A 57,671-nucleotide genomic window follows, 5' to 3' on the forward strand; every position below is an offset into this window, starting at 1 on the left:
GGATGACTGATTTTGGCAATGGATTGCAAAGCTGCCTGATAGCTGCGAGTGTTCATATACACTTCTATCAGATAATCGTTCACCTTGTCCGTATAAACAGAATTGGGAAACTCGTTCAAGAACCGCTCGAACACCGTCACCGACTCGGCAAAAGGCGAATAAGAAGTCTCGTGGATGCAAAGCGCGTAATTATACAAAGCCTGTTCCTGCACATTACGATTGAACGTCATTGCCGAAGCTTGTTCGAAAGCCATACGGGCACGCGTCCGGTCTTTCAATTGAAGGAACGATAGCCCACTGTGTAAATAGGCGTTTTGTGCCAGTGCATCTGCAGTGCCGACTGTTTTCCCAAGGGCTTCTACCGCTTTCGAATACACCCCCGTCTGGTAATAACTCATACCCAGTTCATACCAGGCTTTCCTGTCGTACTCCCCTTCCTGGCTCTGACTATATATTTCCAAAGGCTTTACAGCCTCGGCATAACGTCCCATCCCATAACAAGCCTCCCCTTTGACACGTTGCATCAACCTGGCATATTCGTGACGGGGATAAGCCTCCAGGTACATATCTGCCATTTTCCCAGCCCTTCCATAATCATTCCGTTGCAAATAAATGTCGGCTATATAATAAGGAGTATAAGGAGCATATTTCTCACTGGTTCCGGCAATACGAAAGCCCTCCAGTGCCGTATCGTATTGCCCCCGTGCATAGTCGATATAAGCAAGCTGGTAAACCGCATCCGTGCGATACTCGCCGCTCACGTCTTTCAATACGGCAAACCAGAGTGCCGCTTCTTTCAAGTCCCCCTCTTTCAGGCAAGCCGTTCCCAAACGCATCAAAGATTCATCACGTTCGGAATCGGCAAGCAAGTGGATATCGCACTTCTTGAAACAAGCAATGGCTTTCCGGTAATTCCCGTCGAAGAAACAGGCAGAGCCTAATAAAGCATACACACGATTCAAATAGCGTGAATCCGGATAACGGGCAATGTATGTCTCCAACTGACTGATACGGTCGGGTTTGCCAAGTTCATACGAAGTACAAGCCAGCATATAAGCCACCTCTTCGTCAAAAGTTGTCTGAGGCTCTTGCCGCAAATAATGTGTCAGTGCCTGCCGCGCGGCGGCATAATCGTGCCGAAGGAACAACTCCTTCGCTTCGTCGTACAAGCGTGACGGCCCGGTGAGCGGTTCGGCCTGCTGGGCAAATGCCATCCACGGCAACACACACAAGGCTCCTGCCATCCACACCTTCTTTTTCCTATTCTTCATATCCTTCCGATTTATGTGAGGCTAAAAAACGAGCTACTCCCTCCCGTACCGAGTCGAGTCCGAAATCGCCCGGGTTGACTTTCTCAAGAGGCATCCAAAACGAATCCGCCACATCGTCCTTTGCTTCCAGACGGCTATCGTCTTCTACCCGACACAAGAAAAACTGGTCGAGTGTATGTACCAAGAAACCCGAATACAGATACGTGTTGGGCAACGAGAACTGATAAATCGCTTCAGTCACTTTCAAACCGGTTTCTTCGAGCACTTCGCGTGCCACTCCCTCCTCACCGGTTTCGTACATGTCAAGGAAACCGCCCGAAAGGTCCAATGTCCCTTTGGCAGGCTCCTTCCCACGCCGGCACACCAACAATTCATTCCGACGGTTCAAGATAAAGGCAACCGTCGCCGCACTGGGATTAAAATAATACACAAAGCCGCAATCGGCACACTTCTTTGCCTTTGCATTGCGAATCTCGAAACGAGGCGACCCGCATTTCGGACAATATTTGAATAACTCTAATGGATGCATAACCATAATTCTTTTTGATAATAAGGGCAAAGATAAAAGAAAAAGCTGTATATCTCCCGTCATTTCCCGAACATTTGCCACATTTCTTCATTTTTTTTGAAACTGTTTTGAATTTACGTGCGATGATTGGGAATGAGCTCTTGAGGCATTTCCAGCCCTGAGAGAGAATTCCCAAGTTTGCAAGACACAATCAACCCAACCGGAAAAACGAAGATATATTCATAAGCCAATCCAACTAACTGCGATAGGCCACGAAGCTAACTGAAACAGGCTCTAAATATATCTTCATTTCGCATATCATTTATTTTAGCTAAAAGAACATCCATAATTGCCACTCCCCTGACACAAACTCAAAAACTTACAAACTCAAAAACTTACAAACTCAAAAAATAATTGTATATTTGCACACTCGTACTTAATAATAGATTTATGTCGTGCATTTTACATATTGAGACCTCTACAGAGGTCTGTTCGGTTGCCGTCAGCCAGGACGGAGCATGTATTTATTCGGAAGAAGACTTCAACGGGCCTTCACATGCCGTGACTTTGGGCGTATATGTAGACCGGGCGTTATCATTTGTTGAAAGCCATGCCATACCGTTAGATGCGGTAGCAGTAAGCTGCGGGCCAGGTTCGTACACAGGTCTCCGTATAGGTGTGTCGATGGCCAAAGGAGTGTGTTACGGACGTGGAGTACCTCTTATCGGACTTCCTACACTGGAAGTGATGTGTGTACCGGTATTACTTCGCCACGAATTGCCAGACGATGCATTGCTTTGCCCGATGATTGATGCGCGTCGTATGGAGGTATATGCTACTATTTATGACCGTGCGTTGCGAGTCGTACGTCCTACCGGAGCAGATGTGATTGACGAGCATTCATATGCAGAATTGCTTGCCGATCATCCCGTATATTTCTTTGGAAACGGTGCGGAAAAGTGCCGGACAAAGCTAACACACCCCAATGCACATTTCATCGAAAAGATCTATCCGTTAGCCAAATGGATGTTCCCTTTGGCTGAAAAGGCAATGGCTATCGAAGATTTTAAGGATGTAGCCTATTTTGAACCTTTTTACCTGAAGGAATTTGTGGCTTCAAAGCCCAAAAAATTATTATAAATGAGTCGGTCCGATGCTTATAAGTATATTAAGAGTCGAGCCAACTAGAACATGAACCCTAGTCCCTAACTTAAAAAATATGGAATATAATACCCAACAACGAAGATTGCCGCTACCGGAATATGGCCGGAGCGTACAAAACATGGTAGACTATGCTTTGACGATAGAAGACCGCAAAGAGCGGCAACGCTGTGCCAATACGATTATAAACATCATGGGAGGCATGTTTCCTTACTTGCGTGATGCAAATGACAACAATCATAAATTGTGGGACCACCTTGCCATTATGTCCGATTTCAAGCTAGATATCGATTATCCGGTGGAGGTAGTAAAAAAGGAAAGCCTGGAAATCAAACCCGACCGCATTCCTTACCCACAACATCGTATCCGTTACCGGCACTATGGCAGCTATATACAGAACCTGATTCGCATAGCTGTCGATTATCCGGAAGGGGAAGAGCGTAAGCGTCTTTTGCAAATGATTGCCAACCACATGAAAAAAGATTACCAGAACTGGAACAACAAGGATGGTATGGAAAACCAGAAAATACTGGATGATTTGTATGAACTTTCAGGAGAAAAAATCAAATTGACCATTGATGATGTGCAATTGGTAGAACAACGCACGATGCCCCGCAGACGCCAAATGAACAATAACAACCAACAGAGAAACAATAACCAGCAAAAAAGGAAGTATTGAAAACCAGAAGACTATATGGCATCATTTGTAATTGAAGGAGGACATAAACTGCACGGCGAAATTATCCCGCAAGGAGCGAAAAACGAAGTGCTGGAGGTTATTTGCGCCACATTGCTGACCGATGAAGAAGTGATTATCAGCAATATTCCGAATATATTGGACGTAAACAACCTTATCCAGCTGCTTCGAGATATGGGGGTAAAGGTAAAAAAGCAGAATGCGGATACATATGCGTTCCGTGCCGATGCTGTCAACTTCGATTATCTGGAAAGCGACGATTTCCTGGCGCGGTGTTCGCGCTTGCGTGGCTCGGTGATGCTGGTAGGACCGCTTGTAGCACGTTTCGGACGTGCGGTCATTTCCAAGCCGGGAGGAGATAAAATCGGACGACGCAGGCTGGATACACACTTCTTGGGAATCCAGAAACTGGGAGCTGATTTTCAATATGATAATCAAAGGGGTACGTTCCGCATTCTGGCAAAGCGATTGAAAGGCACCTATATGTTGCTTGACGAAGCATCGGTAACAGGTACCGCCAACATCGTAATGGCAGCAGTGCTTGCCGAAGGGAAGACCACCATCTACAATGCTGCCTGCGAGCCATACATTCAGCAGCTTTGCCGGATGCTGAACCGCATGGGAGCACATATCGAAGGCATAGCTTCGAACTTGTTGACTATCGAAGGGGTAAAGACATTGAAAGGATGTACACACCGTGTCTTGCCAGACATGATTGAAGTAGGCAGTTTTATCGGTATGGCAGCAATGACAGGAAGTGAAATTACCATTAAAAACGTATCGTACGAGAATCTGGGAATCATCCCAGACAGTTTCCGCCGGTTGGGCATCCGCCTGCAACAACATGGCGATGACATTTTCGTACCTTGCCAAGAACACTACGAAATCGAATCGTTCATCGACGGGTCGATTATGACCATAGCCGATGCGCCTTGGCCCGGACTGACCCCCGACCTGCTAAGCGTCATGCTGGTAGTTGCCACCCAAGCCAAAGGGAGTGTCCTGATTCATCAGAAGATGTTCGAGAGCCGCCTGTTCTTCGTGGACAAGCTCATCGACATGGGCGCCCAGATTATCCTTTGCGACCCGCACCGCGCGGTAGTTATCGGACATGACCGTACGTTCCGGCTTCGCGGAGGCAACATGACATCGCCCGATATACGCGCAGGCATTGCCCTGTTGATAGCCGCACTCGATGCGGAAGGCATCAGCCGTATCCATAACATCGAACAGATAGACCGCGGATACCAATATATCGAACAACGCCTGTCGGCTTTGGGCGCACGTATCACCCGTATTGAATAAAGCGTATGATAAGAAAGGAAGAAGTTTTTAAAATCGGTGTCATCAACAAGCCGCACGGCATAAAAGGAGAAGTGTCTTTCACCTTTACCGATGATATATTCGACCGTGTGGATTGCGATTACCTTATCTTGCTCATGGACGGCATCCTGGTTCCGTTCTTCATGGAGGAATACCGTTTCCGTTCCGATACGGTGGCACTGGTGAAATTCGAAGGCATCGATACCTCCGAGCAGGCACGCAGGTTCACCAACGTAGAAGTGTATTTCCCCAAGAAATTCATGGACGAGCAAGAGGACGTGACTTCCTGGAACTTCTTTATCGGTTTCCGGGTAGAAGATGTGCATCACGGCTATCTGGGAGAGATAACGAATGTAGACGATACTACCCTTAATGTCTTGTTCGCCATCGAGAAAGACGGAGAAGAACTTTTATTGCCTGCCCACGAAGAGTTTATCATCGGTTTAGACCGGGAGAAGAAGGTAATGAAAGTAAACGTGCCCGACGGATTAATCGAACCTTAATATATATAAGGTATAAAATAAATAAGGAGTAAGGTATGAAAAAAACGCGCAAGGCATTTTGGCATAACATCCGGTTCAAGTACAAGCTGAGTATCGTCAATGAGAACACATTGGAGGAGATCGTGGGGATTCACGTTTCGAAATTGAACGGATTGTCGGTATTGCTGGTGTCGTGTGCGGTGATATTCTGCATTGCTGCAGCCATAATCGTCTTTACGCCTTTACGCAACTATCTGCCCGGCTACATGAACAGTGAAGTGCGTGCACAGGTAGTGGCAAATGCCCTGCGTGCCGATTCGCTACAGGCTGCGCTCGAACGCCAAAACCGCTATGTGATGAATATCCGCGACATTTTAAGCGGACAGGTAAAGGCAGATACGGTGCAGTCTATCGATTCGCTGACCGACTTGCGCGAGGAAGAACTGATAGCACGCTCGAAGGAAGAAGAAGAGTTTGTAAAACAATACGAAGAAAAAGAACGTTATAATCTGACGGCAATTACTGAAGAGGGAGCTGCCGGACTGATTTTCTACCGTCCGGTGCGGGGCGTGATGTCTACGAACTTCAATCCGGACAACCGCCATTATGGAGTCGATTTGACCGCAAGCCCGAATGAAACGATACTGTCCGTACTGGAAGGCACAATCATCTTCGCCGGTTATACACCCACGTGGGGATACGTCATCCAGATACAGCATCCGCAGAACTTCATCTCGGTGTACAAACATTGCAATTCGTTGATGAAACGCGAAGGCGACAAGGTAAAAGGAGGAGAAGGCATCGCCTTGGTAGGTGATGCCATAGACAAGGACGACAAGCCCCACTTGCACTTCGAGTTATGGCATAAAGGGAATCCGGTCAATCCCGAACAATACGTTGTGTTTTAAATTTACGATTGGAACATTTACGATTTACGATTTTAAAAGTATGAACGTGAATGAACCAAGAATGAAGAAACAAGTAAATAGTAATTTGTAAATTGTCTAATAGTAAATATGAAAAGGCAAATAGCGATATTAGGTTCTACAGGTTCTATCGGGACACAAGCCTTGCAAGTCATCAAGGAGCATCCCGACCTGTACGAAGTGTATGCTCTTACGGCAAACAATCAGGTGGATTTGCTTGCCCGACAGGCACGCGAGTTCCAGCCCGAAGCTGTTGTGATAGCCAATGAAGACAAATATCCGGCACTGAAAGAAGCACTCTCCGACTTGCCCGTAAAAGTGTATGCCGGAAAAGACGCACTGGCTCAGATTGTAGAATCCCAACCGATTGACATCGTTTTAACCGCTATGGTGGGCTATGCCGGTCTGCTGCCTACAATGAATGCCATCCGTGCGGGAAAGGCCATCGCCCTTGCCAATAAGGAAACCATGGTCGTAGCGGGTGAGATTATCAATGCTCTGGCACAAGAATATCATACCCCTATTCTTCCGGTAGACTCGGAACACTCGGCTATTTTCCAATGCCTGGAGGTGAACAATCCTGTATCGAAGGTGATTCTTACCGCGTCGGGTGGCCCGTTCCGCACGTACACCATCGACCAGCTCCGCACGGTCACCAAGGCGCAGGCTTTGCATCATCCCAACTGGCACATGGGAGCCAAGATAACCATCGACTCGGCTTCGATGATGAACAAGGGCTTCGAAGTAATCGAAGCCAAATGGCTCTTCGGCGTGCGCCCCGAACAGATTGAGGTAGTAGTACATCCCCAGTCGGTCATCCACTCGATGGTGGAGTTCGAGGACGGAGCGGTAAAAGCCCAGTTGGGCGTGCCCGATATGCGTCTGCCCATCCAATACGCTTTCTCTTATCCCAAGCGGGTTTCCCTATCGGGAGAGCGGCTGGACTTTGCCAAATACAATACGCTGACTTTCGAGAAGCCCGACACGAAACGTTTCCGCAACTTGGCTTTGGCATACGAGGCACTGCATCAGGGAGGCAACATGCCCTGCATCGTAAATGCCGCCAATGAAGTGGTGGTGGCGGCATTCCTGGAAGACAAGATTTCGTTCCTCGGCATGAGTGAGGTCATCGAGAAAACCATGACACGCGTGCCGTTTATCCAGTGCCCGAGGTATGAAGACTATGTGGCTACCGATGCCGAAACACGGCGCATTGCCGCAGAATTAGTGATAAACAAGATGACAAGGTGACAAGACAACAAGGTGACAAGGCTTAAAATACCTTGGGAGAACATTTCAAAACCTTGTCAACTCGTCCTTTTCACCTTGCCAACTAAAAAATTAAAAACAAGAAAACGATATGGAAACATTTTTGATTCGTGCTCTCCAACTCATTCTCAGCCTTTCGCTGCTGGTAATTGTGCACGAAGGAGGACACTTTTTCTTTGCCCGCCTCTTTAAGATACGGGTAGAGAAGTTTTATATTTTCTTCGACCCGTGGTTTGCCTTGTTCAAATACAAGCCCAAACATAGCGATACGGAGTATGGTATAGGCTGGCTACCCTTGGGAGGGTATTGCAAAATTTCCGGTATGATTGACGAATCAATGGATACCGAACAGATGAAAAAGCCGCCTCAGCCATGGGAATTCCGCTCGAAGCCTGCAGGCCAACGGCTTCTGGTAATGGTGGGCGGAGTGCTGATGAACTTCATCCTTGCCTTGTTTATTTATTCCATGATTCTTTTTACATGGGGCGATTCGTACATTGCCCTGAAGGACATGACGTATGGAATGAAATTTAATGAACAGGCAAGAGAGATAGGTTTTCGTGACGGGGATATTCTCCTAAGTGCCGACGGTGAGGAATTGACCCGCTTCAACGGAGACATGATTCGGAGCATCGTCGAAGCGCGCGAAGTGACCGTGCTTCGCGATGGAGAAGAGAAACAAATCCTGATGCCCGAACTGAGCCTGCTCGATGTAGCCCAACAGAGTCCGATGTTCGTATCCGTATTCCAGCCGAATGTAGTGGATTCGGTCATAGCCGGAGGAGGATTTGCACAGGCAGGCATCCAAAAGGGAGACTCACTTGTAGCATTCAACGGTACGGAAATCCGTTCGTGGAACGAGTTCTTAGACCAGATGAACCGCCTTCAACTGAACGCCGAATTGCAGGAAAAGACTTCGGGCGAGTTCACATTGGTTTATTCACGTGCCGGAATACGGGATACAGTCAATGTACAGACGGATGCCAGCTTCAAGGTAAACGCCTACGGAGGCTTGATCGATTATAAAGTGACCGATGTGTCGTATGGCTTTTTCCAGTCTTTCCCAGCAGGTGTTATGTTAGGAATCAATACATTGAAAGGATATGCCAACGACATGAAGTATGTCTTTACCGCCGAAGGAGCCAAGAGTCTGGGAGGTTTCGGTACCATCGGAAGCATCTTCCCAAAGGTATGGGACTGGCAACGTTTTTGGGAAATGACCGCATTCCTCTCCATCATCCTCGCCTTTATGAACATCTTGCCTATTCCGGCGCTCGATGGCGGACACGTATTGTTCCTGCTCTACGAAATCATCGCCCGTCGCAAGCCGAGCGACAAGTTTATGGAATATGCGCAGATGGTAGGCATGTTCCTGCTCCTTGCCCTCCTCATTTGGGCGAACTTCAACGATGTGATGCGGTTTATTTTCTAATATAAATATAAAGGAAAATAGATGAACCTGTTTTACATTCATTGGAATCCCGACCCCGTGCTGTTCCACATCGGAAATTTCGGACTTCGGTGGTATAGCATCTTCTGGATGATTGCCATTCTGGCAGCTTGCCAAGTAGTGTACAAGCTCTACCAAGTGAGGAAATTTCCGATGGATACTTACCAATCGCTGTTCGTATATTGCATGGTAGGTACATTTGTGGGTGCCAGGTTGGGTCATTGCCTGTTCTACGACCCTTCCTACTTTCTGGCACATCCCTTGGAAATCGTGCTTCCTGTCCGCTTTCTTCCCAACGGAGACTGGATATTTACGGGTTATGCCGGACTTGCCAGCCACGGAGGGACGTTGGGCTTGATTATCGCCCTGTATTTCTTTTGCCGGAAAACCAAGATGCACTACTTGGACATACTCGATATGTTGGGCATTGCCGCACCGGTAGCTTCAGGCTTCATCCGCCTTGCCAACCTGATGAATTCCGAAATCATCGGCATGCCGGCCAATCTTCCTTGGGCGTTTGTCTTCGAGCAGGTCGACCTCCAGCCCCGCCATCCTGCCCAGCTTTACGAATCCCTTGCCTATTTCTTATTCTTCGGCATCATGGTCTGGATATTCCGGAAGCGGAAAGACACTGCCCCTAAAGGTTTCTATTTCGGGCTCTGCATCACCCTGATATTTACGTTCCGCTTTTTCATCGAGTTCCTCAAAGAGCGTCAGGTGGATTTCGAGAATGCCATGCCCATCGACATGGGACAGGTATTGAGCATTCCCTTCATCGCACTGGGGCTTTATTTCGTGTTGCGCCGGAAAACGGTCAAAGCATGAGCAAATGTAATTCAAATACGGAAGCAACGATTTCGGGGAGAAATAAAAAAAACGGATGAGAAAGGTTGATAATATTCTTTTCTTTGTTACGCCGGAACACAAATCCGGCGCAACAAAGAATACACAAATCATCGACAGGTATTACCGGACTTCAAACCTTACGCTTACATCTCCACCTCCCAAGGCTGCGGCAAGCCCTTCGGGATTGTCTATCTGCCCCAAGCGTGTGTAACTATAGCCGGACGAAAAAGTTTCGTAAAACAAGACGACGCAAGACGAGCCGTAAAGCATCAGGTCGCCTGTCTGGATTGTCCCCGGACGATAGCTGTCCGTAGGCAGATTTTCCGATAAGTAATGGTATTTCTCGTTGCCGTTCATCTCGCTCATATCCAGCGTAAGGGGGAGCATGGCTGCAAAAGCCCGTGCAGCCTCATTGTCTGCCAGCGTAGCGGCAAACGATGTTCCGTTTACTGAAATTGTAATATTTCTTTCCATGGATGCATTGTCATCACCGTTATTGTTATCGTTGTTTCCTTCATAATCGCCCTCATTTTCATCAGATGGCGGAGCAGGAACTTCCGTCCTTTCCTCCATCGGGTCATCGTCCGAGCAGGCAATAAGGGCATTTGCCGTAAAAAGGAGGAAAATAGCCACTCCACAGCAGTAAATCAACCGTTTCATATCACTTCAGGTATTGGTTGTAAAACTCGACTATCTTGCCGAACGGTATCTTTTCCAGGTTGTCGTACAGGTCGGTGTGGCTGGCTCCCGGCACGATATACAATTCCTTGTTGTCACCTTTCAGCTTCTTGAAGGCATCCTCACCGAAATAGCGCGAATGTGCCTTTTCGCCATGCACCACCAATACGGCACTGCGGATTTCATCGCTGTAAGCCAAAATGGGCATATTGAGAAGTGAAAGCGAGGAAGTGACGTTCCACCCCAGACCTGAATTGATGGAACGGGAGTGATAGCCACGCTTCGTTTTATAATAGTCATAATAATCCTTCATAAATTGTGGCGCGTCATCGGCAGGTTGGGGATTCATCACCGTGCGCTTGTACGTGCCGTTGCGATAGTCTTCCGTCCGTTGGGCATTCAGTTGCTTGCGCATTTCATAGCGGGCGTCCGCATTGTCATTGGCATCGAAGTAGCCGTTTGCCGTCCCCCGACAGATGTCATACATCGTGGAAGCCACCGTCGCTTTGATGCGCGTATCCATAGCCGCCGCGTTGATGGCAAAACCTCCAAAGCCACAGATGCCGAGTATGCCGATGCGCTCCGGGTCTACATCGTCACGGGTGGACAGATAGTCTACCGCCGCACTGAAGTCTTCCGTGTTGATGTCCGGCGATGCCACACTACGGGGCTGCCCGCCGCTTTCTCCGGTAAAAGAGGGGTCGAAAGCAATGGTCAGGAAACCGTGCTCTGCCAATGTCTGCGCATACAGTCCCGATGCCTGCTCTTTCACTGCCCCGAACGGTCCACTGACCGCGATGGCTGGGAGCTTGCCTGCCGTGTTCTTGGGTTTATACAAGTCGGCAGCATCCACCGTATCGAAGAGGGACCTGTGCCTGAAGCCGATGCACTGTTGTTTCATCCCGATTTTCTGTTCCGTACCCCATTGGCACAGAAAATGAAGCAGTATAGTTTCTTTTCGTATGCTTCCAATGAGGCGTTGCACTTGTCTGCGGACGAACGTGTCATCGTGCAGGACTATATGAACAAGATAGCCCATGAACTGGAGCACCCCATCGACAGGTTTTCCAAACCGCTGATAATCTCCAACATTGAAGTGCTGCTCAATTATTGCATGCGCTTTTATGAACGTCAGTTCGTCACGCGCGAAGTGCTGAACAACGATGTCCTTATCCGTTTCGAGCAATTGCTGGACGAGTATTGGGATTCCGGCACGGCACGCCTGCAAGGGCTTCCCACCGTGAAATATTTTGCTGAAAAAGTTTGCCTTTCTCCCAACTATTTTGGCGATTTGGTAAAATCAGAAACCGGCAAGAGCCCGCATGAACTTATCCAATCCAAAATAGCGGAAATCGCAAAGAGCGCTCTTCTTGACCCCAAGATGAACACGAAACAGGTAGCGGATATGTTGGGATTCCAATATCCGCAACACTTCCTGCGCTTCTTCAAGAAAAAAGTAGGATGTACCCCAAAGGAATATCGTACTCAAAACAACTTGACTGTATGTAGTTAATCGGAAATGGATTGCGAAAAATCAGTGTGATTCTTTATTTGAATATCCGCAAAACCGATACACTTACTTGCATTTTTCGTATCTTTGGGGCTTGAAATAAATTTTAATTCAAGCAGAGTTTATGAAAATACGCATTTTATCCCTCATGCTCTTGGGACTTGCCCTTCAGGCAATGCCTTCCGTTGCCCAAGAGCGTCTGCCCGAATACCTTCAGGCAGAAAAATTCACGCGAGAGAAACTGAACACCATGCTGTTCTCTACCAAAGTCGACCCGCATTGGTTCCCGGCCGGAAACGATTTCTGGTTCGAATACAAAACCAGCGAAGGCACATCGTGGTATGTAGTCGACCCCGACGCACGCCGGAAGACTCCGCTTTTCGACCGCGATGAATTGGCATCCCAACTTACCGAAATCGTTCACGACCCGTTCGAGGCACGTCATTTGCCCATCCAAAACCTAAAAGTGAAGGAAGACGGACGTACCTTTACCTTCGAAGTAACCTCTTCGCAAGACAAGAAGCCGAAGAAGGATGACAAGAAAAAGGCAGACACCCCCGAAAAGGAAGTATTCTATTTCTCCTACGATTATCCGACACGCAAGCTGACCCTGCTGACCGAAGAAGCCAAGGAACCGAAACGGCTGGATTGGGCATCGGTCTCTCCCGACGGACAAACGGTGGTATATGCCAAGGACTGCAACCTCTACCGCATGAGCATCGCCGATTACCGTAAGGCGCAAAAGGACGAGAAGGACAGTACGATTGTAGAAATCCAGTTGACGAAAGACGGAAGCGAGCACTTCGGCTATGGCATTCCTTACAGCATATTGAATACCGATACCCTGTGCAACGGCAAACGCCGGGGCGTATGGGGATACTGGTCGCCCGACTCGAAACATTTCGTGACCGTAGTGACCGACGAGCGCAAGGTGAAAGACCTGTGGGTCATCAACTCCACGGCTTCGCCCCGTCCCACACTGGAGACTTACCGCTACCAGATGCCGGGCGAGATGGATGCTCCCGAAGACCACCTGTACATCTTCGACATGACCACGAACACCCGGAAAGAAATCCGTACGGCAGCATGGAAGAACCAGACTTTGGCAATTGAAAACCGCCCGTTCCAGATGAAAGAACGTGACGCGGAGCTGATCCCCGTTGTATGGCAGGGTGACAACAACCGCTTCTTCCTGACCCGCAGCAGCCGCGACCTGCACCGCATCGATGTATGTACGTACACCATCGGACAAGACTCCATCGTCCCCATCGTAAAAGAACGGATGAACACCTATCAGGAAACACGCCCCATTCAGGTATTCAACGGTGGGAAAGAGTTTATCCAATGGAGCGAGCGAGACGGCTGGGCACACCTTTATTTATATGATGACCAAGGAAACCTGAAAAACCGCATCACCAAAGGACCGTGGCACGTAGAGCGTGTCGTAAAGGTAGACCCTGCCACCCGTACCATCTACTTCACCGCCAACGGACGCGAAGCGAACGAAAATCCTTACTACGAACACTTGTATAAAGTGAATGCCGACGGAAGCGGACTGAAGCTCCTGACCGAAGGCGAATATTTCCATGCGGTAGACATGGACGATGACGCACGCTTCATTGTAGACAACTATTCACGGGTAAACACCGTTCCGAACGCTGTGCTGATAGACCGCAACGGAAATAAGGTGATGGACTTGCAGGAAAGCGATTTCTCCCAGCTTTTTGCCGCAGGCTATCAGTTCCCCGAGCTTTTTACGGTAAAAGCTGCCGATGGTGTGACCGACCTCTATGGCGTGATGTACAAGCCTTATAATTTCGATTCGACCAAAGTCTATCCGATAGTCGACTACGTATATCCCGGTCCGCAGGTAGAAGCGGTCTATTATCCATTTACCCGCATGAGCGTACGCACCGACCGCCTGGCGCAGGCTGGCTTTATCGTGATTTCGGTAGGACAGCGCGGAGGACATCCCAGCCGCTCGAAATGGTATCACAACTACGGATACGGAAACATGCGCGACTATCCCCTTGCCGACCATAAGGCAGCGGTAGAGCAACTGGCGGCACGCTACAAATACATCGACATCGACCGCGTAGGCATTCACGGGCACTCGGGAGGCGGATTCATGTCTACCGCCGCTATCCTTCAGTATCCTGATTTCTACAAAGCCGCCGTATCGTGTGCCGGGAATCATGATAACCGCATCTACAACCGCTGGTGGAGCGAGACCCATCACGGCGTAAAAGAAGAGATTACCGAAAAGGGAGACACGACCTTTGTGTACAAGATAGCGACAAATCCCGAAATAGCCAAACAGCTGAAAGGACACCTGATGCTGGTACACGGCGACATCGACAACAACGTACATCCGGCAAACACCATCCGCGTAGTAGACGCGTTGATTCGTGCCAACAAACGCTTTGAGATGCTTATCCTCCCCGGCCAGCGTCACGGCTTCGGCGATATGGACGAGTATTTCTACTGGCGCATGGTAGACTTCTTCTCGCGCTGGCTGAACGGAAAAGCCGAAGATTCGGTAGATATTCCCCGAAGGTGAATTTAGAAGCTGTTTTGAATTTCTCCAAAAAGTTTTTCTTGGCTTGATGTATCCGTTTTCGTGTGTGCTTTGGGCGATTTTTTGGTCCTTTCCGCTCCTGTTCTTCGTCAGATAGCCCGCTATCTTCCTCATCACAGAAGCAAAAATGCCTCAAAAACTCATCCCAAATCATCGCACGATAAATTCAAAACAGCTTCTTACTGTTTTTTGGAGAGGTGTCAAACTGACACTCCTCCAAAATTAACCAGTAATCAGAATATCGAAGGCTTGGTTCGAAGGATTTCCATTATATTGGCAGGAGGACGTTGTGCTGTCAATTCACGTGCCATAAAGTCCATATAAGGTGCCACGTGGGCAAAATATTTGTAAAATCCGGGACAAAGATAATTCAATCCATATTCTCCGTCCGAAGTCAAGCAAAAACGGTTTTTGGGACATTCTCCGTTACAGGCGAAAAGATAAGGACATTCCTTGCATTGATGTGGCAGTCTTGAACGTTTAGCCAAGCCAAATTGCCGTTGTTGTTCTCCATACATCATTTCTACAAGCGTCTTTTCACGAATGTTTCCCAATTTGTATTGTGGGAAAACAAAATGGTCGCACGAATAGACATCACCGTTAAATTCCATTACTCCCGCATGTCCACATATCGGAGCCAGTGTGCATACTCCCGGACTGGTTCCCACCCAATTAGCAAGGGTCGCATCAAATAACTGAATGAAGTACTTTCCTACATCATTTTGCACCCATTCATCGAAAATGGCACAAAGGAAGTTTCCCCATTGCAGAGGCGATACGGAAAAAGCTGCCAAATTTTCTTTGCCAGTCTTATCCACAGAAGCCAAATAACGTCCGTCACTATGATGTGTGATACGTTCTACAACAGGAGCAAATTGAATATAATGGCATCCTATCTGCTTGAAGAAATGATAAAATTCCAATGGATAATCTCCATTGAGGTTGTTTACGACAGCCATAGCATTCCATTCTACACCCCGTTTATTCAGTAAATGAATGCCGTTCATTACTTTGGAAAAAGAAGGATTTCCCCCTCGTGTTTTCCGATAAGCATCGTGAAATTTTTGAGGACCGTCAATCGAAACGCCTACCAGCCAGCCGTTCTCGTGAAAAAAACGACACCATTCATCATTTAATAACGTGCCATTGGTTTGAATACAATTGTCTATTATGCGACCCTGTGCATATTTACGTTGCAACTCCAAAGCTTTCCGATAAAAACTCAATGGACGCATCAAAGGTTCTCCACCATGCCAAGTAAATAGTATCTGAGACGTGGTTTGCGACTGGATATATTCTTTAATGAATTTTTCCAGCAATTCATCGCTCATAATAGAAACATTTTTTTGAGGATATAAGTTTTGCTTTTCCAAATAGTAGCAATAATCGCATCTTAGATTACATAAAGCACCTCCAGCTTTTAACATAATGTAAAGCGGACGTGCAAAAGGGGCTAATGTATTACTCATGTTATGGTATATAAAATTAAGTAGATGTTGAAAATCAGTTTGTATAAAATCTGCGTTTCTGATAAATATCATTAAGAGCCTGTTTAAATTTTGCTCAGGTTAATTTTGCGAATTGTTTTCGAGGATGTTTTTCTGATTTTATGAGGAGGATAGCGGGCTATCTGACGAATAAAATCGGGAAAACAGACCGGAAACAAACGAAAAAGAACCTGATAGAATATTACTTTATTGGAAAATTTAAACAGGCTCTTAATTTTGCATACACATTAAATGTCCGCAATTTGCCAATCTGACCGTATAAAAATGCAGTAGTACTGCATTTGCCGATAAAGTCTATATTCATTTTTAGGGAGATGTATTGACTGTTTGCAGTATTCATTTGTAAAAATTAGAGTTTCTTAGAAACGGTTTCGTTTTTTGACTCATGACGGATTTTTGCAACTCTCCATTAAAAAACAGCCTTTCCCCTATTTTTAAAAATGAATACCGTATGTATGTTTCAACTCATCCATCACAAAGACACTTTCCAGTGAACTTAGATGTTCAATAGTACCTAAGACATTAAGTATGAATGCTTGATAATGTTTCATATCCTTGGCATGGATTTTTAGCAAATAATCATAGCTTCCGGAAATGTTGTAACATTCGGTCACTTCTGGAATCCCTTGCACAATGCGACTGAAATCTTGGGCAATGTCACGGTTAAGACGAGTCATCTTCACTTTACAAAAAACAATAAACCCCTGGTGAAGTTTTTCAGCATCTACTATCGCCATATATTTCTTAATGTATCCATTTGCTTCCAGCCGCTTCAGACGTTCGAACACTGGAGTAGATGACAGGCTGACCCGTGCGGCAAGTTCTTTAGTCGTAAGCCGGGCATTTTCTTGCAAAACACGAAGAATCTGCAAATCTATTTTATCTAATGTTTCCATAAAAGAATTCTATTCTGTTTTATATCCCTTTTGGAATATTACATTGTGCAGTTATTCTATTTTAGGATACAAATATAGATAGATTTTCCAAATAAAGGACAAACATTGATTGTTATTTCCAGAATTACTTATTTTGCAGAAAATATTTAGAAGAAATTCAAAACAGTTTCTTCAGTCAATAATCTTTATAAAAAAACAATGGACAAGACTAAACTTCATTTCGAAACGTTGCAATTGCATGCCGGACAAGAATTGCCCGATCCCACAACTGGTGCACGTGCCGTTCCCATTTACCAGACCGCTTCGTATGTGTTCCACGATTGCAGACATGCTGCAGACCGCTTCGCTTTGCGCGATGCCGGAAATATCTACGGACGCCTCACCAACGACACCCAGCGAGTATTGGAAGAACGCATGGCTACCCTTGAAGGAGGAGTGGCAGCTTTGGCTGTAGCCTCTGGAGCTGCAGCAGTAACTTACGCCTTGCAGAACATTTTACATGCAGGCGACCATTTGGTAGCAGCCGATAACCTCTATGGAGGCTCGTACAACCTGATTACACACACGCTTGCTGAACAGGGAATTACACATACCATTGTCCGCATCAACGACCTGCATGCGCTGGAAGCTGCCATTCGTCCCGAAACAAAAGCGGTGTATGCAGAAACATTCGGCAATCCTCATTCGGATATTACCCACATAGAAGCTGTGGCAGAAGTAGCACACCGTCACGGAATACCTTTGATTGTAGATAATACCTTTGGTACTCCTTTTCTTATCCGTCCCATCGAGCATGGAGCAGACATAGTGGTTCACTCCGCTACCAAGTTTATCGGTGGCCATGGTACTTCGCTGGGCGGAATCATTGTAGACAGCGGACGTTTCGACTGGAAAGCCTATCCGAACCGCTTTCCTACAATGACTCTTCCCGACCCGAACTATCACGGAAACATTTTTACCGATGTGGCAAAAGAAGCAGCATTTATCACCCGCATTCGGGCTGTCCTGCTCCGAGATACGGGAGCAACCATCTCACCTTTCAATGCTTTCCTGCTGTTGCAGGGACTTGAAACCTTGTCACTGCGCGTAGAGCGTCATGTGACCAATGCCCTAAAAGTAGTAAAATACCTTGTAACACACCCTATGGTGGCAAAAGTCAATCACCCTTCCCTACCTTCACATCCCAACCATGCACTGTATCTTCGCTATTTTCCACAAGGTGGTGGAAGTATCTTTACTTTCGAGATAAAAGGCGGACAAAATGAAGCATGGCGTTTCATCGATTCACTGAAAATCTTTTCACTTTTGGCAAATGTAGCGGATGTGAAAAGCCTGGTGATTCATCCTGCCACTACCACCCATTCGCAGCTTTCGCCTGAAGAGCTGAAAACGCAACACATCACGCCAGCTACCATCCGGCTTTCCATCGGTACTGAGCATATTGATGACCTGTTGGAAGATCTGGCACAAGCATTTGAAGCTTGCAATATACCCGATTAATAGAAAACATTACATGATAGAATAGCTATTATACTTCTCGCAGCATTAATTCGTGCACATGGCTGCGTTGTTTGTAAGATTATTAATCTTACAAACGATGCAGCTATATAGCATTGGCTTTTATACTTTAAAGACAGACAGCACTCAAGCATGCTTTTTGATGAACATAAGTGAATTGGCAATCTCACATAAGTAACTCAGTCATCCCACATAAGTAAGTCGGTCTTATCACTTATGTTCGTTTGAGAGTGTCTTTTGGCAAATTTCTTTTCGTACCATGTAATATCCACGTAACACAAATCACACGGTTTCTTTACACATCGGTCATGGAGATGTAATACGCCTGCTTTACTTTTGTTGCATCAATTTAACAAACACTTAACTAAAGATTATGACAACAAAAATCAAGCAAGCGTTATTGCTTCTCTGTATCCTGCTCATCCTGCCGGGATACTTGTTTGCCCAAGATGACCGTGCCGTTATTACGGGTATTGTGACCGACGAAACCAATCTGGGAGTCATCGGTGCCACTGTGCAAGTAAGAAACGAGTCAACAGGCTTCAGCACAGGCTCTATCACGAACGAGAATGGTGAATATACCATCAAGCAGCTTCCGTTGGGAGGTCCGTACACAATTAAGGTGTCCTACATCGGATATGGTGACCAGACGAAAAGCGGATATACGCTGAACCAAGGCGACCAAGTGCGTATCGATTTCCAGATGAAAGAAGAATCCATTACCATGGAAGCCGTGGAGGTGGTTGCCAACTCATTAAAAAATACCATTGCCACTACCGGTTCGGCAACTTCAGTCACCGAACAAGACCTGGAAAAACTTCCGGTAAACGGACGTAACTTTACTTCGCTGGTCGACCTATCCCCGCTCAGCACCGGCTCCAGCCTTTCGGGCCAGTTGGCTTCTTCTACCAACTATACCATCGATGGTATGACGGCAAAGAATCCGACTTCGGGAGGTAGTACGACAAGCCGTAACGGAGTGCCTTACGCCATCTCCATGGAGGCTATCCGTGAGTTTAAGGTAGTGACCAACCAATACGATGTGACTAACGGACGTGCCGGAGGAGGTACGGTAAGCACTGTAACCAAGTCGGGTACGAATACCTTGACCGGTAGTGCGTTCGTATACGGACGTGCCAACTGGCTCTCCAGCCCGTATGACATCCGTGGCAACAAGCGGAGCAACGACTTCTCCACCTACCAGTTCGGTGCCTCGCTGGGAGGAGCTATTGTGAAAGACCGTGCCCACTTCTTCATTACGTGGGACCATCAGGCAGACTCTCGCCCACTCTATATCGCCGATATCCAAAACGCTACCGACGAACAACGCTATAACCTCAGCTTGGAGACGCGCGACCGTTTCCTGCAAATCGCACGCGACAAATACGGCGTGTCGAACAATCCGCAATTCGGAGCTTTCGATAAGAAGCAAAGTACCGATGCCGTATTTGCCCGTATAGACTGGCAGATTAACGCCACCAACCTCTTGACCTTCACCGACAACTTCGTAAATGACATGAACAACCTGGGACTGAGCGACAACACCACCATAAACCTGTATGAAACTTACGGCGATGTACACTCGCTGAACAACAGTGCCATGGCAACGCTGCGTTCGGTAGTAGGTCCGCGCGGAACGAACGAATTGAAGGTGCAACACCTTTATACATTGGAGAAATCCATGCCGGGCGATGAACTTCCTTCCGCCAACATCCCACGTGCCATTGTAAGTAATGTAACTTCTACCGTAAACGACAGGACGGTAGATACAGACATCCAGTTAGGAGGACAACGCTATTGTCCCGAAAACTTCTACAACCATGTGTTGCAAGTTGTGGACAACTTCTATTACAACACAAAACGAATCAATTATACCTTCGGCATCGACCTGATGTACACCCACATGAACTCACGCTACGGAAGCGAGACCAACGGACGTTTTTACTTCGACGGATTGGACAACTTCGAGAACCTGATTCCGACCCGCTATGTGCGCGAACTCTACCTTACGGCGGACGATCGCGTGAAGCAGAACATCATGAACGCCGGTGCTTACGCGCAATTGCAGACCAAGCTGTTCCCCGGTTTCGAGCTGATAGCCGGACTCCGCTTGGACAACGCTACCTATTTCAATAAAGGAACGTTCAACCAGACCGTGTACGATGAATTAGGCTTACGCACCGACAACGGTCTCTCTACCTTCCAAGTACAGCCCCGTGTACAAATCACCTGGGACATCAATGACAAGCACCGCGACATCATCCGTTTGGGCGGCGGTATCTTCGCCTCGGACATCAACAACTATGCGATGATCAACAACATGGTATTCGACGGAACCCGTACGGCTTCTATCGATGTGACACTCAACCCAAGAAACGCCAACTATAATGAATTGCTTAACCTGCTGCGTCCCGACTTCCCTGCCTATCGCCAAGACCCGTCGACGGCTCCCGGAGCTGAACTATTCAACAATCCGAATGTAGAAAAGCTCTCTACCATTAACCTGAACGGGGCAGATTGCAAGGTACCGGTCATCTACAAGGCGAACCTCTCGTACACCCATTTCTTCAACGACCGCTTGAAAGTGACCGTAGGCGGATATATGACTTTGGGACGAAACAACTACATGTACGTAGACCGCAACATGGTAGACCAGCCTTACTTCCGCCTTGCGGCCGAAGGCAACCGAGGCGTTTACGTACCAGCGGAAACCATTAATTCCGAATACGGAACAATAGATTGGAGAGAAGGTCGTAAGACCAAAAATGTGGGTCGCGTGCTGGAAATGGTGAGCGAAGGCAAAGTCAACCAGTTCGCTTTCGTAGTAGAAGGAACGTGGAGATACTTCAAGGATGGACAGCTTTCGGTAAGTTATACCTGGAACGATACAAAAGACAATACCTCGTACAACGGAAACGTGGCAAACTCGGCAACCCTCTCGCAAATGGTGGTAGACGACCCACGCGACTTGAGCAAAATGACTTACTCCAACAACCAGTTCCGCCACAAAGTAGTGGTTTACGGAACAGCTCCCACTTTCTGGGGCATCAGCATCGGCGCACGCTTCTCGGGCATCGGCGGAACACGTTATTCGCTTGCAGTAAACGGAAACCTGAACGGAGACTTTGTAAATTCGAATGATTTGGCTTACATTTACGACCCGAACGACCCTGCCACCCCACAATACTTGCGCGACGGCATCAATGACATCTTGAACAATCCGGAAGTAGAGCAAAGCACCAAAGACTACATCCGTAAGAGCTTCGGTAAGGTGGCAGAACGCAACGGTGGCGTAAACGGATTCTACGGTACACTCGACCTGCGTTTGGCTAAAAAGTTCAACCTATACAAGAAACATAGCCTGGAATTGTCGGTCGACATCTTCAACGTGGCAAACCTGCTGAACAAAGACTGGGGTGCCGGACACACCTTGGGCAAGCAGAACATCTACACCATCAAGAGCTTCGACCAAGATACCAAACAGTTTGTATATAACGTGAACCCGAACACCGGCGTGTCGAGCCTGAACGGTACACCGTACCAGTTCCAGATAGGCTTGAGATACGCATTCTGATTTAAGAGTTGACTAGGTATCAGGTACCAGGTGACTAGGCTTAAATAGTCGTGACAATGGTACCTAGTACCTAGTCACCTAACACCTAGTCACCTAACAATAAAACAATAAACAAACATGAAAACAAAAAAACTTTTCCTCGCTTGCGCCTGCGCATTTTTCGCATTGGCGGCACAAGCACAGACCCAGGTCATCGCACACCGCGGATTCTGGAAGACAGAAGGCTCTGCACAAAACTCTATCACAGCACTGAAGAAAGCCGCTGAAGCCCAAGTATACGGTTCAGAATTCGACGTGCAACTGACCAAAGACGGCATCGTTGTTGTGAATCATGATGACACCATCGGAGGTTATACGATTGCCGAAACCGACTATGCCACACTGAAAGACCTGAAACTGAAGAACGGCGAAACTCTTCCCACGCTGGAAGACTACCTGAAAGCCGGCAAGCAATTGCCCGACATCCAACTCATCCTCGAAATAAAACCTCATAAGACAGAAGCACAAGAAAATCGGATTTCTGCCGATTGCGTCAAAATGGTGAAAGAAATGGGAATGGAAAAACAAGTGGAATACATTTCATTCAGCATGCATGTATGCGAACAGCTGGTCAAACTGACTCCGGGCTCGGAAATCGCCTACCTGAAAAGCGACATCGCCCCCAAAGACATCAAGGCGAAAGGCATGACCGGCATCGACTATTATTATAAGGTATTCGACAAGCACCCCGAATGGGTGAAGGAAGCGCACGACCTGGGCATGAAGGTCAACGCATGGACGGTGGACGAAACGGCCGATATGCAGAAACTTATCGACTTGAAAGTGGACTACCTCACCACCGACCAACCGCTGGAAGCGAAAGAACTCGTTAAATAAGATAATCCATTATCTTCTCCACAGCACCGTGTCAGACATGCATAAGTTGTGTATCTTCGCAACATGCATCTGACACTTTTTTTATGAATTCCGCATTCCGCCAATGCAGGAACGAGATTAGGTCGCCCGTCATTGCATTGTTGCCTCCGTAAGCATCCGTTCCAGTTCCTCTGCGCTGAGGCGCAAATGAAACTCCCCTTGATAAGCGATGGAAATTCCTCCCGTCTCTTCCGACACAATGATAGCCATGGCATCGGTTTCCTGCGAGATACCCAAAGCAGCACGGTGTCTTAACCCAAGTTCTTTCGGTATGTTCAGATTATGCGATACGGGCAGGATACAACCGGCAGCCTCAATACGTTTGTGGCTGATAATCATAGCTCCGTCGTGTAAAGGACTATTCTTGAAGAAAATATTTTCTATCAGCCGTTGATTGATACTGGCATCAATGATATCACCTGTTCGGGCGATATCGTCTAACGGAAAGTCACGTTCCATCACAATAAGGGCACCTACCTTCCCTTTGCTCATATTAAGACACGCCATGACAATGGGCATGATGTCTTCCTTTCCTCTATCGCTTTTCTGCTTGCCTTTGAAAAAACGGAGCAGACTATTCGTACTGTGACGAGAACCTAATGAAAGCAGGAAGTGACGAATTTCATCTTGAAACAGGACAATGATGGCAATCACTCCCACACTGACCAGTTTATCAAAGATAGAACCAAGCAGACGCATCTGTAACACTTGCGACACGATGACCCAAATCACGATAAACACCAGAATACCGGTAAACACATTGATAGAGCCTGACGACTTCATCAATTTGTAAGTCTTGTAAAGCAAAAAAGCTACAAGCAGGATGTCAATGACATCTTTAATGGTTAGGATGGTAAAACTGAAAGGCATGGCAATAACTGGTTAAGATGGAGTGATGAAAGTGGGGTGTTGCATGGCAGAAACAATTTTCACAACTTCAACGGCAGCTTTTACATCGTGCACACGCAGAATGTCGGCACCTTTTGTCAAAGCAATGGCATTGATGGCAGTCGTACCATTCAGTGCATCCTCCGGTCCTCCTCCCAGCAGTCTGTATATCATAGATTTGCGTGAGACTCCCACCAATATGGGCAACTCGAAAATGCTGAATTCCTCCAATTGGCTGAGTAATGCATAATTATGTGTCAATGTCTTCCCAAATCCGAATCCCGGATCGAGAATGATATCTTTCACCCCTAAATCACGCAATCGTTGCACTTTTTCAGAAAAGTAATACATCACGTCCTTCACTACATTGTCGTAATGCGGATGAGTCTGCATGGTTTGCGGTGTGCCCTGCATGTGCATAATAATATAAGGTATACCTAAGCGGGCAACTGTAGGAAACATATCAGCATCCATCATACCGGCAGAAATATCGTTAATGATGGACACACCATATTCCTCCACACACATCCGCGCGACATCAGCACGAAACGTATCTACAGAAACCACAGCTTCGGGCAGTTCACGCCGGATAACGGAAAGCCCGAAACGCAGCCGTCTCATTTCTTCTTCGGGACTGACATCCTCGGCATTCGGACGTGAAGAATATGCGCCGATATCAATTATGCTTCCGCCTTCATCCACTATCTGATGCACACGCACAGCTATATCCGTTTCATTCTGCTTGCGGCTTCCAGCAAAAAAAGAATCGGGTGTTACATTCAATATGCCCATTACTTGCGGATGCGACAAGTCCATCAGTTGACCGTTTACGTTTATATATTTGATGATGTTTCTGTCCATTTCAAACTCGGTATAAAATCGATGCAAATGTACACACAATAATTTGGATTTAATAGTGATGGCTTCGGATTTTTTCAAGGGCTTTTTTTATAATACTTCGTTAAATTGATATCTAATCCGTTGATAACAAACAAGTTAATTAATAAAGTTTAGCAGAACAAAATAGGTCAAGTGGCTGATTTTCATTACCTTTAATGGTATCCAACCACACATTAAAGCAATGAACAAAACAGTACTTGACCAATATGAGGGAATCGTAACCGATGCTTTGAAAAATTGCTCGGTAAAGTTACGCAAAAGTTTTAAAACAGCATTCATCCAACTCATGATTTTGTATATGGTACTGCCAAGAAAGATAAATTTCACCCAAATGGGCCGTTACTCGGACAGCTCGGAACAACGCTTCCGGCAGTTGTTCGAACGTAAGTTTGACTGGATGCAGTTCAATCTCTTCCTTATGCGGCAGCGGTTTGGAGAAAGTTCCAGGAAAGCCATTGCCATAGACGCAAGCTACATTTCAAAGTCGGGAAAGAAGACTCCTTATATCGGCAAGTTCTGGTCGGGATGCGCTTCTGCGATGAAACGGGGATTGGAAATTCTCGGTATCGGCATTATCGACATTGACTGCCGGGACTGCATGATGCTACGTGCGGAACAGACACCGGACAAAGCGTATCTGGAAAAGCAGGGCGAAGATTACAACCTTGTGGACTGGTATCTTGACGTGCTCCGCAAACACAAGGATAAGCTGCTTCGCATAACACGTTATGTCGTTGCAGACGCATGGTTCTCAAAGGCGAAGTTCGTGGGTGAAGCCTGCCTGCTGGGATTCCATGTCATCAGCCGCCTGCGTGACGATGCCGCCTTGTGGTATGCACATGACGGTGTCCGCACTGGCAAACGGGGACGGCCGCGCATCAAAGGCGAGAAGATTGTTTTTGAGAAACTCGACCTTCAGCGTTGCGAGATTCTCGACATTGAAGGAGGAAAGGCTTACTCAGTCAAAGCCTATTCAAAGGCGATGAAACGCAACATCAAAGTCGTGGTTCATTATCCGGGATCAGGAGGACATAAAATTTATTTCTCCACCGATCTTGACATGTCGGCCAAAGACATCATCGAATACTACCGTACACGATTCCAGATCGAGTTTTGCTTTCGGGATTCCAAGCAGTTTACCGGACTCAACGATTGTCAGTCAAGAGACTTGAGGAAACTTGACTTCGCTTTCAATGCTTCACTGGCATCGGTAAACATCGCAAAGGTCATGCGCCAACGATACTATCCCTCGCTTTCCATCGGACTGCTAAAGGCCTATCTGAGTAATATTTACATGCTCAAAAGAATTTTTAGCAAGTCCGGTCTGAAACCGAACAGAACTTTTAATGCTAAACTTATCAAAGAACTCTTTGGCTTTGTGGCAGAAGCCGCTTAGCCGATATGGTGAATTTTTAACGGACTATTATTTTTAGAAAGGCCCTAATTATATAATAGAGTTTATGTAAATTAGTTATGATAGTTCCAAGGGTTGATTTTAATTCTGAGATTATGCAGTGCCATACATGTGGAAAAGATGTTTTCTACAAAGTTGTTTGCCCTGAGCCTGCACTCGTCTTTGACGATGCGCATGACTTTCGCGCTTCCTATGGCATGTTCTATACGCACCCTGATGGCTGAAACTTTCTTGTTGTATTCCTTGTCCTGCCTGGAAAGTTCTTTCCCTTTGGGCTTCTTGACCGGCTGTATGATTTCCACCCCCTCAGGCTCATAGCCTTGGTATCCCGTATCTTGATACAAGGTGCAAGGCACAGGAAAAGAATACATTGTGTCAGCCATCTTCTTGTCGTGGGTCTTGCCCGAAACGGTCTGACTGACAAATATGACCAGACAAGCCATCGTTACAATGACGGCGTTCTTGACCGTGTGCCTCTTTTTCTTACCGCTGTAACGCTCCTTTTGCTTACGAATCAACGGTAATGTTCAAATCATAATCTTCTTATTTGTAGTTTCCAGACTATTGGAAGCTGATGAAAAAATAGCCGTCCTGTTTTGGGGCGGCTATCTTTTTCGTTATCGCGACCGGTTGTACTAATCATCCCAAATCAGCACACGATAAATTCGAAGCAGTTTCTAAGTATTTTGAACGAAGATTTATTTTCTGTATAGTTTACAAAAAGGAATATATTCATTTATAATCCATTATAGCGGTTAAGGAAGTTCTAATGTTTCACTGAAGCCATTATATAAGATTCCATAACCTCCATCCAAAACAACTAAACCCTGCATAGCAAAAATCAGGACATTGCCATCACGTTGCATACTTTCAGGCAAGAAATACACCATGCCATAGCTTGAATCTTCATATCCGGTTGCCTGAATATCCCAAGCTACCAACTCTTGTCCGTCATCACTTAGCGTAAACGTTATAGGATATCCGACAGTTATACAATCTGGCAACTTATATGCGTTTGCTTCTTTAGCCTTCATAATCGGCTGTGGCCAACTTTGTCCAAACAACATAGAAGTATAAGTTCCCGTGCCATAATCTTCCCATGTGTAATCTAACGTAATAGTGAATGTTATTTCAGAATTTGCATAAACGTAAGACTCTTCTTCCGGTACTGATACTTTTAAAGTACTCGTTGTCCCAATAGGAATGTCAAACGTAATCAATACTTGTTTTACATTCTCTCCAGCAGCAAAATCTACTGTTTCAGGAAGTGTAAATCCTTCTCCTTCTGCTTGTAAATGAACTGTTGCTGCTTCTTGTGCGTTCTGGCGTGCTACATTTAGTGTAAATGATAAGGCATCAGTCGGCACGAAAGTCAAAGAAGTGGACTCTGCATAAACATAAGCCTGAACACCTTCTGTTGGCACAGGTGATGGTTCTCTTTCAATATCTTCCGAGCAGGCTGTAAATGCCAATGCTCCTATCAACAAAGACAAGAAGAACAATTGATTTATTACTTTCATAGTCAATTTATACATTTAAATGATTAATCTGTTACACCATCTGTTAATCCCATTCCATCGCCTTGTATAGGCATGGTACCGCCGGTATTGTTCGCTGTAGGAGGAATACCGGTATTTGAGTTGGTTTCGTCTTGTGGGATACGCATTAACAACCAAGGATCATCAGCCGCAATGTTGAACTGGTAGGCTTCAGGGAAATTGCTTGTCACACCAGATTTTACACGAACAATATTTTTACCTAAACGCATGATGTCAGCCATCGAAAAACCTTCACCCCACAATTCCACGCGACGTTGAAACCATACTTCATCTTGAAAATCAGTACCGCTATTTACAGGGCATGTATACTCAGGGTCGCGATAGTTTCTTATGAAATTCTCCAAAATACTTTTGCCATCACCTCCGGCCATGGCGGTGGCTTCGGCTTGAATAAGAATCATTTCTTCTGCACGCATCAATGGCCAATCATTCGCTGCCACATTGTTACCAAGTCCTCCATACATTCCAAATTTCACATTTGTGTAAGGCAAGAATTCGGCTTTTCCTTGATTCTCTACGATCAATGTGGCAATATCATCACCTGTAGCCAAACCTCTCCAACTTTGTCCTGTCAAATTGGACGAATGCAAATTTTCGTCTACCCACCAGCCTTTACGAACATCACTATCCGGAATCATGTCAAATAACAAAACATTGATGGATTTATACATACCTACACCTGCAGAGTAAGAACCTTCACAGAATGAACCAAGGACACCAGGCCATGAAATCAAACTATTGCTGGCATTATAGTCTGATTCTGTAATCTCTAAAGCCCAAATCCAACCGTTTCCACTTTCATCAGAAGATACGAACATCGGCTGAGTCAGTTCGGTACGTTGATAAGGTGTGTAACCAGCCATAGCTTTAGCAGCATCATCGGCTGCTGCTTGCCAATTTTCCATGTACAGATTGGCACGAGCACGGAGACCATAAGCTACTTGTTGATCTATTTCTCCGTGGTTGTTGCGTACGTAACCTTCCAAATCGGCAATAGCTGCGTCTAAGTCGCTTATAATCTGTAAATAAACTTCCTCTACTGTAGCTCGTGGATTATTGGGGTCTGCATCCATTTGTTCTGTAACAATAGGAATACATGGTTTATCTTCATTGCCTTTGTATTTGAACTGAAAATAAGGAGCAAGATTCAGATAGTCAAATGCACGAACTGCTTTTGCTTGCCCACGATAAGCAATTAAAACAGGGTCGTCCGTATCTGACGGAATAGAATTGATAATGTCATTTGCCATCTTTATCTGGTTATAAAACAATGCCCAACGCATATAGGGATTGGCATAAGTGTCACTGCGGTCAGAATATTCGCTACATGTACTGAACCAGTTGTATCCATTGTTAGGAGCTACCATGTCCGGTCCGTTCAAGTCGTTTGAGAGGGCTACAGCAGGATAGCCGAAGTCATCACCACGACCTTGCGAGGAACCAAATATTGTAAACTGAGTCAAGTTAGCAGCATACATACCAGTGACATCTGCAGCCAAACGTTCGGGAAGCATTTCCACGACTTCCTGTTTCTGATCTTCTGTAAATGTACCATTCTGAGGTATTGTATCAAGGTCGGTACATGAAGCCAATGCCATGCTTCCCACGGCAACAGCTGAAAATATTTTGTTATATGCTTTCATAATTCTTATGTACTAATTTAATGTGACTTAGAAGTTAAGAGTGACACCGCCTGTAATAGTACGTAAAGCAGAATAGCTAAAATTACCACTACCTGTAGAACTTCCCAAACCAAAGTACTGGCGCGGATCAAATCCTTTACGGCAAGTGATTACACCTAAATTATCACCCGTTACATAGAGTCTCAGATTTGAAATACCCAGTTTTGCTATCCAACGTTTAGGCAATGTATAACCTATCGTTACATTGTTGAAGCTCAGATAATCAGAGCTTACCAAGAAACGTGAAGACATACGCTGGCTGGAAATGTCCGAAGTACACATACGAGGGATATCAGTATTTGGGTTTTCCGGAGTCCAGGCGTTCAATACATCTTTGTGGAAATTCTGACCCATCAAGTCTCCTGTCTGCATCAAAGCTTCGTAAGTACCGTCGTATACTTTACCTCCAAGTTGATATGACAACTGAATTCCCAAATCAAATCCATATACGTTCAATGTCGTGCCGAAACCACCGTATACTTTGGCAAGCGTACTTCCCAAATCAGATTGTTGCGCCAGTTCGTAGTTTGTGGTAATCGTATAATCACCATTGTCTGGATCTACATAATATTGTGGTAAACCATTCTCAGGATTTACACCCGCATATACCGGTAAATAAGCATTGTACAAAGATCCACCGATGCGGTAAATAGCATTGGAATAACGGATTCCGTTTTCTTTGACTGTCGGGTCAAGGTCTGTAATCTTGTTTTTATAATGAGTCAGGTTAAAGTTTGCACCCCATTCTATGTTTTTGCTTCTATAGAGCACGCCATTCAAATCCAGTTCAATACCTTTATTGATAATAGAACCTACATTCTTAGGCACAGTAGAATATCCAAACGAAATGGGTACAGGTTGGTTGTACAACAGGTCTGAGGTCTTACGGCTGAAGTATTCAACAGTACCGTTCAAACGGCTGCCGAACAATTCAAAATCAAAACCTACATTAAAAGCGTGAGAGGTCTCCCAAGTCAAATCCTTGTTTCCCTTATAAGCGAATACGACAGAATAATCACCGTTACTGTTATTTACAGTAAACTGATCCGCATATGCATAATAATATGCAGAGCCAGTTCCTAGATTATCATTTCCCTGTACACCATAGCTTGCTTTCAGTTTCAACATATTAATCCAGGTAAGATCTTCCATGAAGGTTTCCTTTGACATCAACCATGCCAATCCCACACTTCCAAAGTTACCCCAACGATGATCTGGATGGAAACGTGAAGAAGCATCACGACGATAAGAAGCTGATACAAAGTATTTGCCGTCATAATCATATTGGGCACGAGCCAGATACCCCATTGTCACATACTCGTTGGTATAAGAACTGACAGAAGGAGGTGTGTTAATCGCATTATTCAATTCACCTATAAACGGATTGTAAAGCATAGAATTGGACCCACCCAAGTATTGGATCTTATGCGAATAAGATTCAAATCCAGCCAACAGGTCTAAATTGTGTACATTGTTAAATGTCGTTTTGTACGTAGCCATATACTGTTGGTTAATGTCGAAAATACGTTGATGTTCTACGCTTACATAACCTTGAGCACTTACGCCACTTCCATAAAATGGATTCTGTAAAGCGTTCGCGCGCTGGTTTAATACATTCGCTCCCAAAGTCGCTGTGATGCTCAATCCCTCAATAGGAGTAATCGTCGCATACCATTTTGTAGAAAGCATATCGCTGTATGTATTCTGGTCGTCCAGTGACAATGTGCCGGCGGGGTTACCCATCAAGGTTGGACGATTAAAGTTTGTCGATCCGGAACCAAAATCATAGACAGTCATTCCACGGTCATCTACCTTGATACTGCCATCTGCATTACGCACATACATCGGATAAATAGGAGCTATCAGGTTTGAAATATAAAACAAGTTTCCTGTACTTCCCCAATCATCAGATGTCTGCCCTGAAGGTGATTTTATATTATAATAAGTATAAGCGATATTTGTACCGACTTTCAGCCACGGTTTGGCCTGATAATCGGCTTTTGCACGACCGGAAAAACGTTCGAACCCTGAATTATCAATGATACCATTATCATCCAGATAACCAGCTGAAACATAATAACTCAATTTATCCGAAGCACCCGAAATCGTCACATTGTATTCCTGACGGAGGTTCCCTTTTCCAAAAATCTCATCATACCAGTCATCCGGTGTATAATAATAACTACCGTCCGAATAGCCTAACGTAGCATTCGGATTCAGTTTGAAGTTTGTACCTATCAGTTTCTGGCCTTCTGGTACCGTGTAAACCAAATAGCCTAAACCACCGTTATTGGCATCCAATAACACTCGGTCAGCATAGGCATAAGACTCTGAAGCTGATTTCCCGTTATAGAATTGCGAATTATAGAGAGCACGATAAGCTGTCTCATAATACATGGCAGGGTCAGTCATCACATCGTAATTGGGCACACCACGCTTGTTTGAACCCCATTTAGCATCAAATGTCACCTTAGCCTCTCCTCTTTCACCACGTTTTGTCGTGATAAGAACCACACCGTTTGCACCTCGCGCACCATAAATAGCGTTTGCGGCAGCGTCTTTCAGTACGGTCATAGACTCAATGTCTTGGGGATTAATCGCAGATATTTCTCCATCATACGGAACACCATCTACTACATACAGCGGTGAATTACTGGCAGACATAGAGCCTACACCACGTATGCGAATAGAAGCTGAAGTTCCAGGCTGTCCATTGGTCTGTGTAATTTGTACGCCGGCAACTTGACCTGCTAAAGCATTAGTTACGTTGGAAACAGTACGTGCTTCTATCTTGTCAGCCTTGATAGTCGATGCCGACCCCGTAAACGCCGACTTCTTAGCAGTACCGTAAGCCACCACCAAAACCTCATCCAACACTTCTGCATCCGACTTCAGCACAACTTTCATAACCGGCTGAATCTTAACCTCTTGCGTCTGCAAGCCGATGAAAGAAACTACCAAAGTTCCCGCCGAACTTGACAATATGTGTAATTGGTTGATTATGAATCAACTATCCATTCTTTCCAAAATTGTCTTACTTCTAAGAAATAAGTCTTATAGGATAATATAAAACAGTTTTTTCGATTTATTTTCTACCACAAATGTTACCCGAAACCCCTGATTATATTTGAGACTATATCATCAGAAACTCTTCTATGTTTTTAGGTGTAATGATTTTGAAGTGGGCATCAGGATATGCCGTAGAGAAAGATTCCGGACATTTATTTTTTGATTTGCGCTCATTCCATTTAAATTCAAATGCGTTAATCATGCCGTTTTCTTCTTCAATGTAATCAATTTCTTTTTGTTGTTGGGTACGCCAGAACCATGATTGTGCAAAGCTGTTTTGATAGGCATTTTGCTTCAACCGTTCAGCTATCGCAAAATTTTCCCACAATTCTCCCGTATCCGTACGGTTTTCTATCTGGGCAAGATTCCCGATTACGACATTCCGTATGCCAAGATCCCAAAAATAAATCTTACGGCTTGCCTTTAATTCATTGCGGAGATTGCGCGAGAAACTTCCTAGGCGGAATACAATGAATGACTTTTCGAGTATGTCCACATAGCGTTCTACCGTTTTCGAATCCAAGCCTATCATGCTTCCGATTTCATTGTATGATACCTGGCTGCCTATCTGCAAGGCAAGCGCCTTAAGCAAACGCATCAGCCTATCCGGCTTATTGATATTGTCGAGTGAAAGAATGTCCTTATACAGATAACTGTCCGACAGTTCTTTCAATATATTTTTCTCATCCCCCGGATTGTACACTGCTTCTGGATAATATCCGTAAACCAAACGGTGAGGAATCATGCGCAGTTCATCTAAAAGGCTGGTATGTGCTGCCATCTCTTTAAATGTCATAGGAAACATTTTGAACTCGCGCTTACGTCCGGTCAACGGTTCGTTTACTTTCGAAGCAAGGTCAAAAGAACTACTGCCTGTCGCAACGACCTGTACGTTAGGTATCTGGTCTGTGACAAGTTTAATACGAAGCCCGATGTCCGGAATACGTTGTGCCTCATCTATCACAAGATATTTATTGTTGCCAAGCAGAGCACGCATACGGGTGGAAGACATCTCCCGGAATAAGTTCTGTATATCAATGTCGTCTCCGTTCAGCCATAAGACATCTTTGTTTTCACCAAGCAGTTGTTTGAGCAAGGTAGATTTGCCTACCTGTCTTGCTCCCATGATGATGATTGCTTTGTTCCCATCGAGCAATGGTCGTATGTTTTCTTCTAATATGCGATGTATCATAGACTGAATGTTTTCTGCAAAAATAGCAATCTATTTGATGAAATCCAAAATTATTACAATAAATTGGGAATGTAATCCGAATATCTTATAAGATAATTGGATTCTTTTGTACCATGCAGTGAAGAAAGCGGATGAAAAGCCTTGCAAAGGCTTTTTCTATCAGAATATTTCGACCCAATATGTTATTGGATAATGAAAGTATCTTTATTGCAAGATAATGATTACATTAGTGAAAAATGTCGCAATATGAAGAATACATATTCGGGACTGTAGTAGATAGAGCCTTCTTTACGCGTAGAGAAAAAGAATTGCAATCTATCGGACAACTGTGGAGAAAGTGAAAACCATTTGGTGTTAATCTGTCTGCGGAGATTCGGGAAATATAACGTCTCCACTTGACTCGAAAAGGGGAATTTCTATCAGTACTGCTTTCTGTGCGTTAAAGCGTTTGTTGCGATAAGGGTACGTAATAAAGAATGAGCGTAATGAAATAGATGATCGTTTCTTTGCCTGTTGATATATAACCGAAGTTTGTAATCATTTAAAGAATAGTTTAAAAAAGGGTATCAAGATACGTTTATATATTTGATAATGTTTCTGTTCATTTCAAATTCGGTATAAAATCGATGCAAATACAATAATTCGGATTTGATAGTGATGGCTTCGGATTTTTCAATGACTTTTCAGAAAGACAGTATATACAATATAGAACATCCGTTAAACAATACTCACGCTAAGCATATTAAAAAATACACCCCAAAAGTTAGGCTAAACTTTTGGGGTGCTGATCAATTTGAAGTGATCTTTTTTATTTTAAATATTTTTTTATGTATTACTCTGCACTAGTTGTAGGCAATTGTAAAGTTTCTATTGCCGGAGGAGTAAAACTTCCAGCACTAACGGAAAATTCCAACGTCACAGTAATAACCCCGTTTTCTAAAGTTCCATTTCCTGCTACATAAGCTGTTCCATATCCGTTTATATCGCTACAAGCAGCCTGACGGGCTACTGATACAGTACGACCATCTGCACCGACCTGGAATACGATGTCATAACCTTCTTCGTATACAGCAATAGCCTTATACAAGCTTGGATTCTGGTCGGCCTGCATCACTTCAACAGGGAATGATTGAGGGCTACCATCTTCAAGGGTAAAGAAAGTAGATGTATAGGTACCTGTACCGATTAAAGAATATGTATAATCACGATAAATGGTAATGGTTTTCTGCAAAATAGCATCTACAGGAGCAGTTTCTTCTCCTAAACTTAATACCAAACGATAATTCTCACCCGGAGTAATGTCGCCTACCGTAACATGGACGGTTGCCGTAAATTCACCTGCTTCGAAATTGACATTAGCAGGCACCTGAATTTCAGAAGGCACCACACTACCGTCTGACATTGAAGCGTTCAATGGAATAGTTGCAGCTTCATCAGATACCGCACGGATTACTTCTACATCAAAACCTTCATAACCTGTTGCTGGAAACGAAACACTTTGCGAATTAATGGCAAAGGTCACGCCCATTGTAGCCCCTTCGTAAACAGGACCTTCATTATCTTGGTTGCAGGAAGTGAGCAGTCCCATGACTGCTACACTTAACCCTAAAAAATAATTCTTTAATTTCATGTTGTTATTCTAATTGATTGAGAATTTCTATTATTCGTCACTTAACGGATTTTGATCGGTAGCCGGATTCAGACTTGCGTTACCATCAAATTCAGTCTGTGGAATGGTCATCACCCACATATAGTTTTCTGGGTTTGTAGTAGGACGTCCGGTAAGCAAAGCATCAGTAGGCCAACCCATATCGGTTGTACGCACAAAGCCTTGTTTCAGACGGCGGATATCCCAAACGCGTCCGTATTCACCCCACAATTCGATACGGCGCTGGTCGATGATAGCTTCCAGCAATGAACCGGTACGGTCTGATGTAGTTGCCCCCAATTCTGTACCTGTAAGGCTATCAATAGGATAAGTCAAATCACGTTTTCCCATCAAATTTCTCAAATAGGTGTGTGCTGCATCTTCATTACCCAGGCGGCAAGCTGCTTCTGCTGCAATTAGGTGCATTTCTTCCACACGCATCCAAATATAGTCACCTTCCCATGTCTGTGTATTCGACGATTTGAATTTTTCCTGGGTGTAACCGCTATCATCGGTATTAGCAGGATGCTCCATGTTCCACCAGCTTCTGCGTGAATCTGATGCGCTCATTAAAGCATACAAATCTTTACTGATTTGCTTCGGTGCTGTTGCTGCATAAGCGCCCAAATCATAATCCATGTGGCTGAAGAAGCTGGCATACATAGTCGACTGGTCCGAACGAATAGACGCACCCCACATTACATTTTCAGCGCTTACATCATTCAATCCGGCAAAAGCGTCAACCGGTTGAATTTGGCAACCGCTTGTTTCAATAGCTGCAACCGCAGCATCGAATGCTGTATTCCATTCTTCCATTGTTAAAGCGATACGTGCTAACCAGCCGTATGCAACACTTTGGTCAATGTGCGAAATGTGTGTGCGGCGAGAGCCTTGTCCTAACAATTCAATGGAGCGGTTGATATCGCTCAAAATTTGGTCATAAACTTCCTGTACAGTTGCACGAGGCTTTCCTTTCGTATCAGGATTAGACGGCTCTGTATAAATCGGGCAGCAAGGTTCACTTTCATGACCTTTATATGTACGGGCGAAGTTCTGAGCCAGCATAAAATAAGAGAATGCACGGATGGCGTATGCCTGACCCAATACATTATTTACCAATTCCGTTGTTCCCTGCATACTGCCGTCACCTGCCAAAATTTCATTGGCACCATTAATCCATGTATAGAAACAGTTCCACATATCATACGGACGCCATGCCGTACTTGCGTACCTGTCTTTCACTTGATACAGGCAATCGTACCAGAACCATCCGCTACCCATAGCGGCTTGTATCATGTCTTCACCCATCAAATCCGCCATCAATACATACGAATTGATACCAAAGCTTTGGTGAGTATTGCCTTGAGGCGACCATGAATTATACATAGAACGATACATACCATTTAAAGCTACAATGGCTGTACCCGCATTATCAGAGATTCCGCTACTTGACATAGAGTCTGTAGGCGCAGTTTCCAGCGCATCGTCCGAGCAACCCGCAAACATAGCGCATCCTACGACTCCTGCAACTATATAATTGAATATTTTGTTCATGTCTTTTCTTAAAATTTAAATTGATTAGAAATTAACTTCGAAACCTAACGACCAAGTCTTGTTCGGAGTGTAAGCATAATTCGTTGAACCGCTGAAATTATATTGCGGATCCATACCTTGCAGATGCGTAAACAATGCCAGGTTATCCACAGAAGCAAATACGCGTACAGAACCTAAACGGGCTTTCTGCATCCATGCTTTCGGCAATGTATAACCCAACGTAATGTTCTTAATGGCAAAATAAGAAGCGTCTACCAGAAAACGGTCATTGGTCGCATATGAACCGGCGATTTCAATACGCGGCACATCAGTAATGTCACCCGGTTTCTGCCAACGGCGTAATGCGTGAACGTTCCAAGTATTGTTGTAATACATATTGTTCATCGAACCAGCATACAGACTATCGTAAATCTTACCGCCAATCGAATAAGTGGTCAAGATAGACAGGTCAATGCCTTTCCATGTCAGGTCGGTACTGATGCTACCGTACAAATCGGGGATACGGCTGCCCAAATAATACTTGCTGTTATTGGCTTTGCTGTAATCACTGGTGATATAATCTTCACCTATCTTATTGCCGTTTTCATCCGTATCATATACCCAATAAAGCTGTGCACCGGTCGCAGGGTCTACACCAGCACTTTTTGCCATATAGAACGTGTTGATAGGCATGCCTTCTTTAATGCTGTAGATACCACTGATGATTTCAGGAGAATCGCCGGTCAGTTCCAATACTTTATTCTTTACTGTAGAGCCCATCCATGACAAGTTCCAGGTCAGATCTTCTGTCTTGACAAGCGTACCTCTGATTTCAAATTCGAAACCGCTGTTACGCATGCTTCCTACATTGGCGTTATAGCCATTATAACCAGTCGAAGTAGCCATAGGGTAGCTTAACAACATATCGGTTGTCTTCTTATTATAATATTCAGCGTTAATGCTCAAACGGTGATCCAGTAACAAAGCTTCAATGCCGACATTCAAGTTGCCATTCTTTTCCCATGTCAACGATCTGTTTTCCAATGATGAAGGCATTGCACCCGGATTGTTTTCATTAGTCCAGCTCAAATCGTAGAGTCCTTGCCACAGATAATAATTAGGGTTACCGTTTGCGTCCAAAATATTATCATTACCTTGCTGTCCATAACTTACTTTCAATGACAAGTTATTGACCCATTTCACGTCTTGCATGAATGCTTCTTTCGATATACGCCAGTTACCTCCTACAGACCAGAAAGTACCCCAACGGTTGTCTTTATAGAAACGTGAAGACCCATCCGTACGCAACGAAGCAGAGAAGTAATATTTCTCATCAAAGTTGTAATTGAAACGGCCGAACCAAGATTCGATGCGGTATTTGTTGGTATATGAATCCGCGTCATACAATACAGCACCCGGACGCAATTCCAAAATACCATCTACCAAACCGGTCCTTCCTGCTGAAAGGTATTCATATTGGTAAGCATAAAACTCATGACCACCCATTATGTCGAAGTTATGCAAACCGAATGTACGGTTCCATGTCAGAATCTGGTTGAATGTATAGCTTTGCATACGGACACTGTATTTCTGCAACAAACCGCCTGCGTTAGCCTGATTACCGTGATACATATTCATGTAATCCATCTGGTTCTGGTTACGATAGTCCATACCGAAGTTAACAGAGAACTTCAAGCCTTTGAATACACCAAATTCATCTTTATCACCACCCAATGTGAAGCCGGTACGCAAGCTGGCTACATCATTTTTTACTGATGATTTATCATCAATCAAACCTCCTAATGGGTTATAGTCATCATAACTACCCGGACGACCGCTTTCACCATAGTCCAATTGAGGATTTCCGTTTGCATCCAACAAGTTATTACCGTTCTCATCCTTTATATATACAGGAAGCAACGGAGAAATGAATTGAGCCGAATACCATACGTTAGATTGTGATGTATCTTCATATTGGCTATAATTCATAATAGAATGTGTCAATGACACGTTCATATTTGCTTTAAACCAATCAGTTACATCTGAAGTGATGCTAGCACGTCCGTTATAACGTTGGAAACCTGTATTAGTCAAAATTCCATCTTCATTTACATAACCTAAAGAGAACATATATTTTGTTCTTTCCGAACCTCCGCTCAATGAAAGCTGATGTTCGTGACGGAAAGCTCTGTTATGTTGTACAGCATCCAACCAACGTTCGTCCCACGCAGAAACAGCATCTGCACGTACCTGACCTGTAGCAGGGTCAATCAATTGATCCCATGTATAATTCTTGAACGGATTATAAAGCTCACCGGCGCTACCACCCAAGTTGCGAGCCAATGAAGCACGAGCCATAGCCTCAGCCTGCTCCCATGAATAGCCATTGCCAAACGCATAACTGTTACGGGCTGCTTCATAACTCAATTGAACAAAATCTTTTTGGCTTACTGTTTCATACTCAGGAATAGCACGGGAAGACCAACCTGCGGTAGAACGCCAAGTTACGTTAGTCTTGCCTTCTTTACCTTGTTTTGTCGTAATCATGACTACACCGTTCGCACCACGTGCACCGTAAAGGGCACCGGCCGAAGCATCTTTCAGAATAGTCATCGATTCGATATCCGACGGATTGATAGAAGAAAGTGTACCGTCATAAGGAACACCATCCACCACATACAACGGGTCTTGTGAAGCATTGATAGAACCATAACCACGGATTACGATAGAGGCAGATTCGCCCGGTTGTCCTGAACCAGAGGTCGTCAACACACCTGTAGTCTGTCCTTCCAAGGCCTTCGTCACATTAGTAATAGGGCGAGATTCGATTTTATCACCTCCGATAACCGAGGCTGAACCAGTAAACGAAGATTTCTTAGCCGTACCGTAAGCAACGACCATCACTTCATCCAGCACTTCTGTATCCGATCGCATAACCACCTTCATAACCGGCTTAATATCAAGTTCTTGCGTCTGCAAGCCGATGAAAGAAACCACCAAAGTTCCCGCCGAACTCGGCACATTACTAATCGTAAAATTACCATCTATATCGGTAACTGTACCTACTGTAGTACCTTTAACCAATACAGATGCTCCCACTACAGGTAAACCGTCCTCGGCTGAAGTAACCGTACCAGTTACTTTCCGAACTTGCGCGTTTACCAGACCAATGCCTATCATCAGGCAGGTCATTAACAGCATCAATTTTCTTTTCATAAAAATTCTCTCTTAATTTTAACCTTAAATAAACACTTTTATCTAATTCAGTTTGCCCGCAAAGGTAATCATTAATCTAATAACTTGTATACTTTTGGAAACAAAATACAAAAGATACGTCGCTTTTTAACACTTCAAGATTGAAATTCTGTATAAAAAGCAAACAAATATGCAGGATTTCCGGTGTTGTCTTTGCTTAAAAAATAGCCAAAAACAAGCTCAGAACCTTGTATAGGACATCTTTGTGATAGTTTTTAAGACTCCTGATAAAAAGTGTAGTGAAATGAAAAAAATTAGTTACCGATTGGTTTATAATCGTAAAAAACGTCTCAATGCAAGCGGAAAGGCATTGATACAAGTGGAAGCTTATTTAACAAAGCAGAAAGCCTATTTTTCCACTCACATTTATGTACGTCCCGAAGAATGGGATGCCAAAAAAGCAAGGATTGTACTTCATCCGCAGGAAGAGGCGCTGAACCGGATGCTTGACGAGTTTCTCCTAAAGCTCCAGTATGCGGAATTGGAAGGGTGGAAGCGAGGAAAAGAAATATCCTTGTCAATGCTGAAAACAGACAATGAGGCAGAAGAAAGAACAGATGTTTTTGCATTCGGTAGAAAATGGGTAGAACACTCAAAAAGCAAAGAAAGTACAAAAAACAACTTGAGCACTACATTTGCTCTTTTACACGAATTCCGCCCGGCACTATGTTTTGCGGAGATGGATTATTCGCTGCTGCTCCAGTTCGAACATTTTCTGGAAAAGAAAAAACTGAAGATAAACACAATTGCCAAACACATGCGTCATTTACGCACGCTTTGCAATGAAGCCATCAGACAAGGCGTAATGTTATCATCGGCTTCACCTTTCATTAAATACCGGATAAAGACCACTGAAAGTAAACATGTATTCCTGCTTCCAGAAGAACTGAGAAAACTGGAAGAACTGCCGCTCGGACAGACAGGAAAAGCATTGCGCCACACACTGGATGCGTTTCTGTTTTGTTGCTACACCGGCATCCGTTATTCTGATTTTATAGAATTGCGTGAGGAAAATATCGTTTATCCAGACAAGCAACATGCCTGGCTGACGTTCAAGTCGCAAAAGACAGGAACGGAAACTCAAGTCCCCCTTTATCTTTTGTTTCAGGGGAAAGCTCTGAAGATATTAAAGCGATACCCCGACAAAGAGTGCTTTTTCCGTCTTCGCCCGAACCCTGACATTAACAAGGAATTGGTCAGGCTGGGCAAGCTGGCTGGTATTGACAAGCATTTCTCTTTCCACTCGGCGCGGCACACCAATGCTACCTTATTAATATATAATGGAGCAAAACTGACTACGGTGCAAAAACTGTTAGGGCACCGCAGCATCAAAACCACGCAAATTTACGGTGAAGTGTTTTCGCAAACGTTAGTAAATGACCTGAAAAAATGTAAGTTCTAATGTCGCTTTTCTACAAAGCTACAATGATTTGCCAAGGCAGTTAACTGTTTCGGCAGTTTCAATGCACTGAAACTTTAGTTTCAGTGCATTGAAACTACGGTAAAACTGCATTGCATAAGCTTACCTGACTTTATGCATGTTTTGAAAAAGCCTAGTGCATGGACAAAACGTCATTCTTATCACGGGCAGAATCGGATTGCAAAAGTTGTAGAAACGTAAAACTCTATGTCTCCCTGCCTGCAGGACGAACCATGCGTGAAGACTTGCCTGGGGATGATTTTGCTCATCGGGAAGTGCTGTTTGTACGTTAAATTGCACTTTCGAAAGTGCAAATACGCCTAATCCATGCTTATTTATTGCATACATTCATATCTTTGCCGAAAAGGAATGCTTTATGGATAAACATAATCTTTTCCTGCAAGAGGCCCGTAGCACAATATGCATCTAGAAATCGGCTACATGCATGTCGTTCCTTTGTGGCAATTCGAGTTGGAGTATTAAGCGTTCCTTCTATATCAAAAGGTATGGCTATTCAGTAAAAAGCAGGTAGAAAGCTTCCGGTTGAAACGCATTAATACGTACCACGACACCATTTTTTGAAAGAAACCATTTTAAAAGAAGTCCTTATAGTTTCCTCATACTCAATACGTTAATAATCATCTTTAGTTCGGCGGGAACTTTGGTGGTTTCTTTCATCGGCTTGCAGACGCAAGAGCTCGACATCCGACCGGTTATGAAAGTTGTACTGAAGTCGGATGCTGAGGTATTGGACGAAGTGATGGTGGTGGCTTATGGTACTGCAAAGAAGTCGACATTTACCGGTTCGGCAGCTACAATCAAGAATGACAAAATCGCTTCACGGCAAACTTCAAATATCACGAATGCTTTGACCGGACAGGTTGCCGGAGTGCAAACTACAAGCAATACTGGCCAACCGGGAAAGGATGCGGAAGTGCGCATTCGGGGTATCGGATCTATCTCAGCCAGCAACAGACCTCTTTATGTAGTGGACGGCGTACCTTATGACGGTGAATTGTCTGCCATCAGCTCTACTGATATCGAATCGATGACCGTATTGAAAGACGCAGCTTCAAATGCTTTGTATGGTGCCCGCGGTGCAAACGGTGTCATTTTGATTACTACTAAGCGGGGTGCCAATGGGGAAGCACGTGTGAATTTTAATGCCAAATGGGGTGTAAACAAGCGCGGTATCGCTTCATACGAACGCATTACAGATCCAGGCAAATTCTATGAATTGAATTACGCTTCTATCTACAATGCAGATTTGGAAGGTTATCTGGCAAACGGAGACTTAGCTGCTGCTAATGCATACGCCAATCAGGCTATGTTGTCTTCGGCTTATTTAGGATACCAAGTATTCAGTGTGCCGAATGGTGAACAGCTGATAGGAATGGACGGAAAACTGAATCCGAATGCGAAGCTAGGGTATTCTGACGGGACATATACTTATCTCCCTGACGATTGGACGGACGAATTGTTCCAAAACAATTTGCGTCAGGAATATAATTTGAGTGTCAGTGGTGCCAATGAAAAATTGAACTATTACATGTCTGCCGGTTATTTGGACGATCAGGGAATTGTCCCTAATTCCGGATTCCAGCGTTATTCAGCCCGCTTGAAAGCGGATTATCAAGTCAAACCGTGGCTGAAAATGAGCGGCAATGTATCGTTCACCCATTACGACAGTCGGGAACAGGATACCGAAAGCGGTACTTCTAATGCCAATGCATTTTATGCCGCGAACATCATTGGTGCTATTTATCCGATGTATGTACGTGATGCAAAGGGAAATATCATGGTGGATAATCGTGGTTCCCAGCGTTATGACTATGGGTCGGACACAAATTTCTCACGCTCGAACGTAATTCCCAATGCTAACCCATTGGCAAGCTATATGCTTGACAAAATGGAATATTCCGGTGATGTTGTCAGTGGAAAATGGGGTGCCGACATCGACATTTGGGGCGGCATCAAAGCAAGAATCAATATCGGCGTGGATGCGAACAATGTGCATTATTCTAATATGGTCAATCCGTTTTACGGACAATATTCCGAAACAAGCGGTGTGGGCGGTATCGTCAGTGTAGCCACACAGCGCACTTTCAGTACGAACCAACAGTATTTGCTGACTTATAACCGGACGTTCAATCATGTACATAATGTAGACATTCTTGCCGGACATGAGAATTATAACTACAAATACCAGTATTTATACGGCCAGCGTGAGAAAGTATACAATCCGAATATTCCCGAACTGAATAATGCCATTTCCAACCAAATCAACGAATCCTATACGCAAAAATACGCAACGGAAGGTTGGCTGTTCCGCGGACAATATGATTATGACGGAAAATATTTCGCATCTGTATCTTACCGTCACGACGCTTCTTCTTGCTTTGCTCCTGAAAACCGTTGGGGTAATTTCTGGTCGGTAGGGGCAGGATGGCTTATCAACCGCGAGAAATTCATGGAAAACCAGCATTGGATTAACATGTTGAAGTTTAAAATCAGTTATGGTACCCAAGGTAATGATAACCTGATGTATGAAGGCGGGCTTTATCGTAACTATTATCCCTATATGGACCAATACACATTGGCAAACAGCAATGGTGATTTTTCTACATCATTGTATTATAAAGGAAACAGAGACATCACATGGGAAACTTCGCACAGCTTCAATACTGGATTTGACTTCACATTCTGGGACGGGAAATTAAGCGGTAGTGTGGAATACTTCTCGCGCAAAACCACCGACATGCTCTATTTCAAGCCAGTGGCTTCGTCATTGGGTTATTCGCGTATGCCGGAAAACGTGGGTTCAATGGTGAACCGTGGCATTGAAATTGATTTGTACTCGACTGTAATCGATACAAAAAACATATCATGGGACATCAATCTCAATCTTACCCACTTTAAGAACAAAGTGCTGGAACTGGCTCCCGAGCTGAACGGGCAAATGATTGACGGCGCACGTATCTATCGCGAAGGGGATTCCATGTACCAGCTATACCTGCCTAGATATCTGGGTGTAAATCCGGATACCGGTGAAGCCCAATATGCGTTGGTTCAACCAGACGAGGAAGGAAATACAGTCACAACAGATTATGCCGTGGCTTCGGAGAACCGTTTCGCTACAGGCGATATCTTGCCGAAAGTATATGGCGGTTTCGGCACCAGCCTTAAAGTTTACGGGTTTGACTTCTCCATTTCATTTGCCTACCAACTGGGCGGACGCATGATAGACAATACTTACGCTGATTTAATGAGTGATGAAGCAATGGGTCATGCCTTGCACGTAGACATGCTGAATGCCTGGACTCCGGAAAACAGAAACACGGATGTGCCACGCATGAACGCCAATAACGTGTATACTACTTATACATCAGACAGATGGTTGACAAGCTCAAACTACCTGAGCCTGCAAAACATCACTTTCAGTTATACTTTGCCGAAGAAGTGGACGCGCAAGTTACAGATAGAAGGAGTACGCCTCTTCTTCGTGGCAGACAACGTGGCTTTGTGGACAGCACGCAAAGGTTTTGACCCGCGGCAAGGATATGTATCTACTGATAATGTATATTCTCCAATCCGTACTATTTCCGGCGGAATATCATTGGATTTCTAACGTTTAAATAAAAGGAAAATTATGAAACTGAATAACAATTTTATAATAATAGCAGGCATTACACTGGCACTTGCGTCTTGCGACTTAGATAAGTTCCCGGAAGGCCAGTATGTGTCTGACGAGCAAAAGGAAAACATAATCGAAAGCCGTCCGAATCTGATAACGGCAGAAGCCAATGCCATGGCTGCCAGACTGAATTTCTTTGGCACGATTTCCGATGACCTTAATACATACCATAGCGACTATGGAGTTCCTGCCGTGTCTTTACAACTGGAATCTGGAGGTCAGGACATTGTGGCATCTACAAGCGGCTATAACTGGTTTAGTCGTTCTCAGAATTATGCCGACCGGGATTATGCCGATGCAAGCGGGGCTGAGTTTATTTGGAAGATTTTCTATAATCACATGAAGGCAGCCAATGATTTGTTGAAACTTATTGATGCGAATACAGAAGATGCAGATTTGCAACGCTACCGGGGGCAGGCTTTGGCAGCACGTGCATACGATTACTTAAACTTGGTACAATGTTTCCAGTTTACTTATGCAGGACATGAAAGTGCATTAGCTGTTCCTATTGTCACAGAAACAAAAACAGACGAGGAACTTCAAAATAATCCACGTGCTACAGTCGAACAAGTTTATGAACAAATCATGAACGATTTGAATCAAGCCGCAGAACTATTAGCCGGTTTTGACGCAGGCAGCAATAAAGACCAAATAGACGAAGCCGTGGTATATGGCTTGCGTGCCCGTGCCAACCTGCTTATGCAAAACTGGGCTGCCGCAGCAGAAGATGCAGACAAAGCTATTCAAGGTGGCACTCCGCAGTCTTTGCAGGAAGTCTCTACTCCAACGTTCAATTCGGCTACCGCCAGTTCTTGGCTATGGGGAATTCTGATTTCACCAGATAACGAGGTGGTAACCACAGGCATCATCAATTGGCCTTCTCATCTATGCTCTTTTACTGGAAACGGTTATACGACATTAACCGGGACATTCCGTTCGGTCAGTTCGTCTCTTTATGAACAGATTCCTGATACAGACATCCGCAAGCAGTGGTTTATTTCTCCTGACACTACTTCAACGCTGGTAGATAATGAAACGGTAAACGGTACTCCTGTCATTGAATATTTTGGTTTGGCTCCATACGTAAATACCAAATTCGGTGCTTACCAGAGTGTGTTTGGAAATACAACCAATTCTTCAGACTGGCCTCTGATGCGTGTAGAAGAAATGTATTTGATTAAAGCTGAGGCAGAAGCCATGTCCGGAAATCTTGGAGCAGGAAAATCCACTTTGGAAAGTTTTGTGCAAACTTACCGTAATCCATCCTTTACAAGTCATGCTACTTCAGCTGAAGAATTGCAAGATGAAGTTTGGCTGCAACGCAGAATGGAACTATGGGGTGAAGGTTTCGCTCTGTTCGACATTTTACGATTGAAGAAACCTATTGTAAGAAAGGGTACAAACTATCCGGCATCTGTCCAATTCAATTTGGATCCGGAGTCGCAAATTATGATTTATCGCATTCCGCAGTGTGAAATGGAAACCAACGAAGGAATCACTGATGAAGATAACAACCCGGCAGCAGAGCGTCCTACGCTGTAAATCTTTAGTATAAATAGAAATGAAGAGGGTGTGCCCCTAACTGATTATGACATATAAATGGTACAGACTGAACATTCTGTTATAAACCAATCCATATAAACGGTGGTCATCTGGTATATCGGTGTAGTAGTCTATGGCAATCTCGTATTCGGGTGCACTCTCTTCATTATGTTTCACATATATACAATGTTTGAATGCAAGAAGCGTTACATTTGTTCCTTTAACCATAAACTGAAAAAGCGGTCATACACTTGATAGGTCCCCTGCTCTTCGGTAATTATCAGTGTTTGTCGACAGCACCGTCCAGTTTCCCCGTCAGAAATTCTCTTTTAAGCCATTCATATATATAGGAAGGGCTTTGGCTGTATAAGCCAGTTTCTTTGTCAGAAAGTACTCTGAACGTATCAGATGTATAGACTATGTTCAGTGCGGAAGGTATGTCTAATTGAAAATCCGCAATCAAAAAATCTGTTATCTTATCGACTATGTGTGAAATCAGATAGTCCTGTTGGATTGGTGTCATCATATTCTTTCCAATAAGTTAATGCTTCGTAAAGTCCCGAAAAAGAATTGTCTGTTCAATTGTTTGTATTCCAATTCCTTTGCCAATTCCTCCAGAGTACAGAAACCTTCTTCGTAACGGCTTAAAAGGTAAGCTACCCCGTCATCAGCTATCGGACCCATCACAATATCGTAATGATGTGAAAAGGCAGGGATACTCCTTGTTCTATTCCGGTAAATGAATTCTGCCCACTCTTTGCTTGGCTTTTCAAAAAGCAGGACGTTCAGAAACGGAGCCGAGAGATACGTTTCATCAAATTGATATTTCTGTACAATCGGACTTCCGCCAAGAATCCGTGCTTTCTTGGCTGCCATATTTTCAGCCTGCACAAGAATATCAGTCAGATAAAAGCCTTGACCAAAGTCCTTGTACGGATTGGATTTTCGAATGTCTATCTGCTGAAAATCAACATTAGTCCCATGATAAAGTATCATATCAGTTGTCCTCCGTTTTTTTTGCAGATGACAATCAAGTCATCCACGGCATCATCAATGGATTGCAAATGCTCTACGCCGTAAAAGTCATTCAGAAAATCCACGCCTTTAAACCGATATAGGTATAAAAAAGCATTCTTGACCGAAAGGCTGAAACGCTTGGCAAAAGCACGTATGCATGCATTTATATAAGGTATCTTATACTTATCATCCATAACTAAAGGTGTTTGAGTTTCACACAAAGGTAATCAAAAATTCTATTATCTCATCATTTTCAGATATATCTCGGGTAGAAAAATTTCAGACGAAACCCTGTTATACTCTATATGAACCAATCATGAGAAAGAACAAAGCATAATTATAAATTCTGTAATTCGTTTATAAACAGTCATTTATAGGCATCATCAAGTTCGGCGGGAACTTTGGTAGTTTCTTTCATCGGCTTGCAGACGCAAGAAGTTAAGATTCAGCCGGTTATGAAAGTGGTGATGCAATCTAACATGCATGAGCTGGACGAAGTGATGGTGGTGGCTTATGGTACTGCGAAGAAGTCTTCTTTTACAGGAGCTGCAACTTCAGTTGACGGGGAGAAAATCGCAAAACTTCAAGTATCATCTGTTTCCAAAGCACTTGAAGGGGCTGCAGCAGGCGTACAAGTAATCAGCACGAGCGGACAACCCGGTGAAAATGCAAAAATCCGTATTCGTGGTATTGGTTCGTTTAGTGCTTCCGCCGCTCCTTTATATGTGGTAGACGGTATGCCTTACGATGAAGAAGCTGTTAATGCTTTGAATCCGGCTGATATCGAAAGTATGTCTATCTTAAAGGATGCTGCATCTGCTGCTCTTTACGGTTCTCGTGCAGCTAATGGCGTTGTTATGATTACTACCAAAAGAGGTTCCAGTGACAAAAGTAGTATCAGTGTAGACGCTCGTTGGGGTGTTAATACTCGTGGAATCCCTGAATATGATATTATGAAAGACCAACGCACTTATGTAAAAACTGCTTGGAATGTATTGTATAACCAAGTGGGAGGTGAAGAAGCGTCTGCTGGTTTGATTAATTCTATCGGTTATAATCCTTTTATCGGAGTAGCTAATAATGAAATGGTTTCTCCGGAAGGTGTGGTCACTTCTGCTCCTTTGCGTCATCACGATGATTGGGCGGATGCAACTTTACATAATGGATTACGCCAAGAATATAATATCAGTATGCAGGGCGGTAACTCTAAAACGACTCATTTCTTGTCTTTAGGTTATTTGAAAGATGAAGGTATCTTGCGGAACACAGACTTTGAGCGTATTTCGGCTCGTGCCAATATTACGCATACTGTAAATAAATATTTGGACTTAACTGGAAATTTATCGTATGCACGTGGGGAAAAGAATGCCGGAACATCCCAAGGAGCAAGTTTAACAAATTACTCGAACGCATTTATGTTTACACAACAGATTGCTCCGATTTATCCAGTATATGCTTACGATACAGACGGGAACCGTTTGTATGATGAAGACGGTAATGTTATTTATGACTATGGTGACGGAACATACAGTTCACGTATGGCAGGTTTCAGCAACCAGAATGTAGCTGCAAATTCTGATCTTGACGTACACCAAACTTTGAATGACAATTTCTCTGGTCGTGGAACTATCAACTTAAACTTATTTGAAGGATTTAAGTTGACCGCAAACATTGGTTATGATTTAATGAACCAAGTGCGCACAGACCACATGAATCAATTGTATGGTGATGCTGCCAATGTAAACGGACGTACCTATAAATACAATATCCGCATGCAGACATTTACAGCTAACCAGATTGCCAGCTATGCCAAATCAATAGGAAAACATTCATTTGACGTAATGGTAGGACACGAATCTTATTCGTATATCCAGAATTATCAATATACGCATAAATATAACTTCTATACGCTTGGTAATCCGGAATTCAACAATGCCATTACCATGAGTGATATGAATTCGTATAAACAAGAACATTCAATGGAAAGTTACTTCGGTCGCGTAAATTATGATTATGAAGACCGTTTCTATCTTTCTGCCAGCATCCGTACAGACGAGTCGTCTAAATTCCATCCGGATAACAGACGGGGTACTTTCTGGTCAGTAGGCGGTTCGTGGCGTATGACTCAGGAAGAATGGTTGAAAGATGTATCATGGCTGAATGACTTGAAAATAAAGGCAAGTTACGGTACACAAGGGAATGACGGTATTCTTGATCAATATGGCTATGTAGTTTATCAACCCTATTTAAAGCAATATACCGTATCAAATAATAACGGTGCATTCTCTGTAGTGGAAAGCTATCGCGGAAACAAAGACTTGACATGGGAAAAGAGCAAGAACTTGAACGTAGGTATCGAATCTTCTTTCTTCGACCACCGGTTGAAATTTGATTTCGACTATTTCTTGAAGAATACTTCAGACATGCTTTATAATATGCCCTATCCTATATCGTCTGGTATTTCATATATACCTATGAATCTGTTGGATATGAAGAATCAAGGTTTTGAATTTACACTTACCGCAACTCCGTTCCGCACTAATGATTTTGTATGGAACATCTCAATTAATGGGACACATTATAAAAACAAAATCGTGAGTCTGCCTGAAGACAAAAGAGCTGACGGTATTATCCATGGAACATCTTCTTTGTTCCGCCTGACCGAAGGAGGTTCTATCTATGATGTATATACATACGAATATGCAGGTGTAAATCCGGAAACAGGTGCAGCCCAATGGTATATGAATGTAGAAGACGAAAATGGGAATGTAACGGGCAGAACCGTAACCGAAGATTATACCCAAGCCGACAAATACGATTTAGGCTCGACTTTGCCTGATTTCCAAGGAGGTTTGTCAATGGACTTTTCATATAAAAACTTTGATTTGACTATCGGAACAAACTTCCAGTTAGGAGGTCAAATCTATGATAGTATGTACATGGGATTCATGCATGCAGGAAGCAATGTTGGTTCAAACTGGCATAAGGATATTTTGAATGCATGGACTCCTGAAAATAAGAATACGGATGTGCCTATCATGGACGGAGCACAAAATAGTAACGCACAATCATCCCGCTTTTTGATTAGCGCATCTTATTTCAATATCCGTAACATTTCATTGGGATATACTTTCCCGGCTAAATGGATGAAAGCGATACAAGCTAACTCTGCACGGATTTATGTTTCAGCAGACAATGTTGCCATGTTCTCAAAACGTAAAGGATTGGATCCACGCCAATATGAATACGGATATTCAGCTGCCAACTATTCAGCTATCCGTGCGATTTCATTCGGTATTAACTTAAACTTTTAAATAAGAATAGACTATGAAGTTTCTTAAATATATTACATTATGTGCCGCTGCCCTCACCTTAGGAAGTTGTGCGGATGACTTTTTGGATAAGGAGCCAAGTGAATATGCTTCGGAAGACCAAATCAAAGAAGTGATTGAGAGAGACCCAAGTGCCATACAAGCCTATATTACGGGATATTATAAAAACCTATTTTCTCCAGAAGCTCAGCAAAGTCATGACGATTTTGGTCTAAAAGCATTCGAATTAGCTACGGATTTGATGGGAGATGATATGGCTTATCTGACTCAGCACTTCTTCGTTTACGACTATATGTTGGATAACCGAGGCTCGAATTACCGTCGCCCTACGACATGTTGGCAAGAGCTTTATGCTGTAATTAGTGGCGCGAACGAAGTTATTACCAATCTAATCGGTTTAGCGGAAGACGGGGACGAAACCGTAGAAACCATGTTGGGGCAAAGTTACACTATACGTGCTTATTGTTATTTTTGGCTAATCAATCTTTACCAACAACCTTATCAATGGAATCAGGGAAAGCCAGGTATTCCTATCTATACAGAAACTGAAACAAGATTGGAGCGTGTTCCTGTAAAAGAAGTATATGACCAAATCCTTAGCGATATTGACAAAGGGTACAATTACCTGAAAGGCAAAGGAATTTCAAGTAAAGCAGAATTGAATGAGTATGCTGCAGCTGCTATTTACGCTAACATTCTTTCGTTCGTAAACGATTATCCTGATCAGTGGAATAAAGTCGCAGAATATGCCCAAATAGCTATTCAAGGCGGAACATTGATGAATGAAGACGAATTGTTGTCCGGTTTCAATGACATCAACTTAAGTGAAGTGCTTTGGGGTGCTGACATCAATAGCGAAACCAATACATTTTATGCTTCATTTATGAGTAATATGGATCCGTTTGGACCGGGGTATGGAGGTGCATTAGGTAACTATAAAATGATTGCCAGCGACTTGTATGATAAAATTGCAGACAATGATATTCGTAAAAAATGGTTTGGTATTGATGTAGATGAATCGAATTCTCATTATAATGTACGTCAATATATCCAATGCAAATTTGTGGATGTCGGTTCATTAGGAACAGGAGACACCTTCTGCTCTGATTATATCTATTTGCGTACAGGTGAAATGTATTTCGTGGCAGCCGAAGCTTTATACCGTGCAGGGAAAACAGCTGAAGCAAAAACGATGTTGGAAACTATTATGCAAACCCGTGTACCTGGATATACTTGCAGCAAATCTGGAGATGCGTTATTAGAAGAAATTGAAATTCAAAAACGTATTGAAATGTGGGGTGAAGGAAGACGTTTGTTTGACATGAAACGCCGCAATGAGGATTTAGACAGAACACATGCAACTAATCATAGTGCTACGACTCCTAAATCAGTTCCGGCTGGTGATAAACTATTTATCTATCAAATTCCGGACAAAGAATTGAATGCGAATAGTGCTATTACAGAACAGAATGATTAAATAGTGCATTCTATAAATTAACAAGAAGGCTGCTCATGCTGAAAATCAGTTGGGCAGCCTTCTTTTCAATTTTTACAATGACCGATTGAAAATCCAGCGGGCAAAGAAAGGGTCATCTATTTCGTATTTCTTATTCTTTATTACATATCCTTGCTTAGACAAACGTTTTAACGCACTAAATGCAGTACTGGTAGGCATTTCCCTTTTTGAATCAAGCGGAGACGTTGCGCTTTGTGCTAAAATAGTCAATATGTGGCGGTCGGTTTTATTCATTGCCATCCAAATGCGTTCATAGTCAAAATCATGTAATTGAGTTAATTCGTCTACGGCATGATTTACAACCTCCACTGTCTGGCTTTCTTGTTCCAATATATTCCAAACTTGAAAGGCAAGCTGCTGTGTATAATAAGGATGGCATTGGGTAAACAAAAGGATGTCTTTCGCTATTTGTTCCGATTGCTCTGGAACTATAAATGCAAACCGCTCTGTAAGATAACGGAAAAAATCATCGTACGGTATTTTAGGGAGCCGCATCAAAATGCCGAAATGGTAAAACGGAGATTTTTTCTTTTCGAATATCTCTTCCATCATAGACTCTTGGCTTCCTAAAAAAATATAGTTTACGTTGTGTTGCAACTGCATAATGGAGCGAAGATATTTATCCAAACCTTTTTCCAAATCAATAATTTCTTGGAACTCATCCAATACCACAACGAATTTATTTTTCTCGCCTAATTTCTCTATCAACATCAATACATCTTCCAATACGATATTATTATCGCTTCCGGGTTGAAAAGTAACATCTACTCCATCAGTCATCGGATTGACTGAAAAAGTCGGGATGAACCGAAAATGAGCCATGGCATGTTTGATTTTTTCGAATGGATATAATTTAAATATGCGTTTCAGCAAAAGCGCAGCCAATTCGGTCACAGTTGTAACTGATTGGAAATTAATCATAACCACAGGCCTGTTTATATGCAGCAAGGCTTTACAAACCAAGCTGGTTTTCCCGAATCTCCGCGGGCTGATTAACACCAAATGATTCTCGCTTTCCAACAATTGCCCGATAGATTGTAATTCCTTCTCCCTGTCCGTGAAGAAAGCTCCGTCTACTACTGTCCCAAACTTAAATGGATTTTTCATATTGCGATATTTTTCGTTGCGACTTTTTTCGCAAATATAATCATTATCCTGTAATAAAGAAACTTTCATTCCATGAAAACTTCGTTCCTTGGTAATACATTGGGATACATTAGGTAGAAATATTTCAATGAAAATGCCTTTACAAGGTTTTCCAGCTAATGTTTTTGCAGTAAGAGATAAAAACAGGAATCATTTGTAAATACTTCAATAACAGGCAATTATTGGCTAAGATTCAGTTCGGCCGGAACTTTGGTGGTTTCTTTCACCGGCTTGCAGACGCAAGAGCTCGACATCCGACCGGTTATGAAAGTTGTACTGAAGTCGGATGAAGAGGTGTTGGATGAAGTTGTTGTCGTTGCTTACGGTACCCAGAAACGTGCCTCCATTACGGGTGCGGTATCATCTGTAAGTGCAGGTCAGATTGAAAAACGACCGGTAACAAATGTGACCAGCGCATTGGAAGGTACTACTACCGGTGTGCAGGTAAACAGTACATACGGTGAACCGGGTAATGGTAGTAATAGCATCCGTATCCGCGGTTTTGGTTCTATTAATGGAACAAACGAACCCTTGATTGTAGTAGATGGTGTACCCTATGAAGGCAGCCTGAACGAAATCAATACCAATGATATTGAATCAATGTCTGTCTTGAAGGATGCTTCTTCGGCTGCTCTTTATGGTAATAAAGCCGCTAATGGTGTTATTTTGATTACGACACGTAATGGAAAAGGAAGCAAACCGAGCCTGAATCTGGATATACGCCAAGGTATGTATACCCGTGGTATTCCCGAATACGACCGTCTGGGCATCAACGACTGGATGGAAACAATGTGGAAAGGATACCAACGCTATTATATGATAGACGAAGGTATGGATGCTGCTTCAGCCGCCGCAGCCGTTAACCAGACTTTGATGAGCAATGTTATCAAATCGAATATTTTCGATAAGGGAAACACTGAACTTTTCACAGAAGATGGAAAGTTCTTAGGAAATGTTTTGCCAGGATATAATGACTTGGATTGGAATGATGCTTTGGAGCGTACAGGCTACCGCCAAGAATATAATTTGAGCGGTGCAGCTGCGGGTGAAAAATATGATTTGTTTGCATCTGGTTCTTATTTGAACGAAAAAGGATATGTTATCAGTTCTGATTTTGAACGTTTCTCCGGTCGCTTGAAAGCCAACTTTACTCCGAACAAATGGTTTAAGAGCGGTATTAATTTATCAGCAAGTTCTTCGGAAGGCAATTATGCCAATGAAGCCAACGGCACCTATTATATCAACCCATTCTATTCCGCACGTATGATGGCTCCGGTTTATCCGTATTATGCACATGATGCAGAAGGCAATGTGGTGATGGACGAGAATGGAAATCCTACCTACAACCTAGGGCAACAGTATCTGTCAAACCGCCATGTAGTGTATGAATTGGAAAACGATATCAACCGTATGTACACCAACACGATGCAAGGACAGATTTATGCCACGATTTCGTTCTTGAATGATTTCCAGTTTACGGCAAAAGGAAACCTGTTCAATTCGAACATGAAACAGAAAAATTACAATAACCCTGTCTGTGGTGACGGTGCCGGCAACAACGGTCGTCTGACCCAATATTATCAACGTGTGAAAGATTACACGCTTTCACAAGAATTATTTTGGGCTCACCACTTCAACAAGCATACGGTAGATGTGCTGTTGGCTCATGAAGCACGTAGTTATTATGAGTCACTGGACTATACTGCAAAGGCTAATATGAAAATGACAGGTGACAACACTGAGTTGTCAAACTTCTCAGAAACTACTTACAGTGAAGGTTCTACGATTGAGTATAACACAGAAAGTTATTTGGCACGTGCCCGTTACAACTACGATGACAAGTATTATTTCGATGCTTCTTTCCGTCGGGACGGCTCTTCCCGCTTCCATCCCGATCACCGTTGGGGGAACTTTTGGTCGGTAGGCGGAAGCTGGATGATTTCGAAAGAAAAGTTCATGGAAGATGTGACTTGGGTAGATGATTTGAAATTGCGTGCTTCGTATGGTGAAGTAGGTAATGACGCCGGTGTAGATTATTATGCCTACATGGCTTTGTATAATTCGGACACCAATGCCGGATTGGGTGCTTATTATAAGAACCAGCTGATGAACGAGAACTTGAAATGGGAAACCACATCTTCGTTTGACATCGCGGTAGAAGCCCGTCTGTTTGACCGGTGGAACATTTCATTCGATTATTTCGATAAACGTTCGCGCGACCTGCTGTTCAATGTGTATAATCCGTTGTCGGCTGGTGCTACAGACTTGTGGGGAATCGGTAGTGCTGACGCAACAGCTATGTCAAGTATGGCAAAAAACATCGGGTCGGTATCTAATAGAGGTATCGAAATCGCTACTGATGTGGATGTTATCCGTACCAAAGACTGGAACTGGAATATCGGCATGAACCTGACATGGCTGAAAAACGAGATTATCGAATTGCCTGACGGAGAAGATATCCTAAACGGTGTACAGATGTTCTCGGAAGGACATAGTATTTACGAGTTCTATATGTACCAGTATGCCGGTGTAGACCAGATGAACGGTCGTGCTCTTTATGAAATTGACCCGACAAAAGTTGAATCGGCAAAAGCAGCTGGTTATCATGTGAATATCAACGGTACAGACTATACGTATAACACCACGTATGCTAGAAAGGACTGGAGCGGCACTGCATTGCCTACTGTTTATGGAAGCATCTCGACTTCGGTAAGTTATAAGGATTTAACTCTTTCTATCTTAGGGACTTACTCATTGGGTGGAAAGACATACGATACCACCTATGCTTCTTTGATGAGTTCGAGCGTAGCCAGTCCGAATGCACTGCATACAGATGTGTTGAATGCCTGGCAGAGTGTACCTGCTGGAATGACAGAGGATTCGCCCAATCGTGTAGATCCGAACGGAATTCCCCGTTTTGACTTGTCATCACAAGATGCTTATTCGCAAGGTTCATGTGACCGTTGGCTGCAAAATTCTTCTTATTTCATCTTGAAGAATATCAACTTGAACTATAATTTGCCTAAGAGATGGGTAACCAAACTCGGACTTGGCGGTATAAGCGTATATGGTAGTATTGAAAACGCATTTACCATTACCTCGCTGAAAGGTATGAACCCGCAGTACAGTTTCAACGGTACGATGGACAACACATTCGTCACTGCCCGCGTTTATACTTTAGGCGTAAACTTGAAATTCTAAATCAATACATAAATTAATAGAGCATATAAATATATGAGACATTCTATCACAAAATACATGACAATGGGATTGCTGGGTGCTGCCTTGGCGTTCAGCTCCTGTAGTGACAGCTGGCTGGACACGATGCCTACTGGTTCAGCTTCTGCTGGGGAAGTGAACGGTAATGCAGACAATATGAAGCAAGCCATCAACGGTATCTGCAAACTGATGACCATGCAGCATGCATATTATGGCCAGGGTTTTAATGGCGAAGGTACCATCATGATGATGTACGCCGAATATATGGGTGAGGATTTCTATTTCCCTGTATTTGCCCCGGGATGGGCTCCGATGATGAATGGAACGATGAATGACAGCAATACATCCATTTATGATTCGTACCCTTGGTATTATTACTATACCATAGTAGGAAACGCTAATACGATTCTTGCCAATGTAGATACCGCCGAAGGAGATGAGGCAGAGCTTCAGTTTCTGAAAGCTTCAGCATTGACATTCCGCGCATTTGCCTTTTCACAAGTAGTACAGTTCTATTGCAACAGTTGGGCGAATA

The 57,671-nt window shown here is 43.9% G+C and carries 40 protein-coding genes and 2 pseudogenes (2 of these 42 cut by a window edge); 21 read left to right on the plus strand and 21 right to left on the minus strand.

The window, feature by feature from the left end:
- Together H9625_RS02150 and H9625_RS02155 are read right to left on the minus strand one after the other, a co-directional pair.
- Positions 1–1,271, minus strand: partial view of a tetratricopeptide repeat protein gene (locus tag H9625_RS02150; protein WP_191762858.1) — the start only. It extends 1,744 nt beyond the left edge of the window; only the first 1,271 of its 3,015 coding nucleotides appear in the window; the start codon lies at positions 1,269–1,271; the stop codon falls past the left edge of the window.
- On the minus strand, positions 1,261–1,800 hold the full coding sequence (locus tag H9625_RS02155) for an NUDIX hydrolase (RefSeq protein ID WP_022040217.1): 540 nt from the start codon (positions 1,798–1,800) through the stop codon (positions 1,261–1,263). The genes H9625_RS02150 and H9625_RS02155 overlap by 11 nt, the downstream gene beginning before the upstream one ends.
- 429 nt (positions 1,801–2,229) lie before the next feature.
- On the opposite strand from H9625_RS02155, the gene tsaB reads away from it, so the two are divergent.
- From tsaB to lgt, 8 genes are all read left to right on the plus strand, one after another.
- Entirely contained in the window at positions 2,230–2,919 is a 690-nt protein-coding gene (gene tsaB / locus H9625_RS02160) for a tRNA (adenosine(37)-N6)-threonylcarbamoyltransferase complex dimerization subunit type 1 TsaB (protein WP_022040218.1), read from the plus strand.
- Positions 2,920–2,998: 79 nt separating this feature from the next.
- Entirely contained in the window at positions 2,999–3,619 is a 621-nt protein-coding gene (locus tag H9625_RS02165; RefSeq protein WP_022040219.1) for a DUF4290 domain-containing protein, read from the plus strand.
- A 15-nt stretch (positions 3,620–3,634) separates the two neighbouring features.
- Positions 3,635–4,942 carry a UDP-N-acetylglucosamine 1-carboxyvinyltransferase gene (murA, locus tag H9625_RS02170; RefSeq protein WP_087250543.1) on the plus strand — a complete coding sequence of 436 codons (1,308 nt, stop codon included), beginning with the start codon at positions 3,635–3,637 and terminating at the stop codon, positions 4,940–4,942.
- 5 nt (positions 4,943–4,947) lie between these two features.
- Positions 4,948–5,463, plus strand: a complete 516-nt coding sequence (rimM, locus tag H9625_RS02175) for a ribosome maturation factor RimM (RefSeq protein WP_191762859.1) — start codon at positions 4,948–4,950, stop codon at positions 5,461–5,463.
- Between the two features lie 35 nt (positions 5,464–5,498).
- Positions 5,499–6,350 carry a murein hydrolase activator EnvC family protein gene (locus H9625_RS02180; RefSeq protein ID WP_087407020.1) on the plus strand — a complete coding sequence of 284 codons (852 nt, stop codon included), beginning with the start codon at positions 5,499–5,501 and terminating at the stop codon, positions 6,348–6,350.
- A gap of 108 nt (positions 6,351–6,458) precedes the next feature.
- The gene (locus tag H9625_RS02185) at positions 6,459–7,619 is read left to right on the plus strand and encodes a 1-deoxy-D-xylulose-5-phosphate reductoisomerase (protein WP_191762860.1); all 1,161 of its coding nucleotides are present in this window, start codon (positions 6,459–6,461) and stop codon (positions 7,617–7,619) included.
- 109 nt (positions 7,620–7,728) lie between these two features.
- A complete protein-coding gene (rseP, locus tag H9625_RS02190; RefSeq protein ID WP_191762861.1) occupies positions 7,729–9,069 on the plus strand; it encodes an RIP metalloprotease RseP in 1,341 nt (446 codons plus the stop codon).
- A 21-nt stretch (positions 9,070–9,090) separates the two neighbouring features.
- Positions 9,091–9,912 carry a prolipoprotein diacylglyceryl transferase gene (lgt, locus tag H9625_RS02195; RefSeq protein ID WP_191762862.1) on the plus strand — a complete coding sequence of 274 codons (822 nt, stop codon included), beginning with the start codon at positions 9,091–9,093 and terminating at the stop codon, positions 9,910–9,912.
- Between the two features lie 141 nt (positions 9,913–10,053).
- Here the strand turns inward: lgt and H9625_RS02200 are convergent, their stop codons facing one another.
- Both H9625_RS02200 and H9625_RS02205 read right to left on the minus strand, forming a co-directional pair.
- The gene (locus H9625_RS02200; protein ID WP_225226205.1) at positions 10,054–10,593 is read right to left on the minus strand and encodes a cyclophilin-like fold protein; all 540 of its coding nucleotides are present in this window, start codon (positions 10,591–10,593) and stop codon (positions 10,054–10,056) included.
- 1 nt (position 10,594) lies between these two features.
- Positions 10,595–11,455, minus strand: a pseudogene (locus H9625_RS02205) (alpha/beta hydrolase); the annotation flags it as partial.
- Positions 11,456–11,482: 27 nt separating this feature from the next.
- Here H9625_RS02205 and H9625_RS02210 point away from each other — a divergent pair.
- Positions 11,483–12,124: a helix-turn-helix domain-containing protein gene (locus tag H9625_RS02210; protein ID WP_394354909.1), complete on the plus strand. Its 642-nt coding sequence runs from the start codon at positions 11,483–11,485 to the stop codon at positions 12,122–12,124.
- A gap of 121 nt (positions 12,125–12,245) precedes the next feature.
- On the plus strand, positions 12,246–14,681 hold the full coding sequence (locus tag H9625_RS02215; protein ID WP_191762864.1) for a S9 family peptidase: 2,436 nt from the start codon (positions 12,246–12,248) through the stop codon (positions 14,679–14,681).
- A 251-nt stretch (positions 14,682–14,932) separates the two neighbouring features.
- Here the strand turns inward: H9625_RS02215 and H9625_RS02220 are convergent, their stop codons facing one another.
- A complete protein-coding gene (locus H9625_RS02220) occupies positions 14,933–16,168 on the minus strand; it encodes an anaerobic sulfatase-maturation protein (protein ID WP_191762865.1) in 1,236 nt (411 codons plus the stop codon).
- Positions 16,169–16,641: 473 nt separating this feature from the next.
- Positions 16,642–17,103, minus strand: a complete 462-nt coding sequence (locus H9625_RS02225) for an Lrp/AsnC family transcriptional regulator (protein WP_022040231.1) — start codon at positions 17,101–17,103, stop codon at positions 16,642–16,644.
- 198 nt (positions 17,104–17,301) lie between these two features.
- Between H9625_RS02225 and H9625_RS02230 the strand changes: the two genes are divergently transcribed.
- The 3 genes from H9625_RS02230 to H9625_RS02240 all read left to right on the plus strand — a co-directional run bounded on the left by H9625_RS02230 (position 17,302) and on the right by H9625_RS02240 (position 23,071).
- Positions 17,302–18,603, plus strand: a complete 1,302-nt coding sequence (locus H9625_RS02230) for an O-acetylhomoserine aminocarboxypropyltransferase/cysteine synthase family protein (protein WP_191762866.1) — start codon at positions 17,302–17,304, stop codon at positions 18,601–18,603.
- 391 nt (positions 18,604–18,994) lie between these two features.
- On the plus strand, positions 18,995–22,195 hold the full coding sequence (locus tag H9625_RS02235) for a TonB-dependent receptor (RefSeq protein WP_191762867.1): 3,201 nt from the start codon (positions 18,995–18,997) through the stop codon (positions 22,193–22,195).
- A gap of 117 nt (positions 22,196–22,312) precedes the next feature.
- Positions 22,313–23,071: a glycerophosphodiester phosphodiesterase gene (locus H9625_RS02240; protein ID WP_191762868.1), complete on the plus strand. Its 759-nt coding sequence runs from the start codon at positions 22,313–22,315 to the stop codon at positions 23,069–23,071.
- A 129-nt stretch (positions 23,072–23,200) separates the two neighbouring features.
- On the opposite strand, the gene cdaA is transcribed toward H9625_RS02240, so the two are convergent.
- Together cdaA and folP are read right to left on the minus strand one after the other, a co-directional pair.
- Complete coding sequence (gene cdaA, locus H9625_RS02245) at positions 23,201–23,980, minus strand: diadenylate cyclase CdaA (RefSeq protein ID WP_191762869.1); 780 nt, start codon at positions 23,978–23,980, stop codon at positions 23,201–23,203.
- Between the two features lie 12 nt (positions 23,981–23,992).
- Positions 23,993–24,859: a dihydropteroate synthase gene (gene folP, locus H9625_RS02250; protein WP_191762870.1), complete on the minus strand. Its 867-nt coding sequence runs from the start codon at positions 24,857–24,859 to the stop codon at positions 23,993–23,995.
- 220 nt (positions 24,860–25,079) lie between these two features.
- Between folP and H9625_RS02255 the strand changes: the two genes are divergently transcribed.
- Positions 25,080–26,294: a transposase gene (locus H9625_RS02255; RefSeq protein WP_191762871.1), complete on the plus strand. Its 1,215-nt coding sequence runs from the start codon at positions 25,080–25,082 to the stop codon at positions 26,292–26,294.
- A gap of 71 nt (positions 26,295–26,365) precedes the next feature.
- On the opposite strand, the gene H9625_RS02260 is transcribed toward H9625_RS02255, so the two are convergent.
- The 8 genes from H9625_RS02260 to H9625_RS02295 form a co-directional block, all read right to left on the minus strand.
- Positions 26,366–26,830, minus strand: a complete 465-nt coding sequence (locus tag H9625_RS02260; RefSeq protein WP_191762872.1) for a transposase family protein — start codon at positions 26,828–26,830, stop codon at positions 26,366–26,368.
- Positions 26,831–27,067: 237 nt separating this feature from the next.
- A complete protein-coding gene (locus tag H9625_RS02265) occupies positions 27,068–27,832 on the minus strand; it encodes a hypothetical protein (protein WP_191762873.1) in 765 nt (254 codons plus the stop codon).
- 23 nt (positions 27,833–27,855) lie between these two features.
- Positions 27,856–29,514: a RagB/SusD family nutrient uptake outer membrane protein gene (locus H9625_RS02270; RefSeq protein WP_191762874.1), complete on the minus strand. Its 1,659-nt coding sequence runs from the start codon at positions 29,512–29,514 to the stop codon at positions 27,856–27,858.
- 27 nt (positions 29,515–29,541) lie between these two features.
- Complete coding sequence (locus tag H9625_RS02275) at positions 29,542–32,535, minus strand: SusC/RagA family TonB-linked outer membrane protein (RefSeq protein ID WP_262892008.1); 2,994 nt, start codon at positions 32,533–32,535, stop codon at positions 29,542–29,544.
- Positions 32,536–32,686: 151 nt separating this feature from the next.
- Entirely contained in the window at positions 32,687–33,814 is a 1,128-nt protein-coding gene (locus H9625_RS02280) for an ATP-binding protein (RefSeq protein ID WP_191762875.1), read from the minus strand.
- 832 nt (positions 33,815–34,646) lie between these two features.
- Positions 34,647–35,444, minus strand: a complete 798-nt coding sequence (locus tag H9625_RS02285; protein ID WP_191762876.1) for a hypothetical protein — start codon at positions 35,442–35,444, stop codon at positions 34,647–34,649.
- Positions 35,445–35,474: 30 nt separating this feature from the next.
- A complete protein-coding gene (locus tag H9625_RS02290) occupies positions 35,475–37,016 on the minus strand; it encodes a RagB/SusD family nutrient uptake outer membrane protein (RefSeq protein WP_191762877.1) in 1,542 nt (513 codons plus the stop codon).
- Positions 37,017–37,040: 24 nt separating this feature from the next.
- The gene (locus H9625_RS02295) at positions 37,041–40,211 is read right to left on the minus strand and encodes a SusC/RagA family TonB-linked outer membrane protein (protein ID WP_225226207.1); all 3,171 of its coding nucleotides are present in this window, start codon (positions 40,209–40,211) and stop codon (positions 37,041–37,043) included.
- A gap of 283 nt (positions 40,212–40,494) precedes the next feature.
- Between H9625_RS02295 and H9625_RS02300 the strand changes: the two genes are divergently transcribed.
- The 3 genes from H9625_RS02300 to H9625_RS02310 all read left to right on the plus strand — a co-directional run bounded on the left by H9625_RS02300 (position 40,495) and on the right by H9625_RS02310 (position 46,906).
- Positions 40,495–41,652 (plus strand): site-specific integrase, encoded by a 1,158-nt coding sequence (locus H9625_RS02300; RefSeq protein WP_022039855.1) that lies wholly within the window; start codon positions 40,495–40,497, stop codon positions 41,650–41,652.
- A gap of 679 nt (positions 41,653–42,331) precedes the next feature.
- Positions 42,332–45,298, plus strand: coding sequence for a SusC/RagA family TonB-linked outer membrane protein (locus H9625_RS02305; RefSeq protein WP_191762878.1), 2,967 nt, complete (start codon positions 42,332–42,334; stop codon positions 45,296–45,298).
- Between the two features lie 21 nt (positions 45,299–45,319).
- Positions 45,320–46,906: a RagB/SusD family nutrient uptake outer membrane protein gene (locus H9625_RS02310; protein WP_191762879.1), complete on the plus strand. Its 1,587-nt coding sequence runs from the start codon at positions 45,320–45,322 to the stop codon at positions 46,904–46,906.
- Positions 46,907–46,942: 36 nt separating this feature from the next.
- On the opposite strand, the gene H9625_RS02315 is transcribed toward H9625_RS02310, so the two are convergent.
- The 4 genes from H9625_RS02315 to H9625_RS02330 form a co-directional block, all read right to left on the minus strand.
- Complete coding sequence (locus H9625_RS02315) at positions 46,943–47,083, minus strand: hypothetical protein (protein ID WP_191762880.1); 141 nt, start codon at positions 47,081–47,083, stop codon at positions 46,943–46,945.
- 103 nt (positions 47,084–47,186) lie between these two features.
- Positions 47,187–47,432: a hypothetical protein gene (locus H9625_RS02320; protein WP_225226209.1), complete on the minus strand. Its 246-nt coding sequence runs from the start codon at positions 47,430–47,432 to the stop codon at positions 47,187–47,189.
- A complete protein-coding gene (locus H9625_RS02325) occupies positions 47,429–47,902 on the minus strand; it encodes a DUF3990 domain-containing protein (protein WP_087395640.1) in 474 nt (157 codons plus the stop codon). Before H9625_RS02325 ends, H9625_RS02320 begins: the two co-directional genes overlap by 4 nt.
- On the minus strand, positions 47,899–48,117 hold the full coding sequence (locus H9625_RS02330; RefSeq protein WP_022039204.1) for a DUF3791 domain-containing protein: 219 nt from the start codon (positions 48,115–48,117) through the stop codon (positions 47,899–47,901). The genes H9625_RS02325 and H9625_RS02330 overlap by 4 nt, the downstream gene beginning before the upstream one ends.
- Before the next feature lie 192 nt (positions 48,118–48,309).
- Between H9625_RS02330 and H9625_RS02335 the strand changes: the two are divergent.
- Together H9625_RS02335 and H9625_RS02340 are read left to right on the plus strand one after the other, a co-directional pair.
- Positions 48,310–51,237 (plus strand): annotated as a pseudogene (locus tag H9625_RS02335) (SusC/RagA family TonB-linked outer membrane protein); the annotation flags it as partial.
- Between the two features lie 13 nt (positions 51,238–51,250).
- On the plus strand, positions 51,251–52,732 hold the full coding sequence (locus tag H9625_RS02340; RefSeq protein ID WP_087406186.1) for a RagB/SusD family nutrient uptake outer membrane protein: 1,482 nt from the start codon (positions 51,251–51,253) through the stop codon (positions 52,730–52,732).
- A 72-nt stretch (positions 52,733–52,804) separates the two neighbouring features.
- On the opposite strand, the gene H9625_RS02345 is transcribed toward H9625_RS02340, so the two are convergent.
- Complete coding sequence (locus tag H9625_RS02345; protein WP_191762881.1) at positions 52,805–53,878, minus strand: AAA family ATPase; 1,074 nt, start codon at positions 53,876–53,878, stop codon at positions 52,805–52,807.
- Between the two features lie 207 nt (positions 53,879–54,085).
- On the opposite strand from H9625_RS02345, the gene H9625_RS02350 reads away from it, so the two are divergent.
- Positions 54,086–57,118, plus strand: a complete 3,033-nt coding sequence (locus H9625_RS02350) for a SusC/RagA family TonB-linked outer membrane protein (RefSeq protein WP_191762901.1) — start codon at positions 54,086–54,088, stop codon at positions 57,116–57,118.
- Between the two features lie 33 nt (positions 57,119–57,151).
- A protein-coding gene (locus H9625_RS02355; RefSeq protein ID WP_191762882.1) for a RagB/SusD family nutrient uptake outer membrane protein crosses the window boundary here: on the plus strand, positions 57,152–57,671 show its 5' portion. The gene runs 1,112 nt beyond the window's last position; only the first 520 of its 1,632 coding nucleotides appear in the window; it begins with the start codon at positions 57,152–57,154; its stop codon lies beyond the right edge, outside the window.

This window comes from Phocaeicola intestinalis (assembly GCF_014837065.1).
GTDB lineage: Bacteria > Bacteroidota > Bacteroidia > Bacteroidales > Bacteroidaceae > Phocaeicola > Phocaeicola intestinalis.

What these genes read in the sequence shown, in the direction of transcription:
- H9625_RS02285 (WP_191762876.1), bottom strand. Translation starts at nt 35,444, where the DNA reads ATGAAATTAAAGAATTATTTTTTAGGGTTAAGTGTAGCAGTCATGGGA.
- H9625_RS02290 (WP_191762877.1), bottom strand. Translation starts at nt 37,016, where the DNA reads ATGAACAAAATATTCAATTATATAGTTGCAGGAGTCGTAGGATGCGCT.
- H9625_RS02265 (WP_191762873.1), bottom strand. Translation starts at nt 27,832, where the DNA reads ATGAAAGTAATAAATCAATTGTTCTTCTTGTCTTTGTTGATAGGAGCA.
- H9625_RS02225 (WP_022040231.1), bottom strand. Translation starts at nt 17,103, where the DNA reads ATGGAAACATTAGATAAAATAGATTTGCAGATTCTTCGTGTTTTGCAA.
- H9625_RS02280 (WP_191762875.1), bottom strand. Translation starts at nt 33,814, where the DNA reads ATGATACATCGCATATTAGAAGAAAACATACGACCATTGCTCGATGGG.
- H9625_RS02345 (WP_191762881.1), bottom strand. Translation starts at nt 53,878, where the DNA reads ATGAAAAATCCATTTAAGTTTGGGACAGTAGTAGACGGAGCTTTCTTC.
- H9625_RS02310 (WP_191762879.1), top strand. Translation starts at nt 45,320, where the DNA reads ATGAAACTGAATAACAATTTTATAATAATAGCAGGCATTACACTGGCA.
- H9625_RS02165 (WP_022040219.1), top strand. Translation starts at nt 2,999, where the DNA reads ATGGAATATAATACCCAACAACGAAGATTGCCGCTACCGGAATATGGC.
- H9625_RS02270 (WP_191762874.1), bottom strand. Translation starts at nt 29,514, where the DNA reads ATGAAAGCATATAACAAAATATTTTCAGCTGTTGCCGTGGGAAGCATG.
- H9625_RS02300 (WP_022039855.1), top strand. Translation starts at nt 40,495, where the DNA reads ATGAAAAAAATTAGTTACCGATTGGTTTATAATCGTAAAAAACGTCTC.
- tsaB (WP_022040218.1), top strand. Translation starts at nt 2,230, where the DNA reads ATGTCGTGCATTTTACATATTGAGACCTCTACAGAGGTCTGTTCGGTT.
- murA (WP_087250543.1), top strand. Translation starts at nt 3,635, where the DNA reads ATGGCATCATTTGTAATTGAAGGAGGACATAAACTGCACGGCGAAATT.
- H9625_RS02330 (WP_022039204.1), bottom strand. Translation starts at nt 48,117, where the DNA reads ATGGATGATAAGTATAAGATACCTTATATAAATGCATGCATACGTGCT.
- folP (WP_191762870.1), bottom strand. Translation starts at nt 24,859, where the DNA reads ATGGACAGAAACATCATCAAATATATAAACGTAAACGGTCAACTGATG.
- H9625_RS02180 (WP_087407020.1), top strand. Translation starts at nt 5,499, where the DNA reads ATGAAAAAAACGCGCAAGGCATTTTGGCATAACATCCGGTTCAAGTAC.
- rimM (WP_191762859.1), top strand. Translation starts at nt 4,948, where the DNA reads ATGATAAGAAAGGAAGAAGTTTTTAAAATCGGTGTCATCAACAAGCCG.
- H9625_RS02230 (WP_191762866.1), top strand. Translation starts at nt 17,302, where the DNA reads ATGGACAAGACTAAACTTCATTTCGAAACGTTGCAATTGCATGCCGGA.
- H9625_RS02320 (WP_225226209.1), bottom strand. Translation starts at nt 47,432, where the DNA reads ATGATGACACCAATCCAACAGGACTATCTGATTTCACACATAGTCGAT.
- H9625_RS02240 (WP_191762868.1), top strand. Translation starts at nt 22,313, where the DNA reads ATGAAAACAAAAAAACTTTTCCTCGCTTGCGCCTGCGCATTTTTCGCA.
- H9625_RS02295 (WP_225226207.1), bottom strand. Translation starts at nt 40,211, where the DNA reads ATGAAAAGAAAATTGATGCTGTTAATGACCTGCCTGATGATAGGCATT.
- H9625_RS02235 (WP_191762867.1), top strand. Translation starts at nt 18,995, where the DNA reads ATGACAACAAAAATCAAGCAAGCGTTATTGCTTCTCTGTATCCTGCTC.
- H9625_RS02340 (WP_087406186.1), top strand. Translation starts at nt 51,251, where the DNA reads ATGAAGTTTCTTAAATATATTACATTATGTGCCGCTGCCCTCACCTTA.
- H9625_RS02200 (WP_225226205.1), bottom strand. Translation starts at nt 10,593, where the DNA reads ATGAAACGGTTGATTTACTGCTGTGGAGTGGCTATTTTCCTCCTTTTT.
- rseP (WP_191762861.1), top strand. Translation starts at nt 7,729, where the DNA reads ATGGAAACATTTTTGATTCGTGCTCTCCAACTCATTCTCAGCCTTTCG.
- H9625_RS02325 (WP_087395640.1), bottom strand. Translation starts at nt 47,902, where the DNA reads ATGATACTTTATCATGGGACTAATGTTGATTTTCAGCAGATAGACATT.
- H9625_RS02255 (WP_191762871.1), top strand. Translation starts at nt 25,080, where the DNA reads ATGAACAAAACAGTACTTGACCAATATGAGGGAATCGTAACCGATGCT.
- H9625_RS02220 (WP_191762865.1), bottom strand. Translation starts at nt 16,168, where the DNA reads ATGAGTAATACATTAGCCCCTTTTGCACGTCCGCTTTACATTATGTTA.
- H9625_RS02155 (WP_022040217.1), bottom strand. Translation starts at nt 1,800, where the DNA reads ATGCATCCATTAGAGTTATTCAAATATTGTCCGAAATGCGGGTCGCCT.
- cdaA (WP_191762869.1), bottom strand. Translation starts at nt 23,980, where the DNA reads ATGCCTTTCAGTTTTACCATCCTAACCATTAAAGATGTCATTGACATC.
- lgt (WP_191762862.1), top strand. Translation starts at nt 9,091, where the DNA reads ATGAACCTGTTTTACATTCATTGGAATCCCGACCCCGTGCTGTTCCAC.
- H9625_RS02215 (WP_191762864.1), top strand. Translation starts at nt 12,246, where the DNA reads ATGAAAATACGCATTTTATCCCTCATGCTCTTGGGACTTGCCCTTCAG.
- H9625_RS02185 (WP_191762860.1), top strand. Translation starts at nt 6,459, where the DNA reads ATGAAAAGGCAAATAGCGATATTAGGTTCTACAGGTTCTATCGGGACA.